The sequence below is a fragment of the Methylobacterium gregans genome, from assembly GCF_022179245.1.
GTDB lineage: Bacteria > Pseudomonadota > Alphaproteobacteria > Rhizobiales > Beijerinckiaceae > Methylobacterium > Methylobacterium gregans.
The window spans coordinates 109,383-155,542 of sequence record NZ_BPQM01000030.1; the positions used below are offsets into that span (position 1 = coordinate 109,383).

Below are 46,160 nucleotides of genomic sequence, written 5' to 3' on the forward strand. Positions count from 1 at the left end.
GACGAAGTCGCCCGGGCCTTTGCGCGAGACCTGAAGGTTCTCGACCTCGCCGAAGTCGCGGCGCAGGCCGCGCGAGGCCTTGCGCACGGCATCGACCATCACGGTCATCAGGGGGGACGAGATCATCGCGGAAGTCCGGTTGTGCAAAGAGCGTTGGCCGCCCGTTAAACGCTCGCGCGCGCGGAATCGAGCCCCCGGCCCGCATGGGAGCCATCGCGGGGCCGATGCAGGCGGCGGGCGCCGGCCTCAGCCATCGGCCGGCTCGCCCAGCGTGTCCTCCACGTAGATCTGCTCCAAGAGCACCTTGATCACCGCCATCAGGGGCAGCGCCAGCGCGATGCCCCAGAGACCGAAGATCACGCCGAGCAGGAGCTGGCCGGCGAAGATGGTGGCGGGCGGGATGTCCAGCGCCCGCTTCTGGATGAAGGGGGTCAGCCCGTAGCTCTCCAGGCACTGCACCGCGAGGTAGACGCCGAGCGCACCGAGCACGCCGTTCAGGCCCGAGCCGAGGCTCGCCAGCAAGATCACCACGCCCGCTACCAGCGGGCCGATGGTCGGCACGAAGGCCAGCAGCCCCGCCTGTAGCCCGAGGATCAGCGCGCCGCCGATTCCCAGGAAGGCGAGGCCCGCCCAGGTGCAGAGGAAGATCACCGTCATGGTGAGCAGCTGGCCGAACAGCCAGTGCCGCAGGGTCTCGCCCGCGCCGTCGAGAACGGCCGCGCCGCGCGGGCGCTTGCGGGGCGGCACGAAGCGCAGGAGCCCGTCGCGGTAGCTGCCGGGATCGGCCGCGAAGGCAAGGCCGAGGAACACGATCACCGCGATGTTGCCGAGCGCGTTGAACAGGCCGAGCACCACGGTCGCGGCGGGGCCCAGGAAGCTGCCCGCGTCGGAGATCAGCGAGCCGGAATTCTTCAGGATGCTGCTGGCGAAGCCGCCGAGGCCGCCTTTGCCGGCATCCCGGCCGGAATCCTTCTGGTCCTTGCCGGATTGGTCCTGGCCCGGCTCGCCGCCCCCGCCGCCCCCGCCGCCGGGAAACGGCACGTCGATGCCCCGCTGCTGCAGCCAGTCCTTCACGGTGCCGGCCTGGGTGCTGACCGTCTGGCCGAGGTCGCGCCCCTGCTGGGCGACCGTCGCGCCGCCGAGGCCCGCGAAGCCCGCGACCGCGGCGGCGAGCGCGAGGCTCGCCAGGGTCAGCCGCAGGCCCCGTGAGATCGGCAGGACGTATCCGAGGCCCCGCGTCAGCCCGTCGAGGAAGACGCCCAGCAGGACGCCCGCGAAGATCAGCAGCAGCGTGTCGGCGGCCATCCAGGCGAGCGCCAGGGCGACGCAGAAGCAGACCACGCCGATGCCCGACAGGGCGAGCGGCCCCGCGCCCCGCCAGGGCCCGACCGGCCCGTCCAGAGCCCGCGTACCATCCTGCGTCATCGAAGCTCCCTGCCGTCCATCCGTGCCCAGGGGCGCGCTCATGTCCAGCGCTCCGCCGCCGCGTCGTCGGCCTCCGTCGCCTCGACCCAGCCGCCCGTCGTGCCGTCGGCGAGGTGCTCGCGCTTCCAGAACGGCGCGCGAGTCTTCAGGTAATCCATCAGGAAGGTCGCGGCCTCGAAGGCGGCGACCCGGTGGCTCGACGCGGTGATCACCAGCACGATGCCGTCCCCCGGCGCCACGAGCCCGTGACGGTGGACGACGCGCACCGCCTGGAGCGGCCAGCGGGCGCGGGCCTCGTCCACCACCCGGCCGATCTCCGCCTCGGCCATGCCCGGATAATGCTCCAGCTCCAGCCCCTTGAGCCGGCCGCCCTCGTCGCGGCACAGACCCGTGAAGGTGACGACCGCGCCGGCCCGGCCGCCATGCTCCGCCTCGACCCGGCCGATCTCGGCGGCGACGTCGAAGGCGTCGGCCTGGATGCTGACGGGATCGGGCAGAGGATCGGCGACGAGGGAATCGGGCATGCAGACTCAACGCGCGGCGCGGGCTGTCCGGCCCAGAGCCTGACACCCGGGGCGCGGGCGGCTATATGGCACGGCAAGCGCCCAGGTGCAGGCCCGCCGCCCCGAGCCTCCGTCGAATCCGTTCGTCGCCGTGAACAAGCCTGTGAGGACGAACCCGTGAGCCCCGACCTGATCCTGCCCTACGAGGGCGTCCTGCCGGACTTCGCGAGCCGCCCGGTCTGGTGCGGCCGGGGCAGCACCGTGATCGGCGCCGCGCGGATCGGCGCCCAAGCCTGGATCGGCGACGACGGGGTGATCCGGGCGGACGGCCAGAGCGTCACGCTGGGCGAGCGCTTCTGGCTCGGGCCGCGCTCGACCGTGCACATCGCGACCTTCACGCACGGCACGGTCTGCGGCGACCGGGTGACGGTGGGGCGCAACAGCGTGGTCCATGCCTGCACGGTGGGCACCGACGTAGTGATCGAGGACGACGTGGTGATCCTCGATGGCGCCACGATCGGGGACGGCGTGGTGATCGAGGCGGGCGCGACCGTGTTCCCGCGCGCCACGCTCGCATCCGGCTTCGTCTACGGCGGCAGCCCAGCCAAGCCCCGCCGGCCGATCGACCGCGCGGGGGTGGCCGAGCGGGCCGAGCGCCTGCGCGAGGCGATGGGCGAGAGCCCAGCGGCACCGTCGCCGGAGCCGCACGAGGCCGACGACACGGTCTTCGTCGCCCGCACGGCGCGCCTGCGCGGGCGCGTCGGGCTCGGTGCGGGCGCGAGCGTGCTGTTCTCCTGCGCGCTCGACGCCGAGGTCGGCCCGATCGTGGTCGGCGCCGACACCAACATCCAGGACAACACCCAGATCCGCACCCGCGGCGAGGGCGTGGTGATCGGGCGCGACACCACGATCGGCCACAACGTGCGCATCGCCGACAGCCGCATCGGCGCCCGCTGCCTGATCGGCATCGGCGCGACGGTCGCGCCGGGCACGGTCATCGCCGACGAGGTGATGCTGGCGGCCGGCGCCACCACGGATCCGGGTCAGCTGCTCGAGGGCGGCCATCTCTGGGGTGGGCGGCCCGCGCGCATCCTGGGTCCGCTCGACGCCGAGAAGCGCGCCATGATGGCCCGGATCGTCGATGGCTACTGCCGGCACGGGAGAGAGTACCGGGTGGCGCAGATGGAAGCGGAGGAGAGCGGGGACGCCGCCTGACATCCCCTCAAGCCTGTCATCGCGCCGTCCCCCGCACCTTTCCCCCTGTTGCGGCGCACGCTATGCACGCGCCGTTCGCGGCATCCGGCTTGCCTGGAGGCCGCCCGGAAGGCCCTGCGGAGAGGCCGAAGGCTCAGGAAGGCGCTCGGATCATGGCGAAGATCAAGGTGGCGAACCCCGTCGTCGAGCTCGACGGCGACGAGATGACCCGGATCATCTGGGCCGAGATCAAGAACAAGCTCATCCACCCCTACCTGGACGTCGACCTCGAGTACTACGACCTGGGCGTCGAGCACCGCGACGCGACGAACGACCAGGTCACGGTCGATGCCGCCAACGCGATCAAGCGCCACGGCGTGGGCGTGAAGTGCGCCACCATCACCCCCGACGAGGCCCGGGTGAAGGAGTTCGGCCTCAAGGAGATGTGGAAGTCGCCCAACGGCACGATCCGCAACATCCTCGGCGGCGTGATCTTCCGCGAGCCGATCATCTGCAAGAACGTGCCGCGCCTCGTCCCCGGCTGGACCCAGCCGATCGTCGTCGGCCGCCACGCCTTCGGCGACCAGTACCGCGCCACCGACTTCAAGGTCCCGGGCAAGGGCCGCCTCTCGATCAAGTTCGAGGGCGACGACGGCACGGTGATAGAGAAGGAGGTGTTCAAGTTCCCGGATGCCGGCGTCGCGCTGTCGATGTACAACCTCGACGAGTCGATCCGCGATTTCGCCCGCGCCTCGCTGAACTACGGCCTCAACCGCAAGTACCCGGTCTACCTGTCCACCAAGAACACCATCCTGAAAGCCTATGACGGGCGCTTCAAGGACCTGTTCGAGGAGGTCTACCAGAACGAGTTCAAGTCGCGCTTCGACGCGCTCGGCATCGTCTACGAGCACCGCCTGATCGACGACATGGTCGCCTCGGCGCTGAAGTGGTCGGGCGGCTACGTCTGGGCCTGCAAGAACTACGACGGCGACGTGCAGTCCGACACCGTGGCGCAGGGCTTCGGCTCGCTGGGCCTGATGACCTCGGTGCTGCTCACCCCCGACGGCCAGACCGTCGAGGCCGAGGCCGCCCACGGCACGGTGACCCGCCACTACCGCGAGCACCAGAAGGGCAAGGAGACCTCGACGAACTCGATCGCGTCGATCTTCGCGTGGTCGCGCGGCCTCGCCCACCGGGCCAAGCTCGACGGCAACGCGGAGCTCGCCACCTTCGCCGACACGCTGGAGAAGGTCTGCATCGACACGGTCGAGTCAGGCTTCATGACGAAGGATCTCGCGCTCCTCGTCGGGCCGGACCAGAAGTGGCTCTCGACCACCGGCTTCCTCGACAAGGTCGACCAGAACCTCAAGACCGCTATGGGCGCCTGAGCGTCCACGATCCGGAACGACGAAAAGGGCCGGCGGAGCGATCCGCCGGCCCTTCTCTTTCTTGGACACGGTTCCCGCCCACCGTCGCCGATAAAGACACCGCGCTTTTCCCGGACGCCCGGAACGCAGTGGAAGGTGGTCCGGGATTCAGCGAGCAAGTACCGCGCAACGGCTCTCTTCTCATCACCGGCGCGGCAGTCGGAGCCTTCGCATCTCTATGTGCTGGGTGCCGGATCACCCTCCGCTAACGCTCGGGCGTCCGGGAAAGGGCGTGGCGATAAAGCCGGAGCCGTGGCACCGCCGTCCTTTCAAGCCCTGCCGCCGCGCTCCAAGAGCTCGATCCGCACGCCGTCCGGCCCGTCGAGGAAGGCCGTGCGCAGAGCCGGGTTCACCTGCGTGAGCCGGATCGCCAGCGGGATGCCGCGGGCGGCAAGATCGGCCAGGGCGGCGTCGATGTCGGCCACCCGCAGACCGATATGCTCGATGCCGCGGTGCGGCGGCACCGCCGCCTCGGCGATGTCGGCGGGCGCCTGTTCGATGAAGACCCGCAGGCCGCCGAGATCGAGCACCACCCGGCTCACCGGATCGCCGACGCGATCGACCTCGCGCGCCCCGAAGACCGTGACGTAGAAGCCCGCCGCCGCGACCGGATCGCGGCTGCGCAGATGCACGTGGTCGATGCTGTAGCTGAGGTAGGCGGCGTCCATGCGGGACCTCTTCAGGCGGCGCGCTTCGGGGCGTCGATGGGGGCGTGCGCCCGGACATGGGCGAGCAGCGCCTGGACCGGGTGCGGCAGGGCGCGGCCGTCGATGAGCTTGGCCTGGCAGCGGCAGGAATAACCGTCGGCCAGCACTGCGCCCTCCGGGCTCTCGGCGACGCGCAGGGCCCAGCTCTGGCCGTAGATGACCTCGGAGGTGGCCCGGTTCGCGGCCTCGTGCCCGTAGGTGCCGGCCATACCGCAGCAGCCCGCGGCCGGAACCTCGAGCGGCAGGCCGAGACGCGCGAACACGGCCTGCCAGTCCTTCACCGCCGCCGGCGCGTTGGTGCGCTCGGTGCAGTGGGGCAGGAGCCGCAAGGGGCGGCCTGCCGGGCGCGGCGCGATCGCGTCGAGTCGGGCGGCGAGCCATTCCTGCACGAGCTGGACCTTCGGGACGTTCTCGGGCCCCAGCGCCCCGGCATATTCCGAGCGGTAGGTCAGCGTCATCGAGGGATCGACGCCGACGAGCGGCACGCCGCTCGCCTCCAGGGCCCGCAGCATCCGGGCGTTGGCGTCGGCGATCTTGCGGAAGCGGGCCAGGAAGCCGTGGACGTGGACCGGCTTGCCGTTTGGCCGGAACGGGGCGAGCCAGGGTCGGAAGCCCAACTCGATCAGCAGCGCGCAGAGATCGACCACGACCGGCGCCTCGAAATGGCTGGTGAAGGCGTCCTGCACCACCACGAGCGCGCGCGCGCGCTCCGCCGCGGATAGTGCGCCCAGCGCCTCGGGCGTCGCGGTCTCCACACCGAGCCCGGCGAGCGCCGGCGTAAGCGGGGCCGAGAAGGCCGGGATCGCCACGAGCCCGATCCGGCGCAGCACCGCCCGGGCGAGCGGGTTGCGGGAGAGCAGGTTGCTCAAGCGCGGCGCCCGCCCGGCCAGCGGCAGCAGCGGCTCCAGTGCGGCCACGACATGGTCCTTCAGCGGCCTCGGGTAGCGCTGGTGGTAGAGTGACAAAAACTTCGCCCGGAAGCTCGGCACGTCAACCTTGATCGGACAGGAGCCCGTGCAGGACTTGCAGGCGAGGCAGCCGTCCATCGCCTCCTTCACGGCGTGCGAAAAATCCCCTGTCGGCGGTGCAGGCCGGAGGGCACCAAGCAGGGAGGCGGCCAGTGGCGAGAGCCAGCCGGACGGCTCCGCCCGCAGCGCGGCGGCCGGGTCGATGCCTTCCGCTGCGGTCCGGCGCAGCCACTCGCGCATCAGCGAGGCGCGGCCCTTCGGCGAGTGGCGGCGCTCGCGCGTGGCCTTCCAGGACGGGCACATCGCCTCGTCCGTGTCGAAGCTGAAGCAGGCGCCGTTGCCGTTGCAGTGGAGCGCCTCGTCGAAGGCGGCGCGCACGTCGCGCGGGATGGTGCGGTCGAGCTCGCCCCGCAGCGGCACGGCGTCGATCGCGGTGAGTGCCGCCCCCTTCGCCGAGGCGATCTTGCCGGGGTTGAGCCGGTCGCCCGGGTCGAAGGCGCGCTTGACCGCTTCGAGTGCCGGCACCAGCGGCCCGAACACGCCGGGCACGAACTCGGACCGGAACCCCTTGCCGTGCTCGCCCCAGAGAAGGCCGCCGTAGCGGGCGGTGAGCGCGACAACGCCCTCGGTGACCTCGCGGATCAGGCGCTCCTGCTCGGGGTCCTTCAGGTCGATCGCTGGGCGCACGTGCAGCACGCCCGCATCGACGTGGCCGAACATGCCGTAGCGCAACCCCTTGCCGTCGAGGAGCGCACGGAATTCCTGGATGTAGTCGGCGAGCCGTTCGGGCGGCACCGCGGTGTCCTCTACGAAGGGGATCGGGCGCGCGTCGCCCTTGACCGCACCGAGGAGGCCGACCGCCTTCTTGCGCATGGTCCAGAGCCGCTCGATCGCCGCCCCCCGGGCGATCGTGAAGCCGATCCGGGTCGGGCTCTGATCGGCCTCCAGCATGGCGACGAGGCGCCCCAGCGCGGCCTCGACCTCCTCTTCGGCGGCGCCGACGAATTCCACGAGGTTGATGCCGTCGACCCGGCGCCCGGCCGGATCCTCGGGGAAGAAGGCCTGCACCCCGGCCCAGCCGGGATCGTTGCGGGCAAGCCCCAATACGGTGGAGTCGATGGTCTCGACGGAGGCCGCGCCGAAGGGCAGCAGGGCGCGAGCGTCGCGCAAAGCCGCGTCAAAATCGACGTAGGAGAGCGCCACCAGCGCCGCGGCCCGCGGGATCGGCAGGACGTTCAGCCTCGCCTCGGCGATCAGCGCGAGCGTCCCTTCCGAGCCGCAGACCAGGCTCTTCAGGTCGAGGCCGCCCGCCGTGCCCCGGGCGTGGGCGAGATCGTAGCCGGTGAGACAGCGGTTGAGCCGGGGGAAGCGCTCGGCGATGAGCGCAGCGTTCTCGCGGATCACCGCGTCGACCACCCGGTGGATCGCGCCGGCCCGGTCGTCGCGGGCCTTCGCGGCGGCGAGTTCGTCGGCGTCGCGGTCGCGCGCCTCCAGCACCGAGCCGTCGGCGAGCACGCAGGTGAGTGCGAGGACGTGGTCGCGGGTCTTGCCGTAGAGGCAGGAGCCCTGGCCGCAGGCATCGGTCGAGATCATCCCGCCGATCGTCGCCCGGTTCGAGGTCGAGAGCTCGGGGGCGAAGAAGAGGCCGTGGGCTTTGAGCGCCGCGTTGAGCTGGTCCTTCACCACGCCCGGCTCGACGCGCACGGTGCGCCGCTCGGCATCGATCTCCAGGATGCGGGTCATGTGGCGCGAGCAATCGACCACCAGACCAGGGCCGAGCGACTGGCCGTTGGTGCCGGTGCCGCCGCCACGCGGGCGCACAACGACCTCGCGGAAGCGCCGGTCATCCAGAAGCTTGCCGATGCGCACGAGGTCGTCGCGGGTCCGTGGGAAGACCACGGCGCCGGGCTCGACCTGATAGATCGAGTTGTCGGTGGCGAAGACCGTGCGGTCGGCCTCCGAGAGGGTCAGGTCGCCCGTGAAGCCGCGGGCCGAGAGCTCCGCGCAGAAGGCGGCGTAGAGCGGCAGGGCGTGGGCGGGGCGGTTCAGGACCGGAATCATGGTGGGCAGGACTGGCGCGGCGGATCTGGCGGCCGGATCCGGCGCCGCAGAACATCCGGGCACCCGCGCGGCATTGCGTTCCGCGGCCGACTCTCGTGCCCCGCAATGCCAAGCGCCGTGGGCAGACGCAACCCCGCGCCGCGCCGCATGGATCCACCGGAGCAGAGAGAAATTTCCTTGCCTCCCGCGCCGCAACCAAGCGGGCTCCCGGGCCGTTCAGGGTGCGCAACATCAACCCGATAACGGGAGTCCCGCCATGAAGACCACCGCGTTCCGCCTCACCGCCGCCGCCGGCCTGCTCGCTCTGTCGGCGGGTCTCGCCGCCGCCCAGACGCCGGCCCCGTCGACGCCCACGCCGTCCACGACGACCAATCCCGACCTGACCAAGAATCCCGAGAATACAGGCCGCGCACCCAGCGCGACCGAGGCGACCCAGGACAAGAACCTGAAAGAGTGGCAGGTCGCGAAGTCCGCCAAGATCGGCCTCGCCCAGGCGATTGCCACGGCCGAAGGCAAGGCCGAGGACAACGAGAAGGGCAAGGCGATCGACGCCGATTTCGAGAAGGCCGACGGCAAGAACCCGGCCCACTACTCCATCAAGGTCGTGTACCCGAGCGGCAAGCTCGTCGAGCACGGCATCAACGCCGACACGGGCGAGCTCTACAAGTCGGAGAACCAGCCCTTCGAGCGCTACTTCACGCGCCTCAAGGTAAGCGACTTCCAGAACGCCAAGGTCTCGCTCAAGGACGCGATCGCGCTGGCCGAGCAGAAGGCCGCGGGCGGCAAGGCCTACGAGGCCGAGGTCGAGCGCGAGGGCAACGCGGTCGAGTACGAGATCAAGGTGGCGCTCACCGACCGCGAGCAGGAGATCAAGGTCGGGCCGGACGGCAAGGTCAAGAACGACTGAAACGACTGATTTCTTCGAACGCACTCGCACAATGGGTCGCGGGCGCTCCGGAAACGGGGCGCCCGTCGCCGTTTTGGTCAGGGCCTCTTCCCCGTGGGACGGGCCGGGTCCTCGAAACCCGATGGCGGAACCCGAACCGCCCGAAGCCTGCAAAGGCCTGCGAATGGGACGGTGCCGGGGGGCTCAAGGTCCTCCAGTCGGACGCGCGGATCGACCTCCTCGTGACCGATGTGGGGCTGCCCAGCGGCCTGAACGGCCGCCAGATGGCGGATGCGGCGCGGGCAACCCGGCCTGACCTCAGGGTGCTGTTCATCACGGGCTACGCCGAGAACGCCCTGCTCACCAAGGGTCAGATCGAGCCCGGCATGGCAGTCCTGACCAAGCCGTTCGCGGTCGATGCCTTGGCCGCCCGCATTCGCGAGATGATCGCGCGGTGATCCGCGGCGGGATCGCTCAAGCTGCCGGCCCGCGAACGCCTTGAAAGTCCGACGCGCCTCCGATCACAGCCCGCGCCCGGCACCGACAGGATCAGCGCACTCGCTCCGCTCGCGCGTGCAGCGCAGGGTCATAGGGCTCGAAGCGGCGCAGACGGATCGTATCGAGCAGCGCCCGGCGCTCGATTCGGGCGAGGTGAGGCGTGAACCCGGCCTTGGCGCAGCCGCGCAGGGATGGAACGTTGGTGCTCTCCACGAATGTGATCACGCGGCGCGCGCCGATCTCAACGGCGCGCTCGGCGATGAGCGCCATGGCGCAGGACATGATGCCTTGGCCGCGATAGGCGGCGGGCGTGTAGGCATTCTCGAGGAGCGCCTCGTCGGGCGCCAGTTCAGGGAACCAGCGCCGCGGAAAGGTATCCTGGATCATCCGGTTGTGGCTCGCGCCCATCAGCCACTGCATGTAGCAGGGCGTTTCCGTGCGCTGGTCGAGCGCGACGTAGCAGGTCGGAATTCCGGCCCGCAGGTGGAAGCGGCGCGTGGCAAGCTCCACACGCTCCTTCCGGCTCAGGCCGCGCAGGTCCTCGGGGAAAAGGTGGGGCAGATCCGCGTCCTGCAACGGCCGGACCGCGAGCGGGATCTTGGCGGCCGGGACCGGACAGGGCGCGGCGAGGTCGCGCCGCAGTCCGACCGTGACGCGAGTCGCGTAGAACAGGCCGCCGCCACGCCGCGCCATCTCGGCGAAGCGGCGCTCGCTCCACAGCTCCCAGGCCACGGCCGCTGCGTTCCGAATGGCCAGCATGGCAACCTCCCGGATCCCGATGGGACGGCGCGAGGAAGGAGCGTGCCGGGGCCGATTCGGCGGATCAAGCAATCGTGCGCACGGCCCGCGCGATCTCTGGGGCTACCCCGCGTGGGTCGGCACGGCGCTCGCCGCTCAGCCCGATGCCGCGGCGGCTGTGGGTTGCCGTCCTCGAGCGCGTCCGCAGGCGAAAGATTGGAGCGCCTAGCGGCAGACCACATGCACCGTGAACAGCTTGGCCTGATCCGCCACGCTCGCCGCGTCCATCGGCGTCTGGCTCTTGGTTCCGACTGCCGGCGGGATGCCGTTCGCGTCCAGAAAGTTCAGAGCGATCATCGCCTTGATGGCGAAGTTCACGTTCTGCGGGATGTCGTTGTTGGCCATCGCAACATTGATCGCGTTGAGCTTGCTGCTCACGACGCCGACCACCGCCCCGTACTGGTCGATCAGCGGGCCGCCGCTGTTGCCGGGCTGGACCGGCGTCGAGATCTGCAGCATGCGGGTGTCGTCCCCGAGCCCCGCCGCCGCCGTGATGTTGCCGACTGTGAAGTTGCCGGTGGCCGCCAGCAGGTTCGGGAGCGGGAAGCCGTAGGCGTAGACGCTTTCGCCGATGCGCGGACGCATGGCGAGGGCGGGCACCACCGGCTTCTCGAAGGGCGTGCTCAGCACCGCGAGGTCGTTCTGCGCGTCGCTCGCCACGAGGCGGGCCCGCATCGCGGGCACGCCGACCTTCGCCACGTCGATCTCGGTGCAGCCCTCGATGACGTGGTGGTTGGTCAGCACGTGGCCGGCCTCGGAGACGAAGAAGCCGGTGCCCGAGGAGCCGCCTTTGCGGGCGCTCCCATCGGCACGCGGGGTGCTCTTCGGGCTCTCCGGCGCGGCCTTCGCCTCGACCACCGCCTTTTGGCAGTCGATCATCGCGCCGATGGCGTCGGAGGAACCCGACATCGACAGGCGGGCGATCGACCTGCCCTCGAAAATCACGTCGAGGCCGCCCGCCCGGGCGAGATCGACCACGAAGGTCTTGCGCAGGCCGGACTGGTACAGTCCCCGCTCGGTCTCGCGCTCGACCCCGCTGAAACGGCCCTTCCAGCGCCCGCGGCCGGTGAGGATGTTGATCTGATAGGGCCGGCCACCCTCGATCGAGCGCCAGCGCGCGTTGGTGAAGGCCAGGAACGCCTCGTCCTTGCCCCCGTCGAAGCCGATCCAGACCGTGGTGCCGTCCTGGTAGCTCGCTGCCGCAACGCAACCGCCGAGGGCCTTGCTCACGCCGATCGACCAGCCCGACACCTTGTCGATGGTCTTGTCGACCCCGAGGACGATCGCGGCGGCGGGCGTCGCCCCGAGAAGACCGGCGAGAAGAGCGAGGGTCGCGGCGAGGCGCGCGCGCATCGTGGTCATGGCCGGAAGCGGCGCGTCAGTTGCCTGCGACCGGGATCGGCTTCGCGCCGCCGCCCGAGCCGGCGAACGGGTCGGACACCGTGCTGATCGCCGCGCCGCGCGGGCTCACCGGCCGGCTGCGCTGAGCGACGTGACGCCGGGGGGCCTGGCGGTATACGACACGGCGCCCCCGCGGGGCGGCGTAGGCCGGGCGCTGCCCGGCCACCATCGCGCCAAGCGCGAAGCCGACCGCCGCCCCGGCCAGCCCGTCGAGAGGCCCAGCCTTGGCCGGCACGGGCTGGACAGTCCCTGCAAGGACGACTGCCAGGCCGAACGCAGCGAACAACGGGACGAGACGCATTCTCACCTCTCCTCGGCAAGTCACGGCCCAGGTCGGGTCGATAACGCGACAGAGGAGAGACGCCCCGTTGCAGACGAGGCGCCAGACCTACGAATCGACGTCGGACGAAACTTGAGCGTGTAACCGCACGCTACCGGAACGGCCGCGCTTGGAAAGGGCCCGGCCGCAATTTTTTCACATTTCGCTGCGGCATCCGCAGTTTCCACGGAGACGCCGCTGTACGGCAGCTCAGAAGAACGCCTGAAGCCCTGTCTGGGCGCGCCCGAGGATCAGCGCGTGCACGTCGTGCGTGCCCTCGTAGGTGTTGACCGTCTCAAGGTTCTGGGCATGGCGCATCACGTGGTACTCACCCATGATACCGTTGCCGCCGTGCATGTCGCGGGCGGTGCGGGCAATGTCGAGCGCCTTGCCGCAATTGTTGCGCTTGATCAGGCTGATCATCTCGGGCGCCATCCGACCCTGGTCCATCAGCCGGCCGACGCGCAAGGATGCCTGCAGCCCCAGCGCGATCTCGGTCTGCATGTCGGCGAGCTTCTTCTGGACGAGCTGGGTCTGGGCGAGCGGCCGGCCGAACTGCTTCCTCTCGAGCGTGTAGTCGCGGGCCCGGCGCCAGCAATCCTCGGCCGCCCCCATCGCGCCCCAGGAGATGCCGTAGCGCGCCCGGTTCAGGCAGCCGAACGGGCCTTTGAGCCCCGAGACGTTCGGCAGGAGCGCGTCCTCGCCGACCTCGACGCTCTCCATCACGATCTCGCCGGTGAGCGAGGCGCGCAAGGACAGCTTGCCCTTCAGCGCCGGGGCAGAGAGCCCCTTCATCCCCTTCTCCAGCACGAAGCCGCGGATCGCGCCGTCATGCGCGTCGGACTTCGCCCAGACCACGAAGACGTCGGCGAAGGGCGCGTTCGAGATCCACATCTTGGCGCCCGAGATCCGGTAGCCGCCCTCGATCCTCTCGGCGCGGGTCTTCATGCCGGCAGGATCCGAGCCGGCATCCGGCTCGGTCAGGCCGAAGCAGCCGATCCATTCGCCGGATGCCAGCTTTGGCAGGAATTTCCGGCGCTGCGCCTCGGTGCCGTAAGCGTGGATCGGGTACATGACGAGCGAGGACTGCACGCTCATCATCGAACGGTAGCCGGAATCGACCGCCTCGACGGCCCGCGCCACCAGCCCGTAGGCGACGTAGCTCGCGCCCGCGCAGCCGTATTCCTCGGGCAGCGTCACGCCGAGCAGGCCGAGCGCGCCCATCTGCCGGAACAGGTCCGGGTCGGTCTTCTCCTCCGCGTAGGCCTCCACGATGCCGGGGCGCAGCCGCTCCTCGGCAAAGGACTGGGCGACGTCGCGGATCGCGCGCTCGTCCTCGGTGAGCTGGTCGTCGAGCAGGAAGGGATCGTCCCATACGAAGCCGGCGGAGGGCTTGGCCTCGGGGGCGGCGGAGCCGGGCGGACGGGTCGGGGCGTTCATGGGCGTGTCCTCCGATATGTCTTCGTTCGCTTCACGGCCTGTCGGATGGCTTCCGCGCCTCCCCTCCCCCTCTGCGGGGGCGGGGAAGGACGCGCCATTCCATCAGGCGGCGCCGAGCAGGCCGCCCGCGTCGCTCACGCGGCGCAGGTGGTGGGGCGTGTCGCCGAAGAGGTACTCGATCGCCGTGAGGCGGCGGAACAGGTGGGCGCCGAGGTATTCGAGCGTCATGCCGATGCCGCCGTGGAGCTGCACCGCCTCCTGGCCCACGAAGCGGGCCGAGCGGTTGATCTGCACCTTCGCGGCCGCGACCGCGGGCCCACGCTCGGCGGTGTCCGCGGTGCCCGCCATCATGGTGGCGTAGAGGGCCATGGAGCGGGCCTGCTCCAGCGAGACCAGCATGTCCACCGCCCGGTGCTGCAGCACCTGGAAGCCGCCGATCGCCGTGCCGAACTGCTTGCGGGTCTTGAGGTAATCGACGGTGAGCGCGTGCAGCGCCTCCATCACGCCGACCGCCTCGGCGCTCACCGCCGCGATCCCTTCGTCGAGGACCCGCTCGATCACGGGCAATCCCGCCTCCGCCTCGCCGAGGAGCGCGTCGGCCGGGACGGCGACGCCCTCCAGCGCGAGGTCCGCCGCGCGGCCGCCGTCCTGCGTCGGATAGGGCTTGAGGGTCAGGCCGGGCGCGTCGGCGGGCACGAGGAACAGGCTGATCCCGGCCTCGTCCCGCCGCCCGCCGGCCGTGCGGGCGCTGACCACCAGGGTCTGCGCCGCGTCGGCGTTGAGCACCACGCATTTGGCGCCGTCGAGCCGGTAGGAACCACCCTCCCGGCGGGCTGTCGTCGCGACGTCCGCGCGGTCATAGCGGGCTTGGCGCTCGCCGTGCGCCAGGGCGAGACGGTGGCTCCCCTCGACGAGGCCGGGGATCAGCGCCTCTCGCTGCGTCGCGCTTCCGGCGAGCCGCAGGGCGCCGCCGCCCAGCACCACGCTCGCCAGATAAGGCTCGGGCGCGAGGTGCCGGCCGAGCGCCTCGACGGCGATCATGGTCTCGACCGGGCCGCCGCCGAAGCCGCCGTCCGCCTCGGCGAAGGGGAGCCCCAGGAGCCCGAGTTCGGCGAGCTGCACCCAGGCGCCCTCGTCGAAGCCGAGCGGCTTCCGGCGCGCGGCTTCGACCTGCTCCAGGCTGCCGTAGCGGGAGGCCGCCCAGCGGGTGACGCTGTCCTTCAGCAGGCTCTGCTCGTCGGTGAGATCGAAATCCATCGCCAAAAATCCTTCGGAGCCCCAGGATCCCCTCAGAGGCCCAAGATCGCCTTGGCGATCACGTTGCGCTGGATCTCGTTCGAGCCGCCGTAGATCGAGACCTTGCGGGTGTTGAGGTAGGTCGGCGCGGCAAACGCCTCCCAGCCGAGGGCGTCGACGTCGTTCGCGACAGGGGCCGGCAAGCTCAGGGGGCCGGCGAGCTCGACCAGCAGCTCGGTCGCGGCCTGCTGCAGTTCCGAGCCCTTGATCTTAAGGATCGAGGAGGCCGGGTCGGGCTTCGAGGAATCGCGCCGGGATTGCGCCGCCACCACCCGCATCTGGGTGATCTCGAGTGCCTTCAGCTCGATCTCGACGGTGGCGATCCGGGCCCGGAAATCGGCGTCGTCCCACATCGTGCCCGCGCCCGCCGGAGTCTCCTTCGCGAGCCGCTTGACCCGGGCGACCCGCTCCTTGGTCAGCCCGATGCGGGCGATGCCGGTGCGCTCGTTGGCGAGCAGGAACTTGGCGTAGTCCCAGCCCTTGTTTTCTTCCCCAACGAGGTTTTCAGCAGGTACCCGTACAGAGTCGAAAAAAACCTCGTTGACCTCGTGGCGCCCGTCGATGGTGATGATCGGGCGCACGGAGATGCCGGGGCTCTTCATGTCGATGAGCAGGAAGGAGATGCCGGCCTGCTTCTTCGCCGCCGGATCGGTGCGCACGAGACAGAAGATCCAGTCAGCGTACTGGCCGAGCGTGGTCCAGGTCTTCTGGCCGTCCACGACGTAAGTATCGCCGTCCCGCACGGCGCGGGTCTTCAGCGAGGCGAGGTCCGAGCCGGCGCCGGGCTCGGAAAAGCCCTGGCACCACCAGTCGTCCAGATTGGCGATGCGCGGCAGGAAGCGCCGCTTCTGCGCCTCGTTGCCGAAGGCCGCGATCACGGGCCCTACCATGAAGCAATTGAACTGCAGCGGCAGCGGCACCGCCGCCTGCATCAGCTCCTCCATGAAGATGTAGCGCCGGATCGGGTCCCAGTCCTGGCCGCCCCATTCCTTGGGCCAGTGCGGCACCGCCCAGCCCTTGGCGTTCAGGATGCGCTGGGAGGTAACGTAGTCCTCGCGCGCGAGCGAGCGGCCCTCCGACACCTTGCGGCGGATCTCGGGCGGGATCTCGCTGTGGAAGAAGGCGCGCACTTCCTGGCGGAAGGCGGTCTCCTCGGGCGTGAAGCGCAGGTCCATGGCTCTTACTCCCGCTCGATCTCGAAGAGGCCGGCGCAGCCCTGGCCGCCGGCCACGCACATGGTGACGACGGCGAAGCGCACCCCGCGGCGGCGGCCCTCCAGCAGGGCGTGGCCGACGAGCCGGGCGCCCGACATGCCGAACGGGTGGCCGACGCTGATGGCGCCGCCATTGACGTTCACGGTCTCGGGATCGAGCCCGAGCCGGTCGCGGCAGTAGATCGACTGCGAGGCGAAGGCCTCGTTCAGTTCCCACAGGCCGATATCGTCCACGGTGAGCCCGTTGCGTTCGAGCAGGCGCGGCACGGCGAAGACCGGGCCGATGCCCATCTCGTCCGGACCGCAGCCGGCGGCCGCGAAGCCGCGCACGATCCCGAGGGGCTTCAGGCCCCGGCGCGCGGCCTCCTCGGCCGACATCAGCACCGAGGCCGAGGCGCCGTCGGAGAGCTGGCTCGCGTTGCCGGCGGTGATGAAGGCCCCCTCCCCGCGCACGGGCTTCAGCTTGGCGAGGCCCTCCAGCGTGGTGTCGGGCCGGTTGCCCTCGTCATTCGCGAGCCGGGTCTCGACGTTCCGGGTCTCACCCGTGGCCTTGTCGGTCACGATCATCGTCGCGGCGATCGGCGCGATCTCGGCGTCGAACAGTCCGGCCGCCTGCGCCGCCGCGGTCCGCTGCTGGCTCAGCAGGGCGAATGCGTCCTGCGCCTCCCGGGAGATGCCGTAACGCTCCGCCACGATGTCGGCGGTCTCGATCATCGGCATGTAGATCGCGGGCAGGTGCTGCTCGAGCCAGGCGTTGCGGGTGAGGTCCCGCCGCACCTGCGGCTGGACGAGGCTGATCGACTCGACGCCGCCCGCGACGGCCACCGGCACGCCGTCGAGGCGGATGCGCTTGGCCGCGTCCGCGATCGCCTGCAGGCCCGAGGCGCAGAAGCGCGAGACCGTGGCGCCGGCCGACTGGACCGGGATGCCGGCGACGAGGCTCGCGTGACGGGCGACGTTGCCGCCCGTCGCGGCCTCCGGGTAGCCGCAGCCCAGCACGACCTCCTCGACGGCCTCCGGCTCGACGCCCGCCCGGTCGAGGGCGTGACGGATCGCGTGGGCGGCGAGATCCGCCCCGCCGGTCAGGTTCAGCGCCCCACGATGCGCCCGGCCGATGGGCGTGCGGGCGGTGGCGACGATCACGGCGTCGGTCATCGGATGCTCTCTATCGGTTGATGCGGGGCGCCCTCCCCTCCCCCCTGTGTGGGAGAGGGAGAACGAGCGCTCACGGGACGTCCCACGCGGAAAATCCCCTGCCCGTCTCGGCGAGGCGGGCGAGCAGCGGCGCGGGGCGCAGGGTGTCGTCCCCCGACTCTTCCGCGAAGCGCTCCAGATCGGCCGCGACCTGCGCCAGCCCGAGGCCGTCCGCCCAATGCATCGGGCCGCCGCGCCAGGCCGGCCAGTTGTAGCCGTTGAGCCAGATCGTATCGATGTCGCCGGGGCGCGCCGCGATGCCCTCCTCGAGAATGCGCGCGCCCTCGTTGACCATCGGCAGCATCAGCCGGGCGACGATCTCGTCGGCGGAGAAGCTCCGCCGCGCGATGCCACGGCGCTCCGACTCGGCCGCGATCAGCGCCTCGACCTCGGGATCGCGCGCTCCCGTGCGGGCGCCCTCCGGGTAGAGGTAGAAGCCGCGCCCCGTCTTCTGGCCGAGGCGGCCCATCTCGCAGAGCGCGTCGGCGACCGGGGCCTTGCCGCCGGTGGCCTTGCGGGTGCGCCAGCCGATGTCGAGCCCGGCGAGGTCCGCCATCGCGAAGGGGCCCATGCGGAAGCCGAATGCGGTGACCGCACTGTCGACCTCGTGAGGCAGCGCGCCCGCCAGCAGCAGACGCTCGCCGGCCGCGCTGCGGCGGGCCAGCATCCGGTTGCCGACGAAGCCGAAGCAGACCCCGACGGTCACCGGCAGCTTGCCCAGGCGCCGCGCGAGGTCGTTGGCGGTGGCGAGCACGTCGGGCGCCGTGCGCTCCGCCCGCACCACCTCGACGAGGCGCATCACATTGGCGGGGCTGAAAAAATGCAGGCCGAGCACGTCGGCGGGCCGCTCGGTCGCCGCGGCGATTCGGTTCACGTCGAGATAGGAGGTGTTGGTGGCGAGCACCGCGCCGGGCTTGGCGATACGGGACAGGGCGGAGAAGATCTCCTCCTTAACGCCCATCTCCTCGAAGGCCGCCTCAATCACGATGTCGGCCTGGCCCACATGCTCCAGCCCGACCGCGCCGGTGATGCGCGAGAGCCGCTCGGCCATTTCCACCTCGCCGAGCGAGCCGCGCTTGACCGACGACGCGTAGGTGGCGCGCATCCGCGCGAGGCCGCGATCGAGGGCCTCCTGCTCGGTCTCGATGACCGTGACGGGGATGCCCGCGTTGGCGAAGCAGAGCGCGATGCCGCCGCCCATCGTGCCGGCACCGATCACCGCGGCGGCGGCGATGTCTCGGCGCGGCGTGTCCTTGGCGATCCCCGGCACCCGCGCGGTCTCGCGCTCGGCGAAGAAGGCGTAGCGCAGCGCCTTCGCGCGTGGGTCGTCCACCAGGGCTAGGAAGCGGGCGCGCTCCGTCTTCACGGCCTCGTCGAAGGGCTGCGCGAACCCGGCCCGCACGGCATCGACCAGGGCCGCCACGTTCGGCTGGCCCGGTGCCCGCTTCAGGGCCTCGGCGGCGCGCGCCTCGAAGGCCGTGCGCGCCGAATCATCCATCCGCTCGGCGCGGTCGCGGACCCGGGGCGGCCGGCCCCCATCGGCGAGCCGCAGGGCCAGCGCACATGCGGCCGCGACCAGATCACCCGGCTCCAGCGTGTCGGCGAGGCCCTGCGCGACCGCCGTCGCGGCGCCGACCGGATCGCCGCCGAGCATCATTCCGAAGGCGGCCTCCGCCCCGATCAGGCGCGGCAGGCGCTGCGTGCCGCCCGCGCCCGGGATCAGGCCGAGCTTCACCTCCGGCAGGCCGAGCTTGGCCGCGGGCCCGACCACCCGGGCGTGGCAGGCGAGCGCGAGCTCGAGCCCGCCGCCGAGCGCCGCCCCGTGGATCGCCGCGACCACCGGCTTCTCCGCCCCGTCGAGCCGCGCGATCAGGTCCGGCAGCAGCGGAGGACGGGGCGGCTTGCCGAACTCGGAGATGTCGGCACCGCCGACGAAGACCTTGCCCTCGGCCGCGAGCACGACGGCACGCACCGCCGCGTCGGCGAGCGCATGCGCCAGCGCCGCGTCCAGCGCGGTGCGCAGATCGTGGCCCAGCGCATTCACCGGCGGGTTCGACAGTCTGATCACGGCGACGGCGTCGCGAAGTTCCTGGCGGACCACGCTCGCTTCCTCCCACGTTCTGCAATGCAGAATGCTGATCTGCAAAACTGAGCGGATGTCGCGCCGGAGCCACCATCGTGTCAAGGCAGGATCGTGCAGATCGGCAGGAAAGTGACAGATTCGATCCGGCATGCGGACGATCGGTCTGCAAGAAATTGACAGATCCGGAACGGGCGTGCCATCCAGGCGCCGCCTCGAACCGCTCTGCGGATCGCCGGGCCACGCGGAGCACCAGACTCTGCGCATGGGATGAAACACGAGCGCGCCGCCTTCCAGCCCGCGCCCAGGGAGAAACCCGCATGCTTCGCAGAGCCGTCGCGGCCGCGTCGATCGCCCTCGCCACCCTGGCCGGAGGGCCCGCCCGCGCCGACGAGATCCTGGTCGGCGCCCACATGCCGCTCACCGGCTCGCTCGCTCGCTCGGGTCAGGCCTTCGACGAGGGCATGCGGGTGGCGATCCAGATGTTCAACGCCCGCTCTGACAAGCACAAGATCCGCCTCCAGGTGATCGACGACGAGAGCACGCCCGCCAAGGCGGTCTCGGCGGTGGAGAAGCTCGTCTCGGACGGCGCCGTGGCGGTGATCGGCGGCTACGGCTCGAACATCATCGGCCCGGCCTCGGACGCCTCAAACCGGCTGAAGACCACCTACATCACGGCCGGCGCGGTGAGCGACGAGCTGACGGCCCGCGGCCTGAAGACCTTCTTCCGCATCAACAACAATGCCGGCTACCAGCGCGGCATGGGCGCCCTGCTCGAGACGCTGAAGCCGGCCTCGGTCTCGATCCTGGCCTCGACCAAGGAGGCGCCGGCGCTGCTCGCCAAGGGCCTGCAGAAGGACCTCTCCGCCAAGGGTGTGAAGGTCACGGTGCACGAGTTCGACCCGGCGATCACCGACTTCAAGCCGGTCATCAACAAGGTGAAGCTGCAGGACAAGTCGGACATCCTGGTGATGTCGGCCTACGAGAACGACTACGTGGGCATCATCCGGGCCGCCAAGGTTCTGAAGCCGCCGGTCAAGCTCATCGTCGGCGCGTGGTCGCTCGCCACGCCGAAGATGTACAGCGAGTTCCCCGACCTGATGAACAACGTCGTCGGGACCTCCTTCCTGCCCTTCCCGGTGGAGATGAAGGACGAGGAGGGCAAGCGCTTCGCCGAGGCTTACAAGAAGACCTACAACAAGGAGGTCGAGTACCTCTCCACCCTGAGCTTCGTCGAGACCACGATCCTGGCGGAGGCGATCGCCCACGCGGCGGACGCCGGCACGCTCAAGACCGGCGGCCTGCCCGACGCCATGCGCCGGACCGAGCGCGAGACCCTGCTCGGCCCCGTCCAGTTCGACGCCACCGGCGACAACCCGCGCTTCTCCGTGGCGATGGGCCAGCACCGCGCGGGCAAGATCGTGCTGGTCTCGCCGGCCGCCGCGGCGACGGGCGAGATCGTCTTCCCCGGCCTGCCCTGGTAGGCGCGCCATGGTCGATCTCGTCCTCCAGGCCCTGTTCTCGGGTCTCCTCGTGGGCAGCGTCTACGCGCTCGTGGCGCTCGGCCTCGCCCTCTCCTTCGGGGCGATGCGGATCATCAACCTCGCGCACGGCGAGCTGGTGCTGCTCGCCGCCTACTGCGCCTACGTCGTCGAGGCCCGGGCCGGCCTCGATCCCTACCTCGCCATCCCCCTGGCGCTCGTGGTGGTGTCGATCGTCTGCGCCGCGCTCTTCCTGATGATCGACCGCATCCGCGAGCACCGGGAGCTGAACTCGCTGATCCTCACCTTCGGGATCGGTATCGTCCTGACGAACGCGATCCTGCTGGTCTTCGCCAGCGACGTGCGCACCACCGCCTCGCCGGCGCTCCAGGACGCGACCTCGATCGGACCCGTCTACGCCATGAACGGCGAGATCGTCGCCTTCGGGGTCAGCCTCGCGCTGATGGTCGCCCTGTGGTGGTGGCTGAAGAAGAGCTGGTACGGGCGCGCGGTGCGCGCCGTCTCGTCGAACCGCGCCGCGGCGACGCTCATGGGAATCAGCCCGGTGCGGACGGAACTCGTCTCCTTCCTCGTCGCGGGCGCGCTCGCGAGCTTCGCGGGCGTGGCGCTCTACACGATGAGCGTCGTGCAGCCGGCCGTGGGCCACGCGCTGACCGTCAAGGCCTTCATCGTCACGGTCCTGGCCGGCGTCGGCTCGATCCCGGGCGTGTTCCTGGCCGCGATCCTGCTCGGCGTCACCGAGGCGCTCACCGTCACGCTCGCGAGCTCCGCCCTGCAGGAACTCGTCGGCATGGTGCTGTTCCTCCTCGTCCTCTTCCTGCTGCCGAACGGCCTGTTCGGCGCGCGCGCCCGCCGCGGCTGAGGTACACCGCATGGCCTCCCTCGATTCCGCCCCCGCCGTGCCGCTGAAGGCCGCGCCCGCCCGCGGACGCCTCCCCGGCGGCGCGGTGCTCGGCCTCGCCCTCCTCGTCCTGGCCCTGCTGCCGGTGCTGCTCGGGGCGAGCAACTACATGCTGGGGCTGCTGATCTCGGCCCTGATCCTCTCGGGCGTCGCGCTCGCCTGGGCATTGCTCGGCAATCTCGGCGGCATGGTCTCGTTCGGCCACGCCGCCTTCTTCGGGGTCGGCGCCTACGCGTCGGCACTGCTCGCGGGCAAGCTCGGCCTGCCGGTGCTGCTCAGCGTGCCGGTGGGCGGTGTCGTCGCCGTGGTGGCCTCGCTCGCCATGCTGCCGGCGCTGCGGCTGTCGGGCCCCTACTTCGCGCTGGCGATCCTCGCCTACGCGCAGATCTTCCGCATCCTCGCGACCGAGGCCTCCTGGCTCACCGGCGGCGGCGCGGGCTTCCAGCGCTATCCGGGCCTGCCGACCGTGTTCGGGATCGATCTCGCGAGCCGCACCGGCAGCTACCTGCTGCTCGTGGCCTGCGTGACGCTCTGCGCGCTCGCCTACCTCGCCGTGCGGCGGAGCCACATCGGCCTGGCGCTCCGCGCCATCGCCGACAGCGAGGACGCGACGCGGGTGGTCGGCGTCAACAGCACGTTCCTGAAGTCCCTGATGCTGCTGCTCTCGGCCTTCATCACGGGCGTGTTCGGCGCGCTCAACGCCCACATCATCGGCTTCCTGGAGCCGGACTACGCCTTCTCCGGCGTCTGGAGCCTCATGCCGATCATCGCGGCGATCTTCGGCGGCTACCGCACGATCCTCGGCCCGATCGGCGGCGCGGTGATCATCTACCTGTTCGATCAGGTGGTGGCGAAGGGGCTGATCGCGGTGGGCCACCAGATCATCCTGGGCTTCGTCCTCGTCGTGATGGTGCTGGCCGCGCCGAACGGGCTGCTGGGCCTCGTCAAGAAGGGAGGCCGCGATGCTTGAGCTCGACGCCGTCACCGTCCGCTTCGGCGGGCTGGTGGCCCTGCGGGACGTCACCTTCACAGTGGCGCCGGGCGAGATCCTGGGATTGGTCGGCCCCAACGGGGCCGGCAAGACCACCCTGTTCAACGGCATCTCGGGGCTGACCCGGGTGCGCGGGCGGATCCTGTTCGAGGGCCGCGACGTCACGAAGCTGCCGCTGCACCGCCGCGCCCGCCTCGGGATCGGCCGCACCTTCCAGATCCCGCAGCCGATGCAGCACCTCACCGTGCGGGAGAACCTCGCGGTCGCTCAGGTCTTCGGTGCGGGCCGCCACGACCCGGCGCGGATCGAGGAGATCCTGTCCGTCATGGAGCTCCAAGCCCAGGGCGACCGCCCGGCCGAGAGCGCGCTGGCGTTGCAGGAGCTGAAGCGGCTGGAGATCGCCAAGGCGCTCGCCACCGAGCCGCGCCTCCTCCTCCTCGACGAGGTGCTGGCCGGTCTGGAGAGCCAGGCCAAGCGCCAGTTCGCCGCGAAGCTGAGAGAGCTGCATCGCCGCTACGACCTGACCATCGTCATCGTCGAGCACGACATCGAGACGATCTCGGGTCTCTGCTCGCGCGCCGTGGTGCTGAACTTCGGCGAGATCATCGCCGACGGCACCCCGGCCCAGGTCTTCCGCGATCCCCGCGTCGTCGAGAGCTATACCGGGACGGCCCATGCTTGAGACCCGAAACCTCCGGGCCGGCTACGGCCACATCACGGTGCTGTGGGACCTCTCGCTCACCTTCCGGGAGGGTGCCCTCACCGCCATCGTCGGCCCGAACGGGGCCGGCAAGACCACGCTGCTGCGCGCGCTCACCGGGCTGATCCCGCACAAGGGCGAGATCCGGCTCGGGGGCGAGCGTCTGGCGGGCAAAACCTGGGACCTTGCGGGCCAGGGCATCGTGATGGTGCCGGAGGGCCGCCTCGTCTTCCGCGACATGAGCGTGGAGGAGAACCTCTGTCTGGGCGCCTACCCGAAACGGTGCCGCGGCGACCTCTCCTCCGGGCTCGACCGGGTCTACGGCCTGTTCCCCCGCCTGCGCGAGCGCCGCGGCCAGGCGGCGGGCTCGCTCTCCGGCGGCGAGGCGCAGATGCTCGCCATGGGACGGGGGCTGATGTCCCAGCCCCGCATCCTGCTGATCGACGAGCCCTCGCTCGGCCTCGCCCCGGTGATCGTCAACGAGGTGTTCGACATCATCGCGCGCTTGAAGGAGGCCGGGACCACGATCCTGCTGGTGGAGCAGAACACCCGCGTGGCGCTCGGCGTCGCCGACGACGTGCACCTCCTGCGCGGCGGGCAGGTGCGGCTCAGCGCGCCGGCGGCGCAGGTCGATCTCGACCGCCTGCACGACCTCTACTTCGCGCGGGAGGCGCAGAGCGCGTGAGCCGCCTCCCCGCGATCCTGAGCGAGAACCTCGCCCTTCCTGTCATCGCTTCGCCGATGTTCATCGTCTCCGGCCCCGACCTGGTGATCGCCCAGTGCCGTGCCGGCATCGTCGGGTCCTTCCCGGCGCTGAACGCCCGGCCGGCGGCGATGCTCGACACCTGGCTCGCGCGCATCACGGAGGAACTCGACGCGGCCCGCGCGGCCGATCCGGCAGCCAAGATCGCGCCCTTCGCGGTGAATCAGATCGTCCACGGCTCGAACGACCGGCTGGCGCAGGATATCGAGACCTGCGTGAACCACCGGGTGCCGATCGTCATCACCAGCTTGCGCGCGCCCGACGCCGTGGTGCGGCCGGTCCACGGCTACGGCGGCCTGGTCTTCCACGACGTCACCACGGTCCGCCACGCCGAGAAGGCGCTGGAGGCGGGCGTCGACGGGCTGATCCTCGTCTGCGCCGGGGCCGGGGGGCATGCGGGCACGCTCTCGCCCTTCGCGCTGGTGGGCGAGGTGCGCCGCTTCTACGACGGGCCTCTGATCCTCTCGGGCGCGATCACCACAGGCGCAGCGATCCTGGCGGCGCAGGCCATGGGCGCCGATCTCGCCTATATGGGCACCCGCTTCATCGCCTCCGCCGAGGCGAACGCGGCGCCCGCCTACAAGGACATGATCGCGGGGGCGAGCGCGGCGGACATCGTCTACACGCCCTTCTTCACCGGCGTGCCCGGCAACTACCTTACGCCCAGCATCCGGGCCGCCGGCCTCGACCCGGACGCCCTGCCGGCCGCCGACAAGACCGCCATGAGCTTCGCCAGCGACCGGGCCAAACCCTGGCGCGACGTCTGGGGGGCGGGCCAGGGGGTCGGCACGATCCCCGACGTGCGGCCGGTCGCCGAGATCGTGGCGGACCTGTCCCGGGACTACGCCGCGGCGCGTGCCCGCCTCGCGGCCTGAGGAGGCCCAGAGCCATGAGCGAGATCCCCCCGCCCCGGACCCTGCGGACCTCCGAGCCGTCGGACGGCGTGCGCCTCCTCATCATCGACCGGACGGTCCGCCGCAACGCCCTCGACCGGGCGACCTACGCGGCCCTCCGGGAAGCGCTGGCTGAGGCCGGCACCGACGCGGCCGTGCGCGCGGTCGTGCTCACCGGCGCCGGCGGCTGTTTCACCGCCGGCAACGACCTCGCGGACTTCCGCGATACCGCGGAGACGGTCGAGGACAGCCCCGGCCTCGCTCTCCTGAAGGTGCTCGCCGCCTGCCCAAAACCGGTCGTGGCGGCGGTGGAGGGCCACGCGGTCGGCATCGGCACGACCCTGCTCCTGCACTGCGACCTCGCCTATGCGGGTGCGGGCGCGCGCTTCCGCCTGCCCTTCACCAGCCTGGGGCTCAGCCCCGAGGGCGGGTCGAGCTACCTGCTGCCGCTGGTGGCCGGCACGAAGCGCGCCGCCGAGCTGCTGATGCTGGGCGAGCCCTTCGGAGCCGAGACGGCTGAGGCAGCCGGCCTGGTCAACGCCGTGGTGCCGGCGGGCGAGGCCCTCGGCGCGGCGCTGGAGCGGGCCCGGGCGCTGGCGGCGCTGCCGCCGGTCTCGATCGCCGCCACCAAGCGGGCGCTGCGGGCGGGCCACGCCGAGATCGTGGCGCGCACGCTCGCGAGCGAGGCCGAGACATTCCACGCGCTCCGCCGCGGCCCCGCCGCCCAGGCCGCCTTCGCGGCCTTCTTCGCACGGTGAGCGCGACCATGAGCGAGACCGAGACCCTCGCCGACCTCGACACCGAGGAAGGCGGCCCGAAGGAGGACCGGCACTTCGTCACCGCGCTCGCCCGGGGACTCGCGGTGCTCGCCTGCTTCGGCCGCGACCGGCGGATGCTCGCCAACCACGACATCGCCGAGGCCTGCGGCCTGCCGCGCTCCACCGTGTCGCGGCTGACCTACACGCTGACCAAGCTCGGCTACCTGCACCTCGTGGAGGAATCCGGAAAGTACCGCCTCGGCACCCAGACGATCGCGCTGGGCTCCATGGCGCTGGGCGGCCTCGACGTGCGCCAGCTCGCGCGGCCGGCGCTGCGCGCCGTGGCGCAGGCGGCCAACGCCTCGGTCGGCCTCGGCGTGCGCGACCGGCTCAGCATGCGCTACATCGACTGCCAGCGGGGACCCGCCGCGATCTCGCTCAACCTCGACACGGGCTCGCGCATCTCGCTCGCCCGCTCTGCGATGGGCCGGGCCTACATCGCGGTCTGCTCCGACCGCGAGCGGAGCGCGCTCTACGAGGAATTGCAGGCCTACGATCCGCTGGCCTGGCCGGCGCTCCGGGCCGGGCTCGACCGGGCCGTGCAGGAGCACCGGGAGATCGGCTGCTGCACCTCCTTCGGGGAGTGGCAGGACACCGTCTCGGCCATCGCGGTCGGCTTCCACCCGGGCGGCGGCCTGCCGCCGATGTCGGTGAATTGCGGCGCACCGACCGTCATCACCGACGCGCGCTTCCTGATGGACGTCGCCCGCCCGAAGCTCATCGAGGCCGTGCGCGGCCTGGAGGGCGTGATGGGCGCCTGAGGAGACAGGAGACCCGATGCTGTTCGATCCCGACGATCTGCCGCTCGCCGGCATCCGCGTGCTAGATCTCTCGCGCGTGCTCGCGGGCCCCTGGTGCGCGCAGGTGCTGGGCGATCTCGGCGCCGACGTGATCAAGGTCGAGCATCCCGAGCGCGGCGACGACACCCGCGACTGGGGCCTGCGGACCGGCCCGAGCAACACCTCGTATTTCGACAGCGTGAACCGCAACAAGCGCTCGATCGGCGTCGACCTCGCCGACCCGGAGGGGCTGGCGCTGGTGCGCGACCTCGCCCGGCAGAGCGACGTCGTGGTGCAGAACTTCAAGACCGGCGGAGCCGACCGGCTCGGGCTCGGCTACGCGGCACTCTCCGCCGAGAACCCGCGACTGATCTACTGCTCGGTCTCGGGCTACGCATCGGACGGACCCGAGGCGACGCGGCCGGGCTACGACCTCGTGATTCAGGGCGAATCCGGCCTGATGGCGCTGAACGGCGAGGCCGAGCGCCCGCCCCTCAAGTTCGGCCTCGCGGCGGTCGACCTGTTCACCGGCCAGTTCGCGGCGCAAGGTGTGCTCGCCGCCCTCTACCAGCGCGAGCGCACGGGGCGCGGGCGCCTCGTCGAGCTCGCGCTGTTCGATTGCGGCGTGGCACTGACCTCCTATTACGGCCTGGAGGCGATGGTGCAGGGCCGCGACCCGGCCCGCTACGGCAACGCGCACCCCTCGATCGTGCCCTACGGCGTGTTCGAGGCGGGCGACGGGCCGATCGTGCTGACGGTCGGCAACAACGCGCAGTACCGCCGCTTCTGCGAGCAGGTTCTGGAGCGGCCCGACCTCTGCGCCGACCCGCGCTTCGCCACGAACCTCGACCGCTCGAAGAACCGCGCCGTTTTCGTGCCGGTGCTGGAGGCGGAGCTGGCCAAGTGGTCGCGTGCCGATCTCCTCGTCCGCCTCGCCTCGGCCGGCATCCCCTGCGGCGAGGTGCTGGGCCTGCACGAAGCCCTGACCTCGGCGCGCGCCCGCTCAGCCGGCCTCGTCATCCCGCAGGGCGCGGGCGCGGAGGCCACGGCGCATGTGCTGGCCCCGCCCTACCGCCTCGACGGCGCACGCCTGCCGGTGCGGCGGATGCCGCCGACGCTCGACGGTTCGGGCGCCGACATCCGGGCCACGCTGCCGGATCGGCCGGCGGCCTGAGCCGCACCGGCAGCCCCTGACCGGCCGAGGACGGGGGCGCGCCCGCGTGCCCGTACTTCGGGCCAAGGCCGGGGTCCCTCAGGCCGCCTTCACGCCCGCCAGGAACAGCCCCACCTCCCGGTGCAGGTTCTCGGAATGGTGCGAGAGTTCGCGTGCCGCGCCCAGCACCTGGGCAGCGGCGCTGCCGGTCGAGCCGGCACCCTGGCGCACATCCGCGATGCTGCCGGCGACCTGACCGGTGCCGCTCGCGGCCTGCTGGACGTTCCGGGCGATCTCCTGCGTGGCGGCCCCCTGCTGCTCCATGGCGGCGGCGATCGCGTTCGAGACCGCGGCCATCTGCCCGATGGTCGCCCCGATGGCGTGGATCGCCGCGACCGATTCCTGGCTTACGCTCTGGATCGCGGCGATCTGGCCGGCGACCTCCTCGGTCGCGCGGGTGGTCTGGCCGGCGAGCGCCTTCACCTCGCTGGCGACGACCGCGAAGCCCCGTCCCGCCTCGCCGGCGCGCGCCGCCTCGATGGTCGCGTTGAGCGCCAGAAGGTTCGTGTGGCCGGCGATCTTGTTGATCATCGCCACGACGGTGTCGATCCGCTCGGCCGCGCCGGCGAGCTGCCGGACCAGGCCGTCGGTCCGGCGCGCCTCGTCGGCGGCCTGTTGCGCGATGCGGGCCGACTGGCCAGCCTGCTGCGTGATGTCCTGGATCGAGGCCGACATCTCCTCGCTCGCGGCGGCCACGGTCTGCACGTTCGACGCCGTGGTCTCGGCCGCCCGCATGGCGGTCGTGGATTGCCGCGCCGTCTGCTCGGCGGTGCTCGCCATGGCCTGGGCCGTGGCCTCCATCTCGGTCGCAGCCCCGGCCAACCCCTGTGTGAGCACCGAGACGTTCGCCTCGAAGCTCCGCGTCAGCGCGTCGAGATGATTGGCCCGGCGCATCTTCGCGTCCGCCTCGCCGGCCGCTGCGGCGTCGGCCTGCGCCTTGGCGATCAGCGCGTCCTTGAAGACCTGGACGGTCCGGGCCATCGCGCCCAGCTCATCCGTGCGCGCGGCCCCCGGCACGGCGACCGCGTGGTCGCCCGCCGCGAGGCGCTGCATCGCGGCGGTCATCGCGGTCAGCGGCTGCGCGACGCCGCGGCCGACACGCCAGGCGAGGAGCACGCCGATCACGAGGGCGGTCGCGCCGATGCCGATCACGAGCAGCCGGAGATGGTTCGCATCCTCGGTCATCAGGGCCATGATCTGCTGCTGGTCGCGCACCGCCCGCTCGCGTGTCTCGGCGCCCAGGGCGACGAGGCGGTCGCCCGTCTGCTTCACGGTCTGGTAGGCCGCCTCGACCGCGCCGGCGCCGTTGATCACCCCGTCCAGGGCCGCCTTGAACGGGGCGACCTTGCCGTTGATAGCCTTCAGCGGCGTTTGGAGCAGGCCGGCCCCGTCGATCCGCGCGAGCGCCGCGAGCTCCCGGGTGTAGCGGCCGAACTCGACCGTGGCCGTGCTGGCATCCGCCGGGTTGTTGCTTGAGCGGAACAGGTAGGCGGCGCCCACGGTAGCCTGGAGGGCGCGGTCGACCCGGAAGGCAGCGGCGGCGAGAGCCGGGTCCTGCGCGGCACGCTCGGCCATCGCGTAGCCCGCATTCGAGAGCGCCGCGGCGAGCTTCGCGAGGTCGCCGAGCGCCGCCTTGCGCGCCTGCATCATGCCGATCAGAGCGTTCGCGCCCGCCACGTAGTCCCGCGACTGCGCCAGCATCGCGTCGTCCGCATCACCGGACCGGGCAGCGCGCTCGCTCTCGGTCGCGAGCTTGGCGAGCCCCACCTTGAGATCGCTCAGCATCTCGCCCTGCTCCGTGCGCATGTAGTTGAGCAGGAGGCGCCGCGCGCCGTTGACGAGCAGTTCGGAGGCACTGGCCCGTTCCGCGGCCCGCACGCGGGCGTCGGCGCTCTCCACCTCGGCGTTGAGCGCGCTGACGCTGCGGAAGGTGGCCAGCGCGGAGAGCGTGAGCAGCACCAGCACCACGCCGAAGCCGGCAGCGATGCGTTGGGCGACCGAGAGACGGTCCAGACGGAGCGTGAGCATCGAGGGCAAGTCCTGGGAACCTTGGAGCCGTCTTCGGCGGCCTAGAAGCGTCCGGGCGCGCGGCGATGCGGCGCTCCGGAGAGGGGCGGTGTCCTTCTTGATCTGGTGCGTCCGGGCGCGGCCTCAGCGGACCGCCTTGATCTGCCGGAGCGTCTCGGCCCCGAACCGGGCACTGAACTCGGCCGTCGTCGCCTGAAGGCTCTGCTCGAACGCCGCCCGATCGATACCCGCGACCACGCTCATCCCGGAGCTGCGCAGCGCGTCGACGCCCTCCGTCTCGGCCCGCCCCGCGACCTCGCGGGAGACTTGCCCCGCGGCGCGGGCGGCCTCCGTGAAGGCCTTCTGGTCCGCAGCGCTCAGGCCCTCCCAGGCGGCGCGCGACATGACGACCACGGCCCAGGAATAGACGTGACCGCTCAAGGTCAGGTGCTTCTGGACCTTCTCGAAGCGGGACGCGGCGATCACAGAGATCGGGTTTTCCTGACCGTCGAATTGTCCCGATTGCAGCGCGCCGTAGAGAGCAGGAAAGGCGAGCGGCTCGGCCTTCACGCCGAGGCTCCGGAAACCGGCCAGCATGATGTCCGATTGCGGCACCCGCATCGAGAGGCCCCGGAGGTCCTCCGGGCCCGTGACCGCCCTCTTGGAGTTCGTGATGTGCCGCATGCCGTTCTCGCCCCAGGCGAGCGCGACCAGCCCCTTCTGCTGGAATTTCCTGAGATAGTCCTGGCCGATGGCGCCGTCGAAGACCGCGTGGGCGTGGCGCGCGTCGCGGAACAGGAACGGGATGTCGAACACCCCGAATTCGGGGATGATGCTGGAGAAGGGCGCGCTCGTGATGAAGGCGAGGTCGAGATGCCCGAGGCGCAGTTCCTCCGCCATCTCCACCTCACCGCCGACAGAGCCGTTCGGGTAGAGCTCGACCCGGTAGCCGCCGCCGGTGCGCTTGGCGACCTCGGCAGCGAAGCGCTCTGCTCCCGCTCCGAGCTGCGAGGTCTGCGCGAACAGGTAGCCGAACCTCAGGACACGCTCGTGTGCCTCGGCCTGCGCGATAGTCCAGGCCGAGGAGAACCCGACGACAACGGCGGCAACTCTGAGACGTGAAAGCACCGGTCGATCCCATGCGAAGGTACGGCCGATGCATAGCGCAAGCTGATTAAAAGACGATTGATACAAAATCCAAGTCAAAGAAAGACGATTGAGCGCAATTCACCTGACTACGATCTTGTTTCTGAATGTTATTGGACTAAACTCACAGGTGATCAGCATATCGTCCTAGAACCGGCCATAGGATGCTCGCCATAAGACCGCTCCGCCTCAAATGAGATCAGATGCTCGACGTTGCTTCACCTGGCGCACCTGACGCGGTTTCCTGTCGCGTGGCGCGCTGCCGGCTCTAACTGCCATCTCTCGTTACCGCCCTCCGCATGCTGCTGAACGCGGGCTGCCCGACCGCGTCGGCCCCGCTGGGTAGGGACCAGCGACGACGATCTTCCGCATCGTCCTGCCGCCGAAGCTGCGTTCCGGAACCGGCGCGGCAGTCCGCGCGCGGGCTCCGCCGGAGGCCCCTCACGGGCCGCCCGCCAGGGCTCCTGTGATCACCATGATCAGCGCGTCGAGATCGACCCGCCCGTGGATGTCGGCGGAGCCGTCTTCCGCGATGCTGACCTTCGGTGCAGCGTCGGTCGCCTCGGACTGACGCAGAAGTTCGGTCAAGAGGGCGTCCCTGATCGTGGCCTGTAGGTCCATGCTCGCTCCTCAGAATGGCTCGTCTGCCGGCCGATGCGCCGCGCTTGCGTTCTCCGGGACGGTCCGGATCGACGTCGGTGCGAGCCATCGGCGAGTTCCCCGAACAGCGCGCGGGGCGGCAGGTCGTCGGCCCTGTACCGAGGGGCCAACCCGCCGCTGGCCCTGCGGGTTCATCCGCGCCGGCGCCGCCGGCCTTGCGGATGGAGCGCGCGCGACCGTCTCGAATGCGTGCTCGGATGTGGGCCGGCGAGCCCTAGATGGACGACGTTGCGCGCGTGGCCGAGGCCGGCGCGATCCACAAGGCGCCCGATGTCGAACCTGTCCGCCGAGACCCTCCGCGTCGCCGATGTTATGGCCCGCGACGTCGAGTTCATCGAGCCGCACGCGAGCGCGCAGGCTGCGGCCGTCCTCATGGGGGAGATCGAGGTCGGCGCGCTCCCCGTGGGCTCGGCGGACCAGATCGTCGGTATCGTCACGGACCGCGACCTGCTCTACCGGGTCGTGGCCCGCGGGCGCGATCCGGCGGCCGTTCCGGTGCAGGAGGTCGCCTCGCGCCCCGTCCTGTTCTGCGCGCCGGACGACAGGCTCCGCGCGGCCATGGACGTCATGGTAGCGAACTACGTGCGGCGGCTGCCGGTCGTCGACGGGAGTCGCAGGGTCGTCGGATGGCTGACGCTGGCCGACATCGCCCGCCACCTCCTCGTCAACGACGACGCCCTGCAGGTCTCGCTTCTGGCGCTCACCGAGGGAACGGAGGCCGGCTGATCAGGTTCGGTATCGGCGCTCGGCGGCGCGCACGGCCGCGGTCGGCAGGGCGCGATGCAGAGCGACATAATCGGCGAAGGCCCATCCCGCCGGGCCGGCCTCACGCGCGGCGACCAGGCACAGGATGAAGGCGATCAGAGCGGTCTCGGGGTCCCGCAACGCGGTGAGGACCGCATCGAGCGGTGGCGGCGACCGGAGGGAGGCCTCGAACGCCGCAAGCAGGCCGGCATCCGCGCCCACCCCCGAGAGCCAAGTCCGCACCCGGTCGGGCGCGGCCTCCGCGCGACCGGCCCGGGCGGCCACCGCGGCAAAGCGCGCGAGGACCGCGCGCTCCTCCTCGGGGAGGCGCGCCAGATTGACGCTCAGCGGCATCAGGGTCTGGTGGCGGTTCTGCAGAAAGCCGTGGAGCACCTTCTGGCCGATCACCTCGGCGACCTGCCGGCGACCCGGCGCGACGGCGCGATGCCGGCGGTCGGTCGCCTCCCGCTCGGGAGACGGGTGATCCTGACCTGTCCCGACCCGCTCCGACACCCGCCCCTCCCCATTCGCGCCGCCAGTTGCGGCGCTCCGAACAGGTGACCCCGGATGACCGTCGATCAAGTGCTCGCCTTCGGCCTGATCGGCGTGACCGTCGCGGCCTTCGTCTGGGACCGCCTGCCCTACGACGTCGTAGCCCTGACGGCGCTGGCCGTCGGCATCGCGATCGGCCTCGTGCCGGCCGACAAGGCCTTCTCGGGCTTCTCCGACGACATCGTGGTCATCGTGGGCGCAGCCCTCGTGCTCTCGGCGGCCATCGCCCGCTCGGGCGCGGTCGAGACCCTGATGCGCCCGCTGATGCCGCATCTGACCAGCGCCGGACGGCAGGTGCCGATCCTCGTAGCCGGGGTCCTGCTGCTGTCCATGGTGACGAAGAACGTGGGCGCGCTGGCGATCTTCATGCCGATCGCCCTGCAGTTGGGCCGCCGAAGCGGCACGCCGCCCTCCGCGATGCTGATGCCGATGGCCTTCGCCTCGCTGATCGGCGGCATCGTCACCCTGGTCGGCACCTCGCCGAACGTGATCGTCTCGAAGGTCCGTGCCGACCTGACCGGCCAGCCCTTCGGCATGTTCGACTACACGCCTGTGGGGCTCTGCGTGGCGGCGGCCGGCTTCGCCTTCCTGTGCCTGGGCTGGCGCCTGCTGCCGCGGCGCGACGGCGGCACTCGCTCGATGGAGGCGGCCTTCACCCTGGAGCGCTACACTACGGAAGCGCGCCTGCCAGCGGGTCATCCTGCGGCCGGCGGCCCGGTGGCCGCGCTGGAGGGCCAGGGCGACGGCGAAGTCCGCATTGCGACCGTTCTGCGCGAGCGCTTCCGGCGCTATCCGGCGAGCCCGGACTTCGCCCTGAAGGACGAGGACGTGCTTCTGCTCAACGGCGAGCCCGACGCGCTGGAGCGCTTCGTGGCGCGAACCGGGCTCACCCTCGCGGGCGCGGCGCCCGCGGCGGAGGCCGTGGTGATGGAGGGCGTGGTGACCGCGGAGTCCGACCTCGTCGGACGCACCGCCGCCCAGCTCGACCTGGAGCGCGCCTCGGGCCTCGGCATCCTCGCGGTCAGCAGGCGCGGCCGACGCATCGAGCAGAGGCTCTCGTCCGTCCGCTTCCGGGCCGGCGACGTGGTGGTGGTGCGTGGGCGTGCCGCCGCGCTCGCACCCGCCCTGGGAACGCTGAAGGTGCTGCCGCTGGCAGCCCGCGAGATCGCGCTGGGCCGCAACGACCGGAGCTGGCTGCCGGCCGCGATCCTGCTCGCCGCGATGGGCCTCGTCGCCCTCCATGTGGTGCCGGTGGCAGTGGCCTTCTTCGGGGCCGTCGTGGCCGTGCTGCTCCTGCGCAGCATGACGCCGCACGAGGCCTACCAAGCGGTCGAGTGGCCCGTGCTGGTTCTGCTCGGCGCCCTCATTCCGATCTCCGAGACGGTCAGCAGCACCGGCGGCGCGGACCTGATCGCAGCGCACCTGACCGCGCTGGTGCAGGGTCTCTCGCCCGTGGCGGCGCTCGCCGCGATCCTGGTCCTGGCCATGGCGGTGACGCCGTTCCTCAACAACGCCGCGACCGTCCTGATCATGGGGCCGATCGCCGCCAAGCTCGCGACGAAGCTCGGGCTGAATCCTGACCCGTTTCTGATGGCGGTCGCGCTCGGCGCCGCCTGCGACTTCCTCACGCCGATCGGCCACCAGTGCAACACCCTGGTTCTGGGCCCCGGCGGCTACCGCTTCGGCGACTATGCCCGGCTCGGGCTGCCGCTGTCGCTCATCGTAATCGTGGTGGGCGTGCCGCTGATCGCGATCGTGTGGCCACTCCATCGGGGTTGATAGGAGCAGAGCCAGACCGACCTCTGGATGTGCCGGGGGATCGAACAGGGGCCGGGTCACTTTGCGCCCGCTCCCTTCACTGCCCCGTTGCGTCCCGCACGCCATTCCGCTAATCAAGCCCGAGCAGCACCCGTAGCTCAGCTGGATAGAGCGTTGCCCTCCGAAGGCAAAGGTCACACGTTCGAATCGTGTCGGGTGCGCCAACCTATCTTGGACGCCACATAAGTTCCGACTGGCGCCACCGTGGCGCGACTGCGCGCCAAGAAAGATTCTACAAATAAACCCCTGAGAGGCAAGACTTTTCGGCCTCCGGTCTTCTTCCAAGACAGCTCCAATCCGCTCGGCAGCCTGGCACAGCCATTCGCCACGCGGCCCCTCGTCTGCGGCGAGAACCGAGACGCGGGCCGCGTCGCGCGCTCGCGGGACGGGCGCTCCCCGCCGGCCCGGCCGCAATCATGGTGGCCTTGCATGTCTCAGGTGCAGCGTGGGCGGGCATCGCCCGCGGAGCAGCCCCCGTGCATTCGAAGTCCGACAGAACCGAGAGCCCGCGGGAGCTCCCTCGGACCGGGGACCAAACTGGTCCGCCGCCCTGGCGCGCGCCCGGGCCAACAATCCGCGTCACATCCCCACCGCGCTCGGAAAGACGGACGATTGGCTCACGATGAACGAGGCCGCCGCATGCCTGGGCACGACGCGTGAGGTCGCCTCGTTCAGAAGGACCCGGGAGAGTTTGGTCGCGGCAGCGTCCGCCGGCGAGACACCTGCGCTCGACGGCGTCGCGGTCCGCATGGTGGACCCCGCGTGGAAGGGGTCGACCGGTGGTGCATCCATCGGGGCGAGTTGCTGTTGCTCGCCAGCCATAGCGGGCGTCGCTAACGTTGTTGGCCGGCCAGGCCCGAGGGATGGCACACCCTGGAGGAGGCGACGGAACGCGCCGGTGCAGGTGTCGATCCAGACGTCCTCGCCGACGCTTGGCGAGCCCTGACCAAGGGGACCGTCTTCGAGGGCTTCGGCCGCATAACCGAGCTGGGCGTCCGCCTGCAGCGCGGCCATATGCACGCCAACGAGCGCTGGTTCATGCACCCGGACGACGCGTAGGTCCTTGCCGCCGCCATCAGAGGCCGGCTGACACACCTGCGGAAGAAGTTTCTTTCGCCCGCCAGGATCGCCGCGCAGGTCCGGCCCGATTGCCGGGAGCTGGCCCTGCAGCTGATGACAAGCCTCGGCGACGCTAAGGCCGTCGGCGCGGCCGCTACCCTCCAGGGTGTGCTCGTCGAGGTTCGCCGCTTCCTGATCGACGGCAAGCCTACGGCTTGCCTGGCGGAGGAGGTCTATCCACGCTTCGTGGAGGTCCTCACGAAGATGTATGACACGGCGTTGGCCGAGGAGGTCTCCGGCTACAGGATGTGATCCTGCGGCGCGTGGTCGAGTTCCAGACCCAAACCCGATGGATCCGCCGGCTGGTGCCCGTGACGCCTACCTCGCTCGGCGAGAATCCCATAATCCCTCCAGCGACTGGAGAATTTGAGGGACTCGATGAGACCGTTCGCCATTGGCACCCTCTCGGAGCAGACCGGGGTGAAGATCCCGACCATCCGCTTCTACGAGTCCATCGGATTGCTGCCCGCGCCCGAACGGACGCAGACCAACCGACGGACCTACGACGAGAGCACCGTCAGACGCCTGCGTTTCATCCGAAACGCCCGCGAGCTCGGGTTCGAGGTGGAGGCGATCCGGTCGCTCCTCGACCTCGCCGACAATCCGGGGAAGCCGCGGGAGGAAGTCGACGCGGCCGCCCGTGACCACCTTGCCGACATCGATGACCGGATCGCGCGCCTGACAAGACTGCGGAGCGAGGTCCAGGTTCTGGCCGATCCGCGTCCAAGCGGGCAGGCCGGAGGGGAGCGGCTCCTGCAGGCGTTGTCCGATCACGACCTGTCCCACCACGAGACTTGCTGAGGGCGTGCAGTCCAGCGACGCCGCGTGTCGCCGCGACCTCGGCTGCGTTCATCCCGCCGCCGACCCGGATCGTCTCGGCCTTAAGGTGGTACCCATCGCCGGCATGCGCGACATCGCCGCCCGGCAGACCGTTCTTGTGTGGGCAAACCGAAATCGCGCATAAGCACCGCGATGGACACCGGCGGTCTGCATAGGCGTCGCTTCGCGGCGTGGGAGTGGTGGGCGCTCAGCGCCCGCGCGCTCGTGCTCGCCCTGGCCCTGTTCATCGTCGCTCCCGTCGCGGGCGTCGGTGAGGACCTCGCGTTCCACGCCCCCCGTCACCACGGACTGACCGAGATGGCTGCCCTCGACGCGGCCGCCCCCGAAGAGGCTGCCGACCCGGGCTTCGCCTGCCACCTCCATTGCGGCTGTCACCAGGTGGCTCCGCCCCAGGCGTCGGCCGACGTCACGCCGGCGCCGGCATTCGCCGCCCTGACCTATTCATGGGTGGCCGACGTGCCGTCCTCCGTTGCTCCCGACCGCCTGACGAGACCGCCCCGCGCGTGAGGTGACGCCGCGCCCATGAGCGCGCGTTCGCCCGGCCGTCCGACGCGGCGCCGGGCTCGTCTCCTCACCTGAACCAACGGGAGCGACCGCGACCGCCCAGAGGGGCCGTCCGGCATCCCGGCCGAGCGGTCCCCATGCGCATCCTCCTGTTCGCGGTCCTCCTGGCCGCCGGCATCGCCATCGGCGCAGCCGTCCCCGCCGTCACCGGCTTCGTCCAAGGCAGCCTGTCCGCCGCCGGCCTGCCGAAAGACCTGTTCGCTTTCACCGCGGGCCCGGCTCCCGCCAAGCCCGAGCCCGCACGAGCCGGGGCCGGGCAGGACGACGATGACGACAAGGGAGCCGCGTCCCCCGAAAAGGCCCACGGTAAGGAACCCGGAGTGCACGGGCAGGAGGCGGCCGAGGGGCACGCCGAGGCCGAGGCAGGCGTGATCAAGATGGCCCCCGAGCAGGTCTCGGGGCAGGACATCTCGGTCGTGAAGGTCGAGGGCGGCACCCTCGCCCGGCACCTCCTGGTGCCCGGCACCATCACCCCCGATACCGACCGGATCGCCCGTGTCCCGGCCCGGGTCGTGGGTACTGTCGCGGAGATGCGCAAGCGTCTCGGCGACCGGGTTGCCAAGGATGAGGTCGTCGCCGTCCTCGAAAGCCGGGAGGTCGCCGACGCCAAGAGCGAGTATCTCACCGCCTCCGTGCGGGCCGAGCTGGAGAAGACCAACTACGATCGCCAGCAGGCGCTCTGGGACAAGCGCGTCTCGTCGGAGCAGGTCTACCTGCAGGCCAAGGCGACCTATACGGAGGCCACCCTGCGCGTCGACCTCGCCCGCCAGAAGCTCTCCGCCCTGGGGCTGAGCGCGACCGAGGTCGCGGCCGCGCAGAAGCGGGACGAGGCGACGCCGAACCAGTCCACCCTGCGCCGGTACGAGCTCCGCTCGTCGCTCGCCGGCCGCATCGTCGAGCGCAAGGTCGACGTCGGGACGAAGGTCGGCGGAGAGGGGGACCCGGCCGACGTCTACACCGTCGCCGACCTCTCGACCGTCTGGATCGAACTCTCGGTGCCGACCACCGAGCTTGCCAAGGTGCGGGAGGGCGCACCGGTCGCGGTCACCCCGGCCCAGGAAGGCGGCGACCGCCACGCCGACGGCAAGGTCGTCTTCGTCAGCCCGTTCCTGAACCCGGACACCCGCTCGGCCCGGGTTATCGTCGCCCTGCCGAACCCGGACCTCGCCTGGCGCCCCGGCACCTTCGTCACCGCCGAGGTCGAGATCGCGCACGACGCGGTCGAGGTGCGCGTCCCGAAGGCTGCCCTGCAGACGGTCGGGGGCGAGCGCGTCGTCTTCGTGCGCACGGAGGAGGGCTTCGAGAAGCGCGAGGTCGAGCTCGGGCGCTCGGACGACGATTCCTACGAGGTCGTCTCCGGCCTGAAGCCGGGCGACCCCATCGCGGTCGCCAACTCCTTCCTCCTCAAAGCCGAGCTCGGCAAGTCCGAAGCCGGCGACGACGACTGAGCGGGAGACCGGACATGATCTCCCGCATCCTCGACTTCTCCGTCCGGCAGCGCTGGCTCGTCGTGCTCCTGTCGCTGCTGGCCGCCGGCTTCGGCGTCCACGCCCTGACGAAGCTGCCCATCGACGCGGTGCCCGACATCACCAACAACCAGGTGCAGATTAACACCGTCGCGCCCGCGCTCTCGCCCTTCGACATCGAGAAGCAGGTCACCTACCCGGTCGAGACCGCGCTCGCCGGTATCAAGGGCCTCGAATACACCCGCTCCCTCTCGCGCAACGGCTTCTCCCAGGTCTCGGCGGTCTTCGCCGACGACGTCAACGTCTACTTCGCACGCCAACAGGTGGTGGAGCGCCTGAGCGAGGCGCGCGAAGGGCTGCCGTCGGAGATCGAGCCGCACATGGGGCCGATCACGACCGGCCTCGGCGAGATCTACATGTGGACCGTGCGCTACGCGGCGCCCGGCGAGCGGAAGGCGTCGCGCCCGGGCAAGCCCGGCTGGCAGGCGGACGGCAGCTACCTGACGCCCGAGGGGCAGCGGCTCGCGACCGAGCTGGAGCGCGCGGCCTACCTGCGGACGGTTCAGGACTGGGTGATCCGGCCGCAGGTCAGGACCGTGCGGGGCGTCGCCGGCGTCGACAGCATCGGCGGCTACGAGAAGCAGTACCATGTCCAGCCGGACCCGACGAAGCTGACCGCGCTAGACCTGTCCTTCGGCGACGTCGCCCGGGCGCTCCAGGCGAACAACGCGAACCAAGGCGCCCGCTACCTGGAGGACAACGGCGAGGGCTACGTCGTCCGCTCCTCCGGCCGCCTGGAAAGCATGGACGAGATCGGCAACGTCGTGGTCACGACCCGCGGCGGCGTCCCGGTCCGGGTGAAGGACATCGCCGAGGTGCGGATCGGACGCGACCTGCGCACCGGCTCGGCCAGCGAGAACGGTCAGGAAGCCGTGGTCGGAACCGCCCTGATGCTCATCGGCGAGAACAGCCGCACGGTCGCGGCCGCCGTCGACGCCAGGATGCGCGAGATCCGGCGCTCGCTCCCGCCGGGCATCGAGGTCCAGACGGTCCTCGACCGGACCCGTCTGGTCGAGGCGACCATCCGGACCGTGGCGACGAACCTCACCGAGGGAGCGGCCCTCGTCGTCGTCATCCTGTTCCTGCTGCTCGGCAACATCCGCGCCGCCGTCATCACTGCCCTGGTGATCCCGGTCGCGATGCTGATGACGACGACCGGCATGGTCGAGGCCGGCATCTCGGCCAACCTGATGAGCCTCGGGGCGCTCGACTTCGGCCTCATCGTGGACGGGGCGGTGATCATCACCGAGAACGCCCTGCGCCACCTCGCCGAGCGGCAGCACGCCCTTGGGCGGGTCCTCACCCTGGAGGAGCGCCTAACCACGGTGCGGGCCTCGGCCGAGGAGATGATCAAGCCCTCCCTTTATGGGCAGGCCATAATCATCCTGGTCTACGTGCCGCTCCTGACCTTCACCGGCGTCGAGGGCAAGATGTTCGAGCCTATGGCGCTCACCGTCATCATCGCCCTCGCGGCGGCCTTCGTCCTCTCCCTCACCTTCGTCCCGGCGATGGTGGCCATCGTGGTCACCGGCAAGGTCACCGAGAAGGACAACCTCATCATCCGCGCCCTCAAGGCGGTCTACCGCCCGATGCTCGGTGCCGCGGTTCGCGCCCCGCTGGCCTTCGTGGCGCTGGCCCTGCTGCTGCTCGCCGGGAGCGGCGCGCTACTGGCCCGGCTCGGCACGGAGTTCATCCCCACCCTCGACGAGAAGAGCATCGCGCTGAACGCGCTGCGCATCCCATCAACCTCGCTGTCGCAGTCCCAGGCGATGCAGCTCAAGGTGGAGGAGGCCATCGGACGCTTCCCACAGGTCGCCTACGTCTTCTCGAAGACCGGCACGGCGGAGGTGGCCACCGACCCGATGCCGCAGAACTCCTCGGACACCTTCGTCATCCTCAAGCCCCAGGAGGAGTGGCCCGACCCAGGCCTGTCGAAGGCGGAACTACAGGAGGAAATCGAGAAGGCGGTGGGCCGGCTCGCCGGCAACGTCTACGAGTTCTCCCAGCCGATCCAGCTCCGCTTCAACGAACTCCTGGCTGGGGCCCGCGGCGACCTTGCCGTCAAGGTCTTCGGCGACGAGTTCGAGCCGATGACGCGGGCGGCCGACCGCATCGCCGACATCCTGCGGGGCACGCTGGGCGCGGAGGACGTCAAGGTCGAGCAGACGGCCGGGCTTCCGATCCTGGAGATCAAGGTCAATAAGACCGAGGCCGCGCGCCTCGGGCTCAGCACCGGCGCCATCCAAGAGGTGATCGGCGCGGCCATCGGAGGCCGGCAGGCGGGCCTCCTGTTCGAGGGCGACCGGCGCTTCCCCATCGTGGTGCGGCTCACCGACAAGGTGCGCGAGGACCGCGAGGCGCTGGAGAACATCCCGGTTCCGCTGCCGCCCGGGCCCAACGGGCGCTCGACCTCTGTCCTCCTGAAGCAGGTGGCGAGCTTCTCGGTCTCGGAGGGACCGAACCAGATCAGTCGCGAGAACGGCAAGCGGCGCGTCGTCGTCACCGCGAACGTGCGCGGGCGCGACATCGGCTCGCTCGTGGCCGAGGTCCAGGGGAAAGTCGCCGAGCAGGTCCGAATGCCACCCGGGTATTACGTGACCTGGGGCGGTCAGTTCGAGAACCTCGCCTCGGCCAAGCGGCGGCTGACGGTGGTGGTGCCGGCGTGCTTCTTCCTGATCTTCCTCCTGCTCTACTCCGCCCTGGGCTCGGTCCGGGACGCGCTCCTCGTGTTCAGCGCGGTGCCGCTCGCCCTGACCGGAGGCATCGCGGCCCTGTGGCTGCGCGGCATGCCGTTCTCAGTGCCGGCCGCCGTCGGCTTCATCGCCCTGTCCGGTGTGGCGGTCCTCAACGGCCTCGTGATGCTGACGTTCATCAAGCAGCTCGTCGCCGAGGGACGCCCCCGCCGAGAGGCGATCCTGGAGGGCGCCATGACCCGGCTGCGGCCCGTCGCCATGACTGCCCTCGTCGCCTCGCTCGGGTTCGTTCCGATGGCGTTGGCGACTGGGACAGGCGCGGAGGTCCAGAAGCCGCTCGCGACCGTGGTCATCGGCGGCCTGATCAGCGCCACCCTGCTAACCCTGGTCGTCCTGCCGGCCCTCTATGCGCGCTTCGGCGGCGCCCGCGCCACGCCGCCGGTCAGCCATGACGAGGACGCCGATGGCGCCGCGCCGTTCCGGCAGGCCGCCGAATAGCCCGCCTGCCGCAGGCATTGAGGGGCAGCCCGAGCCCCTCGATGTCTTCTCCGTTCAGCCGATCCGACCTAGCGCCGGAAAGGTCTCCATGATGAGGGAGGCCACATCGGTCATGCGGTCGGTGACCATCAGCAGCCCCATCGCCACCATCACGCCCCCGCCGACGAGCTGAAGCGCACGGCCGAACCAGCGTAGGGTCCGGAGGCGCGCGACGAAGCCAGACAGGAACAGGGCCGCCGCCACGAACGGCACGCCGAGCCCGAGCGAGTAGACGGTGAGCAGGGCGACGCCCTTGCCCGAGGCCGAGGAGGCCGTGACCGCCAGGATGACACCGAGGACGGGACCGATGCATGGGGTCCATCCGAAGGCGAAAGCCGTTCCGAGGAGATAGGCGGCGACGGGTCCCCGACCCGGCGGATCGCCGTGCCAGCGCAGCTCGCGCTGCAGCCAAGCGGGCCGCAGCAGACCGGCAGTGAACAGGCCGAACAGGATCACCAGCAAGCCGGAGGCGAGGTTCAGCGTCTCGCGATGAGCGAGCAGGGCGAAGCCGAGCGCGCTCGCCCCCGCGCCGAACGCGACGAAGACGGTCGTGAACCCGAGCACGAAGCAAAGGCTCAGGCCGAGCGTGCGAAGGCTGTCGCGCTCGCCGGCGGCCGACTGCCCGGCGACGTAAGACACGTAGCCCGGAACGAGAGGCAGCACGCAGGGCGATAGGAACGATACGGCGCCGGCCGCGAAGGCCGCGAGGAAGCCCACGCTTGAGGCGTCGATGGCCATCGGTTCAGCCCCGGCGGAGTGATGGACGCAGGATCGTCACTCCTGATCGGCCCCGGCCGCGGCGAAGATCTTGAGAAGGCGTTGGCGCTCCGCCTCGGTCCCGCCGGGCCCCGTCGGCTTGAGCGCCGCCGCGCCCCGGACCGGATCGCGCTTGCCGGCGAGAGCAACCGGGCCCGCGGCCGGCACAGCGACCTCACGCGGCCCTGCGGCCAGAGCCTCGGGGCGGCTCACCTCGCCGAGACCGCCTCCGGCCGCGACCATGGTCTCTCGGAACGACCGGTGCTGGCCGCCGTCCTCGTACACCAGCCGGACGGCGGGCGTCCCGCTCGCCACGAGGGCGGCGACCTGCCGCTCGTCATCCGCCTGCTTCCGCGCGACCGCGCCAGCCGTGGCCTCGTCGCCGGCATCGAACACGTATCGGCCATCGGCGACGCCGACGCCCGGCTCGGCCCTCGTGACCTCGAACCGGTCGGACCCCTCCTTGAGGTTCCTCCAGAACGCGATGTTTGGGTCCTGCCGGTGCCGGGCCATGTTTTCCGGCGTCATACGGAACGGGTAGGACTGGAACTGGACGGCGCGCTGGCCGCCCGCGAAGGCCTCCCGCACCACGGCATAGAGTTCCGAGATCGCCTCGTCCGTCATCGCGAAGCAGCCCCGCGACGAGCACGAGCCGTGCACCATCAGGTGCGCACCGGTGCGTCCCAGGGAGCGGTCGTACTCGTTCGGGTACCCGAGATTGAACGAGAGGTAGAGGCTCGAATTCGGGTTCATGGACGCGGGCGTCACCGCGTAGAAGCCCTCCGGCGCCTGCCGGTCCCCCTCCCGGGTCTTGGGCCCCAGCTGACCCGACCAGCGGCACATCGGGTAGGTCTTCAGGAGGGCGTACTTGCCGTCCGCGCCGCGCTTCCAGAGCTCGATCTCGGACTCCTTCTTGTAGGCCCGCATCAGGATCGGGTCCGCCGGCGAGACACCCTTGGCCGACATCAGGGCCAGGGTCGCCGGCGGGATCGGCGCGAGGTGGCGCGTCGAGGCCGCGTATTGGCCGTCCTGGCAGGCGGACAGCGCCAGGAGGAGGGCCAGACCGAGCGTTATCGTCTTCAGCATGTCGGCCTCGCCGAGGTCGGCTTCCGAGCCTGGGCTCGAAGGATTGATGACAGGTTGCCGTGGCTGCGGTTCGGCGGAATCGGGCCCCTCACGGGATTGGCCCCCCGGCACTGCGATGCCCCCGCCGCAGAGGAAGTCCGTCGAGGAGCAGCAGCACCACACCCGCCGAGATCCAGACGTCCGCCAGGTTGAAGGTGAACCAGCGGATGCCGCCGGTGTGCAGGTCGAGGTAGTCCGTGACGACGCCGTCCATGAGCCGGTCGACGAAATTGCCGGCGGCCCCGCCCGCTATCGCGGCGAGCCCGAGGCGTTCGAGCCCGCCGCCCGCGGCCAGGGCCCAGCCGGCTACAAGGCAAGTGAGCGTGCCCTGGATGGCGAGGAGCAGCGCCAGGGAGGACTCGTCGTGCGCCGGGAACAGGCTGAAGCTGATGCCGTGGTTGAACGACAGGCTCAGGTCGATGAAGGGCAGCGCGCCCCTGACGGCGCCTTCCTCCAGCCACGCCTCGGCCACCGCCTTGGCGACGAGGTCGATGGCCGCAGCGGCCCCGGCCACCCCGGCCACGGTCGCCGCCCGGCCGGCCCACCCTGACAGGGAGATCATCAGGCCCTCAGGAGACGGAGCGCGTTGGCCGTCACCAGGACGGTCGCGCCGGTGTCGGCCAGGATGGCCGGCCAGAGGCCGGTGATGCCGGCGATGGTCGTCACCAGGAACACGGCCTTCAGGCCGAGGGCGATCGCGACGTTCTGGCGGATGTTGCCCAGGGTCGCCCGAGAGAGGGAGACCAGCGCGGCCACGTCGCCCACCCGGTCGTTCAGCACCGCCGCGTCCGCCGTTTCCAAGGCCGCGTCGGTGCCGCCGCCCATCGCGATGCCGACGCTGGCGGCGGCGAGCGCCGGCGCGTCGTTGATGCCGTCGCCGACCATCGCCACCGGACCCGCCGCCTTCAGGGCCGCGATCTCGGCGAGCTTGTCCTGGGGCAGGAGCTCGGCCTTCACGTCGAGCCCGAGTTCGGACGCGACCGCCTCGCCCGTGCGCCGGTTGTCGCCGGTCAGCATCACGCTGCGGACGCCGAGCTTCCGCAGGGCCGAGATGCCGGCCGCCGCGTCGGTGCGGGGCTCGTCCCGGACCGCGATGGCGCCCAAGGCCTCGGCGCCGCGGACGACGATGACCACCGTCTTGCCGCCGGCTTCCAGGTCCGCGACCGCGCGCTCGGCCTCAGGGCCGAGCCGCACGCTCTCGGCGGCGTGGCGCGGGGAGGCGACGAGCACCGTCTGACCCATCACCGTGGCCGACACCGCCTTGCCGGGGATGGCGCGGGCGTCCCGCGTCGGGCGCAGCGGCACCCCGTCCGCGCTCGCTCGGTCGAGGATGGCCCGGGCGATGGGGTGGCTGCTTCCGCTCTCGACCGCGGCGGCCAGCCCGAGAAGTGAGCGCTCCGACGCGTCCGGGGCGAAGGCCAGGATATCCGAGACCCGCGGCCGTCCGGCGGTCAGCGTCCCGGTCTTGTCGAACGCGACCGTGCGAACCCGCCCGATGACCTCCAGCGCGGCGCCGCCCTTGACGAGCAGCCCGCGTCGCGCTCCAGCGGCCAGTCCGGAGGCGATGGCCGCTGGGGTCGAGAGCACCAGCGCGCAGGGGCAGGCGATGAGGAGGAGCGCTAGGCCCCGGTAGATCCAGGTGCCCCAGTCGGCGCCGAGCAGCGGCGGCACGACCGCGACCGCGGCCGCGGCCGCGAACGCGATGGGCGTGTAGACCGCGCTGAACCGGTCGATGAAGCGCGCCGTGGGCGACTTCGACGCTTGCGCCTCCTCGACGAGGTGCAGGATGCGGGCGACCGTGTTGTCAGCCGCCGTCTTTGTGACCCGGACCTGGAGCGCGCCGTCGGCGTTGACGCTGCCGGCGTAGACCGGGTCGCCAACCTCCTTGGGCTTCGGGACGGACTCGCCGGTGATGGGGGACTCGTCGAGGCTCGACGCGCCGTCGGTGATCACCCCGTCGGCGGGCACGCGGTCGCCCGGCCGCACGACCACGACTTGCCCGATGGCCAGCGACGCAGCGGCCACCTCGCGGATGGTGCCATTGGCCTCGTCGACGAGGCGGGCGGTCTTCGGCACCAGGGCGGCGAGCGCCTTGATGCCGGC

The 46,160-nt window shown here is 71.0% G+C and carries 41 protein-coding genes, 1 tRNA gene and 1 pseudogene (1 of these 43 only partly in view); 21 read left to right on the top strand and 22 right to left on the bottom strand.

Annotation, left to right across the window (positions count from 1 at the left end; genetic code table 11):
- The 3 genes from MFF54_RS08085 to MFF54_RS08095 all read right to left on the bottom strand — a co-directional run.
- Positions 1–126 carry the 5' end (the start) of an inositol monophosphatase family protein gene (locus MFF54_RS08085; RefSeq protein ID WP_066919993.1) on the bottom strand. The gene continues 669 nt to the left of window position 1, outside the view, so the window shows 126 of its 795 coding nt (coding positions 1–126); its start codon is at positions 124–126; the stop codon falls past the left edge of the window.
- Between the two features lie 120 nt (positions 127–246).
- Positions 247–1,425, bottom strand: a complete 1,179-nt coding sequence (locus MFF54_RS08090) for an AI-2E family transporter (protein ID WP_238302143.1) — start codon at positions 1,423–1,425, stop codon at positions 247–249.
- Between the two features lie 38 nt (positions 1,426–1,463).
- Positions 1,464–1,949 (bottom strand): molybdenum cofactor biosynthesis protein MoaE, encoded by a 486-nt coding sequence (locus tag MFF54_RS08095; protein WP_238302103.1) that lies wholly within the window; start codon positions 1,947–1,949, stop codon positions 1,464–1,466.
- A gap of 156 nt (positions 1,950–2,105) precedes the next feature.
- Here MFF54_RS08095 and MFF54_RS08100 point away from each other — a divergent pair, with 156 nt between their 5' ends.
- On the top strand, positions 2,106–3,143 hold the full coding sequence (locus MFF54_RS08100) for a gamma carbonic anhydrase family protein (protein ID WP_238302104.1): 1,038 nt from the start codon (positions 2,106–2,108) through the stop codon (positions 3,141–3,143).
- Between the two features lie 152 nt (positions 3,144–3,295).
- Positions 3,296–4,510 carry an NADP-dependent isocitrate dehydrogenase gene (locus MFF54_RS08105; RefSeq protein WP_238302105.1) on the top strand — a complete coding sequence of 405 codons (1,215 nt, stop codon included), beginning with the start codon at positions 3,296–3,298 and terminating at the stop codon, positions 4,508–4,510.
- Positions 4,511–4,818: 308 nt separating this feature from the next.
- On the opposite strand, the gene MFF54_RS08110 is transcribed toward MFF54_RS08105, so the two are convergent.
- Entirely contained in the window at positions 4,819–5,217 is a 399-nt protein-coding gene (locus MFF54_RS08110; RefSeq protein ID WP_238302106.1) for a VOC family protein, read from the bottom strand.
- Between the two features lie 11 nt (positions 5,218–5,228).
- Positions 5,229–8,285 (bottom strand): D-2-hydroxyglutarate dehydrogenase YdiJ, encoded by a 3,057-nt coding sequence (gene ydiJ, locus MFF54_RS08115; RefSeq protein WP_238302107.1) that lies wholly within the window; start codon positions 8,283–8,285, stop codon positions 5,229–5,231.
- Between the two features lie 256 nt (positions 8,286–8,541).
- On the opposite strand from ydiJ, the gene MFF54_RS08120 reads away from it, so the two are divergent.
- Complete coding sequence (locus MFF54_RS08120; RefSeq protein WP_238302108.1) at positions 8,542–9,192, top strand: PepSY domain-containing protein; 651 nt, start codon at positions 8,542–8,544, stop codon at positions 9,190–9,192.
- 167 nt (positions 9,193–9,359) lie between these two features.
- A pseudogene (locus MFF54_RS08125) lies at positions 9,360–9,629 on the top strand (response regulator); the annotation flags it as partial.
- Between the two features lie 91 nt (positions 9,630–9,720).
- On the opposite strand, the gene MFF54_RS08130 reads toward MFF54_RS08125, so the two are convergent.
- The 8 genes from MFF54_RS08130 to MFF54_RS08165 all read right to left on the bottom strand — a co-directional run bounded on the left by MFF54_RS08130 (position 9,721) and on the right by MFF54_RS08165 (position 19,431).
- Positions 9,721–10,428, bottom strand: a complete 708-nt coding sequence (locus MFF54_RS08130) for a GNAT family N-acetyltransferase (protein ID WP_238302109.1) — start codon at positions 10,426–10,428, stop codon at positions 9,721–9,723.
- 204 nt (positions 10,429–10,632) lie between these two features.
- On the bottom strand, positions 10,633–11,829 hold the full coding sequence (locus MFF54_RS08135) for a S1 family peptidase (RefSeq protein WP_238302110.1): 1,197 nt from the start codon (positions 11,827–11,829) through the stop codon (positions 10,633–10,635).
- A 16-nt stretch (positions 11,830–11,845) separates the two neighbouring features.
- Entirely contained in the window at positions 11,846–12,169 is a 324-nt protein-coding gene (locus MFF54_RS08140; RefSeq protein ID WP_238302111.1) for a hypothetical protein, read from the bottom strand.
- Positions 12,170–12,397: 228 nt separating this feature from the next.
- Positions 12,398–13,627 carry an acyl-CoA dehydrogenase gene (locus tag MFF54_RS08145; protein WP_238302112.1) on the bottom strand — a complete coding sequence of 410 codons (1,230 nt, stop codon included), beginning with the start codon at positions 13,625–13,627 and terminating at the stop codon, positions 12,398–12,400.
- A gap of 102 nt (positions 13,628–13,729) precedes the next feature.
- Positions 13,730–14,884: an acyl-CoA dehydrogenase family protein gene (locus MFF54_RS08150; protein ID WP_238302113.1), complete on the bottom strand. Its 1,155-nt coding sequence runs from the start codon at positions 14,882–14,884 to the stop codon at positions 13,730–13,732.
- 32 nt (positions 14,885–14,916) lie between these two features.
- Complete coding sequence (locus MFF54_RS08155) at positions 14,917–16,098, bottom strand: acyl-CoA dehydrogenase family protein (RefSeq protein WP_238302114.1); 1,182 nt, start codon at positions 16,096–16,098, stop codon at positions 14,917–14,919.
- A gap of 5 nt (positions 16,099–16,103) precedes the next feature.
- A complete protein-coding gene (locus MFF54_RS08160; protein ID WP_238302115.1) occupies positions 16,104–17,291 on the bottom strand; it encodes an acetyl-CoA C-acyltransferase in 1,188 nt (395 codons plus the stop codon).
- 70 nt (positions 17,292–17,361) lie between these two features.
- Positions 17,362–19,431, bottom strand: coding sequence for a 3-hydroxyacyl-CoA dehydrogenase NAD-binding domain-containing protein (locus MFF54_RS08165; RefSeq protein ID WP_238302116.1), 2,070 nt, complete (start codon positions 19,429–19,431; stop codon positions 17,362–17,364).
- 299 nt (positions 19,432–19,730) lie between these two features.
- On the opposite strand from MFF54_RS08165, the gene MFF54_RS08170 reads away from it, so the two are divergent.
- From MFF54_RS08170 to MFF54_RS08210, 9 genes are read left to right on the top strand one after another with little or no spacing between them, the layout of a single operon-like run.
- Positions 19,731–20,894, top strand: a complete 1,164-nt coding sequence (locus MFF54_RS08170; protein ID WP_238302117.1) for an ABC transporter substrate-binding protein — start codon at positions 19,731–19,733, stop codon at positions 20,892–20,894.
- 7 nt (positions 20,895–20,901) lie between these two features.
- Positions 20,902–21,774 (top strand): branched-chain amino acid ABC transporter permease, encoded by an 873-nt coding sequence (locus MFF54_RS08175; protein WP_238302118.1) that lies wholly within the window; start codon positions 20,902–20,904, stop codon positions 21,772–21,774.
- Positions 21,775–21,784: 10 nt separating this feature from the next.
- Entirely contained in the window at positions 21,785–22,783 is a 999-nt protein-coding gene (locus MFF54_RS08180; RefSeq protein ID WP_238302119.1) for a branched-chain amino acid ABC transporter permease, read from the top strand.
- On the top strand, positions 22,776–23,486 hold the full coding sequence (locus tag MFF54_RS08185) for an ABC transporter ATP-binding protein (RefSeq protein WP_238302120.1): 711 nt from the start codon (positions 22,776–22,778) through the stop codon (positions 23,484–23,486). Before MFF54_RS08180 ends, MFF54_RS08185 begins: the two co-directional genes overlap by 8 nt.
- Positions 23,479–24,189 carry an ABC transporter ATP-binding protein gene (locus tag MFF54_RS08190; protein WP_238302121.1) on the top strand — a complete coding sequence of 237 codons (711 nt, stop codon included), beginning with the start codon at positions 23,479–23,481 and terminating at the stop codon, positions 24,187–24,189. Before MFF54_RS08185 ends, MFF54_RS08190 begins: the two co-directional genes overlap by 8 nt.
- Positions 24,186–25,142: an NAD(P)H-dependent flavin oxidoreductase gene (locus MFF54_RS08195; protein ID WP_283206263.1), complete on the top strand. Its 957-nt coding sequence runs from the start codon at positions 24,186–24,188 to the stop codon at positions 25,140–25,142. The genes MFF54_RS08190 and MFF54_RS08195 overlap by 4 nt, the downstream gene beginning before the upstream one ends.
- Before the next feature lie 14 nt (positions 25,143–25,156).
- A complete protein-coding gene (locus MFF54_RS08200) occupies positions 25,157–25,918 on the top strand; it encodes an enoyl-CoA hydratase-related protein (protein ID WP_238302122.1) in 762 nt (253 codons plus the stop codon).
- A gap of 8 nt (positions 25,919–25,926) precedes the next feature.
- The gene (locus MFF54_RS08205; protein WP_238302123.1) at positions 25,927–26,739 is read left to right on the top strand and encodes an IclR family transcriptional regulator; all 813 of its coding nucleotides are present in this window, start codon (positions 25,927–25,929) and stop codon (positions 26,737–26,739) included.
- 16 nt (positions 26,740–26,755) lie between these two features.
- Positions 26,756–27,931, top strand: coding sequence for a CaiB/BaiF CoA transferase family protein (locus MFF54_RS08210; protein WP_238302124.1), 1,176 nt, complete (start codon positions 26,756–26,758; stop codon positions 27,929–27,931).
- A gap of 78 nt (positions 27,932–28,009) precedes the next feature.
- Here the strand turns inward: MFF54_RS08210 and MFF54_RS08215 are convergent, their stop codons facing one another.
- From MFF54_RS08215 to MFF54_RS08225, 3 genes are all read right to left on the bottom strand, one after another.
- The gene (locus tag MFF54_RS08215) at positions 28,010–29,998 is read right to left on the bottom strand and encodes a methyl-accepting chemotaxis protein (RefSeq protein WP_238302125.1); all 1,989 of its coding nucleotides are present in this window, start codon (positions 29,996–29,998) and stop codon (positions 28,010–28,012) included.
- Positions 29,999–30,121: 123 nt separating this feature from the next.
- Positions 30,122–31,105: a DctP family TRAP transporter solute-binding subunit gene (locus MFF54_RS08220; RefSeq protein ID WP_238302126.1), complete on the bottom strand. Its 984-nt coding sequence runs from the start codon at positions 31,103–31,105 to the stop codon at positions 30,122–30,124.
- A 459-nt stretch (positions 31,106–31,564) separates the two neighbouring features.
- Positions 31,565–31,744 (bottom strand): hypothetical protein, encoded by a 180-nt coding sequence (locus MFF54_RS08225; RefSeq protein WP_238302127.1) that lies wholly within the window; start codon positions 31,742–31,744, stop codon positions 31,565–31,567.
- A 309-nt stretch (positions 31,745–32,053) separates the two neighbouring features.
- Between MFF54_RS08225 and MFF54_RS08230 the strand changes: the two genes are divergently transcribed.
- Positions 32,054–32,509, top strand: coding sequence for a CBS domain-containing protein (locus tag MFF54_RS08230; RefSeq protein ID WP_238302128.1), 456 nt, complete (start codon positions 32,054–32,056; stop codon positions 32,507–32,509).
- Here the strand turns inward: MFF54_RS08230 and MFF54_RS08235 are convergent, their stop codons facing one another.
- On the bottom strand, positions 32,510–33,040 hold the full coding sequence (locus tag MFF54_RS08235; RefSeq protein ID WP_238302129.1) for a hypothetical protein: 531 nt from the start codon (positions 33,038–33,040) through the stop codon (positions 32,510–32,512).
- Positions 33,041–33,094: 54 nt separating this feature from the next.
- On the opposite strand from MFF54_RS08235, the gene MFF54_RS08240 reads away from it, so the two are divergent.
- Complete coding sequence (locus tag MFF54_RS08240) at positions 33,095–34,858, top strand: SLC13 family permease (RefSeq protein ID WP_238302130.1); 1,764 nt, start codon at positions 33,095–33,097, stop codon at positions 34,856–34,858.
- Positions 34,859–34,984: 126 nt separating this feature from the next.
- Positions 34,985–35,061 (top strand) — tRNA-Arg (locus tag MFF54_RS08245).
- A gap of 415 nt (positions 35,062–35,476) precedes the next feature.
- On the opposite strand, the gene MFF54_RS08250 is transcribed toward MFF54_RS08245, so the two are convergent.
- Positions 35,477–35,911 (bottom strand): hypothetical protein, encoded by a 435-nt coding sequence (locus MFF54_RS08250; RefSeq protein ID WP_238302131.1) that lies wholly within the window; start codon positions 35,909–35,911, stop codon positions 35,477–35,479.
- Positions 35,912–36,070: 159 nt separating this feature from the next.
- On the opposite strand from MFF54_RS08250, the gene MFF54_RS08255 reads away from it, so the two are divergent.
- From MFF54_RS08255 to MFF54_RS08275, 5 genes are all read left to right on the top strand, one after another.
- Positions 36,071–36,268 carry a hypothetical protein gene (locus MFF54_RS08255; RefSeq protein ID WP_238302132.1) on the top strand — a complete coding sequence of 66 codons (198 nt, stop codon included), beginning with the start codon at positions 36,071–36,073 and terminating at the stop codon, positions 36,266–36,268.
- A gap of 126 nt (positions 36,269–36,394) precedes the next feature.
- Positions 36,395–36,817, top strand: a complete 423-nt coding sequence (locus MFF54_RS08260) for a MerR family transcriptional regulator (RefSeq protein WP_238302133.1) — start codon at positions 36,395–36,397, stop codon at positions 36,815–36,817.
- A 171-nt stretch (positions 36,818–36,988) separates the two neighbouring features.
- Positions 36,989–37,363, top strand: coding sequence for a hypothetical protein (locus MFF54_RS08265; RefSeq protein WP_238302134.1), 375 nt, complete (start codon positions 36,989–36,991; stop codon positions 37,361–37,363).
- Between the two features lie 134 nt (positions 37,364–37,497).
- The gene (locus tag MFF54_RS08270) at positions 37,498–38,868 is read left to right on the top strand and encodes an efflux RND transporter periplasmic adaptor subunit (protein WP_238302135.1); all 1,371 of its coding nucleotides are present in this window, start codon (positions 37,498–37,500) and stop codon (positions 38,866–38,868) included.
- A 14-nt stretch (positions 38,869–38,882) separates the two neighbouring features.
- Positions 38,883–42,137 carry an efflux RND transporter permease subunit gene (locus MFF54_RS08275; protein WP_238302136.1) on the top strand — a complete coding sequence of 1,085 codons (3,255 nt, stop codon included), beginning with the start codon at positions 38,883–38,885 and terminating at the stop codon, positions 42,135–42,137.
- A gap of 54 nt (positions 42,138–42,191) precedes the next feature.
- On the opposite strand, the gene MFF54_RS08280 is transcribed toward MFF54_RS08275, so the two are convergent.
- The 4 genes from MFF54_RS08280 to MFF54_RS08295 all read right to left on the bottom strand — a co-directional run.
- Positions 42,192–42,914: a cytochrome c biogenesis CcdA family protein gene (locus tag MFF54_RS08280; RefSeq protein WP_238302137.1), complete on the bottom strand. Its 723-nt coding sequence runs from the start codon at positions 42,912–42,914 to the stop codon at positions 42,192–42,194.
- 36 nt (positions 42,915–42,950) lie between these two features.
- Positions 42,951–44,018 carry a L,D-transpeptidase family protein gene (locus MFF54_RS08285; RefSeq protein ID WP_238302138.1) on the bottom strand — a complete coding sequence of 356 codons (1,068 nt, stop codon included), beginning with the start codon at positions 44,016–44,018 and terminating at the stop codon, positions 42,951–42,953.
- A gap of 88 nt (positions 44,019–44,106) precedes the next feature.
- Positions 44,107–44,619: a signal peptidase II gene (gene lspA / locus MFF54_RS08290; protein ID WP_238302139.1), complete on the bottom strand. Its 513-nt coding sequence runs from the start codon at positions 44,617–44,619 to the stop codon at positions 44,107–44,109.
- Positions 44,619–46,160 (bottom strand): heavy metal translocating P-type ATPase (locus MFF54_RS08295; RefSeq protein WP_238302140.1); only part of this gene is annotated, 1,542 nt, incomplete at its 5' end. The genes lspA and MFF54_RS08295, both read right to left, overlap by 1 nt.

What these genes read in the sequence shown, in the direction of transcription:
- MFF54_RS08090 (WP_238302143.1), bottom strand. Translation starts at nt 1,425, where the DNA reads ATGACGCAGGATGGTACGCGGGCTCTGGACGGGCCGGTCGGGCCCTGG.
- MFF54_RS08215 (WP_238302125.1), bottom strand. Translation starts at nt 29,998, where the DNA reads ATGCTCACGCTCCGTCTGGACCGTCTCTCGGTCGCCCAACGCATCGCT.
- lspA (WP_238302139.1), bottom strand. Translation starts at nt 44,619, where the DNA reads ATGATCTCCCTGTCAGGGTGGGCCGGCCGGGCGGCGACCGTGGCCGGG.
- MFF54_RS08265 (WP_238302134.1), top strand. Translation starts at nt 36,989, where the DNA reads ATGGACACCGGCGGTCTGCATAGGCGTCGCTTCGCGGCGTGGGAGTGG.
- MFF54_RS08175 (WP_238302118.1), top strand. Translation starts at nt 20,902, where the DNA reads ATGGTCGATCTCGTCCTCCAGGCCCTGTTCTCGGGTCTCCTCGTGGGC.
- MFF54_RS08155 (WP_238302114.1), bottom strand. Translation starts at nt 16,098, where the DNA reads ATGGACCTGCGCTTCACGCCCGAGGAGACCGCCTTCCGCCAGGAAGTG.
- ydiJ (WP_238302107.1), bottom strand. Translation starts at nt 8,285, where the DNA reads ATGATTCCGGTCCTGAACCGCCCCGCCCACGCCCTGCCGCTCTACGCC.
- MFF54_RS08225 (WP_238302127.1), bottom strand. Translation starts at nt 31,744, where the DNA reads ATGGACCTACAGGCCACGATCAGGGACGCCCTCTTGACCGAACTTCTG.
- MFF54_RS08275 (WP_238302136.1), top strand. Translation starts at nt 38,883, where the DNA reads ATGATCTCCCGCATCCTCGACTTCTCCGTCCGGCAGCGCTGGCTCGTC.
- MFF54_RS08180 (WP_238302119.1), top strand. Translation starts at nt 21,785, where the DNA reads ATGGCCTCCCTCGATTCCGCCCCCGCCGTGCCGCTGAAGGCCGCGCCC.
- MFF54_RS08095 (WP_238302103.1), bottom strand. Translation starts at nt 1,949, where the DNA reads ATGCCCGATTCCCTCGTCGCCGATCCTCTGCCCGATCCCGTCAGCATC.
- MFF54_RS08130 (WP_238302109.1), bottom strand. Translation starts at nt 10,428, where the DNA reads ATGCTGGCCATTCGGAACGCAGCGGCCGTGGCCTGGGAGCTGTGGAGC.
- MFF54_RS08110 (WP_238302106.1), bottom strand. Translation starts at nt 5,217, where the DNA reads ATGGACGCCGCCTACCTCAGCTACAGCATCGACCACGTGCATCTGCGC.
- MFF54_RS08230 (WP_238302128.1), top strand. Translation starts at nt 32,054, where the DNA reads ATGTCGAACCTGTCCGCCGAGACCCTCCGCGTCGCCGATGTTATGGCC.
- MFF54_RS08170 (WP_238302117.1), top strand. Translation starts at nt 19,731, where the DNA reads ATGCTTCGCAGAGCCGTCGCGGCCGCGTCGATCGCCCTCGCCACCCTG.
- MFF54_RS08150 (WP_238302113.1), bottom strand. Translation starts at nt 14,884, where the DNA reads ATGGATTTCGATCTCACCGACGAGCAGAGCCTGCTGAAGGACAGCGTC.
- MFF54_RS08240 (WP_238302130.1), top strand. Translation starts at nt 33,095, where the DNA reads ATGACCGTCGATCAAGTGCTCGCCTTCGGCCTGATCGGCGTGACCGTC.
- MFF54_RS08250 (WP_238302131.1), bottom strand. Translation starts at nt 35,911, where the DNA reads ATGGCCGCGCTGCAGGCGGACGCCCAGCTCGGTTATGCGGCCGAAGCC.
- MFF54_RS08105 (WP_238302105.1), top strand. Translation starts at nt 3,296, where the DNA reads ATGGCGAAGATCAAGGTGGCGAACCCCGTCGTCGAGCTCGACGGCGAC.
- MFF54_RS08120 (WP_238302108.1), top strand. Translation starts at nt 8,542, where the DNA reads ATGAAGACCACCGCGTTCCGCCTCACCGCCGCCGCCGGCCTGCTCGCT.
- MFF54_RS08205 (WP_238302123.1), top strand. Translation starts at nt 25,927, where the DNA reads ATGAGCGAGACCGAGACCCTCGCCGACCTCGACACCGAGGAAGGCGGC.
- MFF54_RS08185 (WP_238302120.1), top strand. Translation starts at nt 22,776, where the DNA reads ATGCTTGAGCTCGACGCCGTCACCGTCCGCTTCGGCGGGCTGGTGGCC.
- MFF54_RS08260 (WP_238302133.1), top strand. Translation starts at nt 36,395, where the DNA reads ATGAGACCGTTCGCCATTGGCACCCTCTCGGAGCAGACCGGGGTGAAG.
- MFF54_RS08270 (WP_238302135.1), top strand. Translation starts at nt 37,498, where the DNA reads ATGCGCATCCTCCTGTTCGCGGTCCTCCTGGCCGCCGGCATCGCCATC.
- MFF54_RS08140 (WP_238302111.1), bottom strand. Translation starts at nt 12,169, where the DNA reads ATGCGTCTCGTCCCGTTGTTCGCTGCGTTCGGCCTGGCAGTCGTCCTT.
- MFF54_RS08285 (WP_238302138.1), bottom strand. Translation starts at nt 44,018, where the DNA reads ATGCTGAAGACGATAACGCTCGGTCTGGCCCTCCTCCTGGCGCTGTCC.
- MFF54_RS08255 (WP_238302132.1), top strand. Translation starts at nt 36,071, where the DNA reads ATGACAAGCCTCGGCGACGCTAAGGCCGTCGGCGCGGCCGCTACCCTC.
- MFF54_RS08190 (WP_238302121.1), top strand. Translation starts at nt 23,479, where the DNA reads ATGCTTGAGACCCGAAACCTCCGGGCCGGCTACGGCCACATCACGGTG.
- MFF54_RS08280 (WP_238302137.1), bottom strand. Translation starts at nt 42,914, where the DNA reads ATGGCCATCGACGCCTCAAGCGTGGGCTTCCTCGCGGCCTTCGCGGCC.
- MFF54_RS08210 (WP_238302124.1), top strand. Translation starts at nt 26,756, where the DNA reads ATGCTGTTCGATCCCGACGATCTGCCGCTCGCCGGCATCCGCGTGCTA.
- MFF54_RS08160 (WP_238302115.1), bottom strand. Translation starts at nt 17,291, where the DNA reads ATGACCGACGCCGTGATCGTCGCCACCGCCCGCACGCCCATCGGCCGG.
- MFF54_RS08200 (WP_238302122.1), top strand. Translation starts at nt 25,157, where the DNA reads ATGAGCGAGATCCCCCCGCCCCGGACCCTGCGGACCTCCGAGCCGTCG.
- MFF54_RS08145 (WP_238302112.1), bottom strand. Translation starts at nt 13,627, where the DNA reads ATGAACGCCCCGACCCGTCCGCCCGGCTCCGCCGCCCCCGAGGCCAAG.
- MFF54_RS08135 (WP_238302110.1), bottom strand. Translation starts at nt 11,829, where the DNA reads ATGACCACGATGCGCGCGCGCCTCGCCGCGACCCTCGCTCTTCTCGCC.